This window comes from Novosphingobium sp. 9U, from assembly GCF_902506425.1.
In the GTDB taxonomy this organism is placed as follows: Bacteria; Pseudomonadota; Alphaproteobacteria; order Sphingomonadales; family Sphingomonadaceae; genus Novosphingobium.
Genome location: NZ_LR732469.1, coordinates 1 through 55,153 on the forward strand (window position 1 = coordinate 1; position 55,153 = coordinate 55,153).

Consider the following 55,153-nt stretch of genomic DNA (forward strand, 5'->3'; position numbering starts at 1 on the left):
CCTCCCCGAATCGGGGAGGACAAGGGATCCCTCGCGCCCAAAGCCTCAGTCCGCCTTGCGCATGATCAGGCTGGCGTTGGTGCCGCCAAAGCCGAAGCTGTTGTTCAGCACCGCGCGCACTTCGCGCTTCTTGGCGGTGTGCGGCACCAGGTCGACGCCCAGGCAGCTCTCGCTCGGATTGTCGAGGTTGAGCGTCGGCGGCACGATCTGGTCGCGCAGAGCCAGGATGCAGAAGATCGATTCGACTGCGCCCGCGCCGCCAAGCAAGTGGCCGATCGCCGACTTGGTCGAGCTCATCGACACCTTGCCGATGGCATCGCCGAACAGGCGGCGCACTGCGCCCAGTTCCAGCTCATCGCCCAGCGGCGTCGAGGTGCCGTGGGCGTTGATGTAGTCGATGTCGTCCGGCGTCAGGCCCGCCTTCTTCAGCGCCATCGCCATCGACCGGTACGCGCCCGAGCCTTCGGGATGCGGCGCGGTGACGTGATAGGCGTCGCCCGAAAGGCCATAGCCGATCACTTCGGCGTAGATCTTCGCGCCGCGTGCCTTGGCGTGCTCGTACTCCTCCAGCACGACGACGCCCGCGCCTTCACCCATGACGAAGCCGTCGCGGGCCTGGTCGTAGGGGCGGCTGGCCTTCTCGGGCTCGTCGTTGAAGTTGGTCGACAGCGCACGCGCCTGCGCGAAACCGGCGATGCCGATCGGGCAGACGGTGCCCTCGGCGCCGCCCGCCAGCATGATGTCGGCGTCGCCGTCCTTGATCATGCGCGCGGCGTCGCCGATCGAGTGCGCGCCGGTCGAGCAAGCGGTGACCACAGCGTGGTTCGGGCCCATCAAGCCGTACTTGATCGAGACCTGACCCGAGATCAGGTTGATCAGGCGCCCATGCACGAAGTGCGGGCTGACCCGCGCCGGGCCCTTGTTGGCGAGCACCAGCGATTCGCTCTCGATGCCCGGGAGCCCACCGATGCCCGATCCGATCGAGCAGCCGGCCATGAGGCGCGTCGCTTCATCCATGTCGGTGAGGCCCGCGTCCTCGATCGCCTGCCCTGCGGCATCGATGCCGTAGATGATGAAGGGATCGACCTGGCGCTGCACCTTGTGATCGACACGCTTGTTCGGGTCGAAGCCATACTCGTGGTCGGCCGGCTTCACCTCGCAGGCGATGCGGCACTTCTGGTCGGACGCATCGAACTTCGTGATCGGTCCGGCGCCGGACTTGCCGGCCAGGATGTTGGCCCACACGGTTTCCACATCTGCCCCGAGCGGGGTGACGAGACCAAGGCCGGTTACGACGACGCGACGCATGCAACTCTCCGGTATAACGATAGGCCGGTATCACGATAGGGCCGGTAAAAACGGATTTGGCCGTGGAAACTTCTCTGGCCCGTATAACGCAACAGGCTCAACCCCCGTGGGAGCCGAGCCTGCCGGTATCAGTATTCCCCCTCTGCCGTCACGACAGTTGCCTGCAAAGGCCGGAGGTCAGACGCGGGCGATCAGCCCTTGTTCTCTTCGATGTACTTGATCGCGTCGGACACCGTGCTGATCTTCTCAGCCGCATCGTCCGGGATCTCGACGCCGAATTCCTCTTCGAAGGCCATGACCAGCTCGACGATGTCGAGGCTGTCCGCACCCAGATCGTCGATGAAGCTGGCGTCCTCGGTAACCTTGTCAGCCTCGACGCCCAGGTGTTCGACGACGATCTTCTTAACCCGATCGGCGGTATCGCTCATGTATTGACCCCTTAAGAAGCGGAGGTTGGATATCTGCCAGCCGCCCTAATGGGCGTGCGGCGTGCTGGCAAGCCTTGCGGCAATGTTCGGTTCATGTGGCGGGTCGGTGCGAGTGGCGCAAGCCCTTCCCGGCGGGAGATCGCGATTGCCGGACGTCAAGCCTCGGCCGGCGCCTGGCGCATGAACGGAAGCATGTGCGGGATATAGTCCGCCTTGCCGATGTTGACCCCGGCGTTACGCAGGATCGCGTAGGCAGTCATGACGTGGAAGTAGAACTGGCCGAGCGCCCAGTCGCGCGCATACTGCAGTGCGGTCAGGTCGAAGACCATGCCGATCGGCAGCGCATGCGCGATCGGGCTTTGCGGGTCGACGTCCAGAGCGTCGGGCGCAAGCGCATCCAGCACCGCCATGGTCTGGGCGATGCGGGCTTGCGCATCTGCGATCGACCCGGGCTGCGCATCCGCGTTGCGGCCCTCGCCCAGCAGCTCGGCGACCGCCGGTGGGTAGTCCAGGCCACGAAGCCGATGCACGGCCTCCAGCGCCTGCACGCAAGCGAAGCGTACCTGCGTAGACAGCGGGAACATATCCGGCGCAAGCCGAGCGCCGGGCAGTGCCTTGGCCTCCTCGACCGACAGCTGAGCATCCGCCTTGTCGAGCCAGCCGGACAATGCACCCAGCATCTGGGTGAAAGTCGGCACGAGCAGGTTCGTGATAGACATCGTCAGATCCTTGCAGTGACTATCCAGCGTCCGGCGCGACGAGCTTGTTGGTGGCGACAGCTGCTGCCTTCACCGGCTCCACCACCCGCATGTGCAGCTCGCGCAGCTGCTTGGGCTCGGCGGGCGTGGGCGCACCCATCAGGAGGTCCTCGGCGCGCTGGTTCATCGGGAACAAGCTGATCTCGCGCAGGTTCTGCACGCCGCACAGCAGCATGACGATGCGATCGATGCCCGCGGCCATGCCACCGTGAGGCGGCGCGCCGTACTGGAAAGCACGGTAGAGGCCGCCGAAGCGCTCCTCTACATCCGCCTTCGACAGACCGACCAGCTCGAATGCCTTGACCATCAACTCCGGACTCTGGTTGCGGATCGAGCCCGAGGCGATCTCGTAGCCGTTGCACACGAGATCGTACTGGAACGCCTTGATGCTCAGCGGATCGCTGCCCTCCAGCGCTTCCATCCCGCCCTGCGGCATGGAAAACGGGTTGTGAGCAAAATCGACCTTCTTGTTGTCCTCGTCCCATTCGTAGAACGGGAAATCGACGATCCAGGCGAGCTCGAAACGATCCTTGTCGATCAGGCCCAGGCTGTCGGCGACGCGGGTGCGGGCGAGGCCGGCGAGCTTGGCCGCCTGCTCTTCCTTGCCAGCGGCGAAGAAGAGTCCGTCGTCGGGCCCGAGACCCAGCGCATCATAGAGCGCCGCCATCTTTTCCGGACCATGGTTCTTGGCGATCGGGCCGCCGAACTCGCCGCCCTTGCGGGTGACGTAGCCCAGGCCGGCGTGGCCCTCGGCACGGGCCCAATCGTTCATCTCGTCGAAGAACTTGCGGCTCTTCTCGGCGGTGCCCGGCGCCGGGATCGCGCGGACCACGCCGCCCGATCCGACGATCTTCTCGAACAGACCGAAGCCGGACTGGGTGAACTCGGAACTGACGTCGCGGATGATCAGCGGATTACGCAGATCGGGCTTGTCGCTGCCGTAGTCCAGCATTGCCTGTGCGTGCGGGATGCGGCGGAACTGACCCGTGGGCGTGACCGACTTGCCTTCTGCAAACGCCTCGAACACCTGGCCGATCACCGGCTCCATTGTCTCCCAGACTTCCTCCTGGGTGACGAAGCTCATCTCCAGGTCGAGCTGGTAGAACTCGCCCGGCAGGCGGTCGGCGCGCGGGTCCTCGTCGCGGAAGCAGGGCGCGATCTGGAAATAGCGGTCGAAACCGGCGACCATCAGCAGTTGCTTGTACTGCTGCGGTGCCTGCGGCAGCGCGTAGAACTTGCCGGGATGGATGCGGCTGGGCACCAGGAAGTCGCGCGCGCCCTCGGGGCTCGACGCCGTGAGGATTGGCGTCGAATATTCCGTGAAACCAGCGTCTTCCATGCGGTTGCGCATGTCGCGGATGATCTTGGTGCGCGTGACGATGTTGGCGTGCAGCGTCTCGCGGCGCAGGTCGAGGAAGCGGTACTTGAGGCGGATGTCCTCCGGGTACTCCTGCTCGCCGGCAACCGGCATCGGAAGTTCCTCGGCGCGGCTGAGCACGGTCACCGCGCGGGCGAAGACCTCGATCTCACCAGTGGCGAGGTTGGGGTTCACCGTGGCGGCAGCGCGGGCTTTCACCTCGCCTTCGATGGTGACGACGCTTTCCACGCGCACAGCTTCGAGGATCGGCAGCGCAGGGCTGTCGCTGTCGGCGACCACCTGAGTGATGCCGTAATGGTCACGAAGATCCACGAAGAGCACGCCGCCATGATCGCGCTTGCGGTGAACCCAGCCCGAGAGGCGGACCGTCTCGCCGGTCGCGGCAGCACTCAGCGCGCCGCAGGTGTGGGAACGATAGGGATGGGTCATGGCTCTTCTTATTTGATCAGATTGAATAAGCAGCGCCCCTAGTCGAGGCGAACTACGATTTCCAGCGGCCACGTCGTGCCGGCGCATCCTGCGGCGGTCGGTAACCTCGGCGTAACCATTGGCCGGCTATTCGGCCTGATCCCGAAAAGGGTCGCAAACACAAGAAGGTACGCCATGAAGCCGCTCGACGCCGGGGATTTCGTCCCCGCTCTCGACCTTGCTGAAACATTCGCTGCGGAGATCGAGTCCGGCGAATATGTGATCGACAGCTTCGGCCAGCTGCAGTTCGCTCCGGCCGCCCGCGCGCCGAGCGGCGCGGAACTGCGCCGGCGTCTGATCACGCCCGAAGCCATCGCCGCGATCACTGCGGAAGAACCGAAGAAGACGCTGCTGCAGCGGCTGTTGCGGCGATAAGCCGCAAGACAAGGCTCCTCAACAACATCTTCACCGTCGATGGGCGAAGAAGCGCCGTTGATTGCGCGCAGTGTTGAGCGTAACCGCTTCGGCCATGCAAATTCACCCGTTGATTACGAAAAGCGAAGATCTGGCCGCCTTGTGCGAACGCCTGGCGCAAGCGGAGTTCGTTGCAGTTGATACCGAGTTCATGCGTGAGAACACGTATTGGCCGGAACTCTGCCTGGTCCAGATCGCAGATACCAAGGAAGCCGCGGCGATCGATCCGCTGGCGCAGGGCCTTGATCTGCAGCCCTTGTGGGACCTGCTGACCAACAACGAGGACGTGCTCAAGGTCTTCCACGCCGGCGGCCAGGACGTGGAGATCATCTACAACTTCACGAACCGCACGCCCCACCCGATCTTCGACACCCAGATCGCGCAGATGGCGATCAGCCAGTCCGAGCAGATCGGCTATTCGAACCTGGTCGAATCGTGGCTGGGCCTGACGATCGACAAGGGCGCGCGCTTTACCGACTGGTCGCGTCGTCCGCTGACCGAGCGGCAGATTGAATATGCCATCGGTGACGTCACGCACCTCGCCAAAATCTTCCCTAGGATGCTCAAGCGGCTGATCAAGACCGATCGCGGCGAGTGGCTGGACCAGGAAATGGAAAAGCTGGCCGATCCGGAGAATTACCGGAACGATCCCTCTGTGGCTTGGAAGCGGATCAAGGCCGCCGGGCGCAACGCCGGGGTGCTCGGCCGCCTCAAGGCCATCGCCGCCTGGCGCGAGCAGGAGGCGCGCAGCAAGAACATCCCGCGCGGCCGCATCGCGCGCGACGAGACGCTGGCGGACCTCGCCAGCCACCCGCCCAAGGCTCAGGCGGACCTGGCGAAAGTGCGCGGGCTGTCGGCGGGCTGGAAGGACAACGAGATCGGCAAGCGGCTGATGCAGGCGCTCGCAACCTCCGAGCCGCTGCCCGACGAGGAATTGCCACCCCGCACGCCGCGCGGCGCACCGCTCGGCAAGGAAGGCTCGCTGGTGGCGGACCTGCTGAAGCTGCTGCTAAAGATCCGCGCGCGCGAGATCGACGTCGCCTCTCGCCTGCTGGCTCGCAGCGAAGAGCTGGAGCTGCTGGCCGCGGGCGTGCGCAAGAACCTGGCGATGCTGGAAGGCTGGCGCTTCAAGACGTTCGGCAAGGATGCGCTCGATCTGGTCGAGGGCAAGCTGGCGTTTGCAGTGGTCGATGGTCGGCTCAAGATGACCCACGTCGACGACACGGTGGAGCCGGCGCCGGAGTAACTGTCCTCCCCGGTACGGGGAGAACAAAGTGGCCACTTGGCGCACCGCTTCGCACGGTGCATAGCCTGCGCCCGTGACCGTCTACCAGCCCACGCTCAAGCAGCTCCAGTATCTCGTCTCGCTCCACGAGCACGGCCACTTTGGCCGCGCCGCCGACGCGAGCTTTGTCTCGCAATCGACGCTCTCGGCCGGCCTGCGCGATCTCGAGGCGCTGCTGGGCGTCACCCTGGTAGAGCGCACCAAGCGCGCGGTGCGCTTCACTCCGCTTGGCAATGCCGTGGTCGAGAAGGCCCACCGCATCCTGCGCGAGACCGAGGAACTATCCGACCTCATCCAGTCGAGCGGCAAGCCGCTTGCCGGAGAGCTGCGGATGAGCGTGATTCCCACCATCGCTCCGTTCCTGCTCCCTCGCATGCTCCCCCGCCTGCGCCGCGAGCGCCCCAACCTCAAGTTGTTCCTGCGCGAGGAACCGAGCGCCGCTGCGATCGAGTCGCTCCACCACGGCCGCGCCGATTGCGTCCTGCTCGCTCTCCCCTACGCGACCGGCGAAGTGGAGAAGGAGACGATCGAACTCGACGCGTTCTTCGTCGCCTTCCCAAAGGACGACCCGCGCAACATCCCCGCCGAGATCGAGCCCGAGCTGATCGACGAGCATCGCCTGCTGATGCTGGAGGACGGTCACTGCCTCAAGGACCACGCGCTCGCGGCCTGCAACCGGCCCGAGCTGCGCGCCTCGGCGACGATGATCGGCACCTCGCTGCACACGCTGGTGCAGATGGTCGACAACGGCCTGGGCCTGACGATGCTACCCGAGATGGCGCTCGACGCCGGCATCCTCAACGGCACCAACGTCGTCGCCAAGCCCCTCCACTCGCCCAACGCCAACCGCGAGATCGCACTGGTCTGGCGCCGCAATTCACCTCGCTCCGACGAATTCCGGCTGCTCGCGGACGAGTTGCGCGCGGGTTAGCTATTCCCGCTAGGACCCTTCGTGGCACCCTGCCGGCGGCAGCGATCCGAGCAGAACTTCACGTTATCCCAGTCCCGCTCCCACTTCTTGCGCCATGCGAACGGGCGCGCGCACGCGACGCAGACCTTCGTGGGCAAATTGAGCTTCTTGTGCGCCATGCCTGCTCAACGCGCGAATGGAACGATCGGGCTAGCAGCCTGCCCGCACCCTTAATCCATGTGCTTGAGGCCGACTCGCAGATAGTCCCAGCCGGTCACCAGCGTCAGCGCCGCCGCGGCCCATAGCGTGGTCAGCCCGACGGTATGCGGCACGTTGACGATCAGCGCGCCCAGATCGACGTTCCACCACGGCATCGCATGGCCCAGGATCAGCGCGCCCAGCGAGACGAGCTGGAAAGTGGTCTTCCACTTGGCGAGGCGGCTGACCGGCACCGAAACCTGCAGCCCGCCCAGGAACTCGCGCAGGCCGGATACGGCGATCTCGCGCACCAGGATGATGAGGCCGGCGATGACATGCATGTCGCCGACGTACGGCCCGGTCAAGATACCCTGCGCCGTCAGCACCAGGATGACCGCCGCAACCATGATCTTGTCGGCGATGGGATCGAGGAACACGCCCAGCCGCGACACCGCGCCACTCGACCGGGCGAGGTAACCGTCGAAATAGTCGGTGATCCCCATCAGGCAGTAGAGCGCGAATGCCATGCCATAGCCGGCTTCCCACTTGGGCCACCACAGCAGGAACGCGAGCAGCGGCACCGCGAAGATGCGTGAGAGCGTGAGCAGATTCGGCAGGGTCAGCATGTGTCATAGCCCTTAGAGGCTGCGCCTCGTTCGTGGAAGCGGCGCTCTAAAATAGTCATGTCGCCGCAACCGGGGGTTGCCCGCAGGCCCGATAGCACTAAGTGTCCCGCAGCATTGGCAAGGCGCATCGCAGGACGCATGACGACATCGACCCAGCTTATCCGGGCGCGCCGCTTCCTGCCGCTCTTCGTCACGCAGTTGCTGGGCGCCTTCAACGACAACCTGTTCAAGAACGCTATGGTGTTCTTCGTGGTCTACTCGGTCTACAATTCCGAGACGGCGGAGATGTGGTTCAGCGCCGTCGCCTCGGGCGTGTTCGTAACGCCGTTCTTCCTGCTCTCGGCGCTCGCCGGCCAACTCGCCGACATGCGCGACAAGGCCCGCATCATCCGCATCGTCAAGGCGTGCGAGATCGGCATCATGACCGTCGGCGGTGCGGGGCTACTGCTTGCCTGGCAGGGCGTTGCGATCGGAACGCTGTCGATCCCGCTGATGCTGCTCGCACTGTTCGCCATGGGCGTGCACTCGACCTTCTTCGGCCCGATCAAGTACGCGATCTTGCCCCAGCACCTGAACCAGAACGAAGTGCTGGCCGGCACCGGCTTGGTCGAGGCGGGCACCTACATGGCCGTGCTCGCGGGCACGATCGTCGCCGGGTGGATCGGCGTGCATTGGGCCGCGCTGGGTGTGATCGTGGTGGCGCTGATCGGCTTCTTCACTGCGCGTTTCGTGCCACCCGCACCGGCCCAAGGCAAAGTCGAACCGATCGACTTCAACATCCTGCGCTCCTCTTTCAAGCTCATCTCCCACACCGTGCACGACCGGCGGGTGTTCCTGGCGATCGTGGCGATCAGCATTTTCTGGGCCATCTGCACGATCCTGTTCGTGCAGTTCACCCCGCTCGCCAAGAACGTCCTGAGCGCCAGCAAGGAAGTGGCAAGCCTCTTCCTGGTCATCTTCTCGGTAGGCGTCGCGATCGGCTCGGTATCGATCAACGCGCTGCTGAAAGGGACCGTCTCGGCGCGCTACTCACCTATATCGGTAATCGCCATGGGCGGATTTCTGGTCGCCTTCGAAGCCATCTGCAGCGATTGGCAGGCGAGCACGACGATGATGGACGTGCCCACCTTTATCGCCCACCCGCTGGCGCCCATGCTGCTGCTGGCGCTGCTGGGTATCGCAGTGTCTGGCGGCATGTTCGTCGTGCCCCTCTACGCTTTCCTGACGACCTTCGTGGAAAAATCGCAGACCGCCCGCACGATCGCGGCGAACAACATCGTCAACTCGGGCGCCATGGTCGTGGGTGCGGTGTTCGCCGGGCTGCTCAGCCTTATAGGGCTCGCGGTGGTGAAGCAGTTGCTGGTGGTGGCGGTGTGCTGCCTACTGCCCGCGTGGTTCGGCTACGTCCTGCTGCGCGCCGAACGCGCCGCATTGCCGGCCTGACGCAGGCGCGGAGCTTCAGGCCAGGAACGCGGTAATCACCACGAAGGTCGCGCAATAGGTCGAGACCAGACTGCGCCAATCCTCGTTGAAGACCTGACGGAGCGAGCGCTCCCCTGCCTCTTCCGGCTCATCCGGATAGGGTCGAAAGACATGCGGCGGCAGCGATTGGCGAAAGGGATGACGCGCCTGTTCGGTAGTCAGGACCAAGGCGCGGCGGAGTGAGTTCGGCTTCATGCCACATGCTTAAGAATTCGTTACCGTGCGCGCCAGAGCCTTGAAATTGCTCGGCCCGGAATGGGACGTGGGCCAGTTCGCCTGTGGGTAGCGGGAACCACCTGGGGCAGGCGAAACCATGGCGTTCAGCCCGCACCGGTCACGAAAAAGGCCGCCCGAAGGCGGCCTTTCCATGTGACAATCTCTGCCAGGCTTAGATCGAGTCGCCCAGAGCGCCCTTGACCTTGCCCTTGAGCTGCTGGGCTTCGCCCTTGCGCTCCTGCGCCTTGCCTTCGGCGTTCAGCGCCGGATCGTCCTTGCCGGCGATCGCCTGCTTGACGTTGCCGGCTGCTTCATTCGCGAGGCCCTTGGCCTTGTCGGTCAGTTCACCCATGGTTTGTCTCCTTGGCTGTGACAGCCCAACCGGCTGCCGTCCCTCAAGAAACGGCCCTGTCCGTGATGGGTTGCGCCTGCGACAAATTAACACAGATCAGGCCGTCGGCACGTGCTTCGCCAGGTCGAGGATGTACGTCCACTCCTCCGGCGTCACCACGGCGACCGACAGACGCGACAGCTTGATCAGCTCCATCTCGGCCAGCGCCGGGTCGGCCTTCATCTCCTTGAGCGTCACCGCGCGCTTCAGCTTCTTGACCGGCTGCACCTTCACCGCCGCCCATTTGCCTTCCGGATCGCTGGGGTCGGTAAGGCCGGCCTGGCTGATCTTCGCGATGCCGACGATCTCCTTGCCGATGTTGGAATGGTAGAAGAACGCTTCGTCCCCTACCTTCATCGCGCGCAGGTTGTTGGCGGCGCGATGGTTGCGCACGCCATCCCAGGTGCCCTCGCCCTCGGCGACCAGATGGTCCCAGCTGTAGGCGTCAGGCTCGGATTTCATCAGCCAATAGCTCTTGGACATGGATCGCGCCTCTTCGACTTGGGGAGTAATTTCGACTACAGCGGCGCCACGTAGACCAAATCAATGCGGATCGCACACATGGACATCGCCGAAATCCCCATCCTCAGCCTGGCCGAAGAACCGCGCGCGTTCGCGTCCGAGATCGGCGCCAGCTTTCGCGGCTTCGGCTTTGCCCTGGTGCGCGACCATGGCATCGACCTGGCGCTGATCGACGAAGCCTGGCGCCTGACCGCCGAGCTGTTCGCGCGCCCGACCGAGGAGAAGATGCGCGGCTTCATACCCGGCACTGGCGGCGCGCGCGGCTATACCCCGTTCCGCACCGAAGTCGCCAAGGGGGCAACTGAGAAGGATCTCAAGGAATTCTGGCACGTCGGCCGCGATTTGCCCGCCGGTCACCCCTTGAGCCAGACCATGGCCCCGAATGTCTGGCCCGAGCATCCCGAAGGCTTCCAAGCCGTTTTCGAGCAGCTCTACGCCGAGTTCGACCGTGCCGGCGCGCGCATCCTCTCGGCCATCGCGCTCGACCTTGGCCTGGACGAGCACTGGTTCGACTCCGCGATCGCGGACGGCAACTCGGTGCTGCGCCTGCTGCACTACCCGCCGGTCGGCTCCGAGTCGGGCGGCGCCATCCGCGCCGGCGCGCATGAGGACATCAACCTCATCACCCTGCTGCTCGGCGCGGAGGAGGCAGGCCTCGAACTGCTCGGCAAGGACGGCCGTTGGCTGTCGATCGCGCCGCCGGCCGGCGCGCTGGTGGTCAACATCGGCGACATGCTGCAGCGCCTGACCAATCACGTGCTGCCCTCCACCACTCACCGGGTGCGCAATCCCTCGGGCGAGCGAGCGGGCTACAGCCGCTATTCGATGCCGTTCTTCCTGCACCCGAGGAGCGACTTCGTGATCCAGACTTTGCCGGAGTGTGTGTCGGCGCAAAACCCCGACCGCTATCCGGAGAGCATCACGGCCGATGGCTACCTGCAGGAGCGGCTGCGCGAGATCGGGCTGAAGGGATAGCAACAGAAGAACAGGCTACAGGCGGTTCCTGTTCTCTCTTCTCGTCGCCCCCGCGGAGGCGGGGGCCCCGCTTTTTGCGACAGGCGTCACGAGGGGAAGAGCAAGCGGGGATGACGAAGTAGGTTGTTGTCGCATGGTGCAAATGCGCCTCACACTGGACGCAGCCCCGCCTAGAGCTTAGATCGCGCGCCATGCGGATCGCGTTCACCAAGATGCACGGCCTGGGCAACGACTTCGTCGTGCTCGACGCGCGCGAGGCGCCGATCCCGGAGATCGACGCCACCGCCGCGGCGGCCATCGCCGACCGGCACACCGGCATCGGCTGCGACCAGCTCGTCCTGCTCGAACCCTCGACCAGCGCCGACTTCCGCATGCGCATCTTCAATGCGGATGGCAGCGAGGTCGAGGCATGCGGCAACGCTACGCGCGCTGTCGGCCTGCTCCATGGCGCCGCAGCGCGGATCGAGACCTTGGGTGGCGTGATCGCCGCCACCCCGGTGCAGAGCGGCATCTCGGTGGAAATGGGCGAGCCGAGCTTCGGCTGGGACGAGATCCCGCTCGCCTACGCGATGGACACGCATGCCATGCCGGTCGCCTGGGAAGACCTCGCCGACCCGATCGCCGTCAACGTCGGCAATCCGCACGCGATCTTCTTCGTGCCAGACACCAACGCGATCGACCTCGCCCGCCTCGGTCCCGAGATCGAGCGCGACCCGCTATTCCCCGAGCGCATCAACGTCAACGTCGCGACCGTCACCTCGCGCCAGGCCATTCGCCTGCGCGTGTGGGAGCGCGGCGCTGGCCTCACCCGCGCCTGCGGCACCGGCGCCTGCGCCACTGCGATTGGCGCGATGCGGCGTGGCCTGGTGGACCGTAGGGTCATCGTGAAGCTGCCCGGCGGCGCGCTTACGATCGAGTGGCGCGAGGATGGCGAGATCGTCATGACCGGCCCTGCCGCCGAGAGCTTCCGCGGCGATTTCGATGCGGCCGCCTACGGCCTGTTCGAGTTCGGCACCGCCGGATGAGGGTTCGCAGGTGACTGTCGAAGTCCACTCGCTCGGCTGCCGGCTCAATCTTGCCGAAAGCGAACAGCTGCGCGGGCTTCTCTCCGCCGCCGAAGACCTGGTCGTGGTGAACTCCTGCGCGGTCACGGCCGAAGCGGTGCGCCAGACGCGGCAGGCGATCCGGCGTGCCCGCCGCGCGCGACCCGACGCCCGACTTCTGGTCACAGGCTGCGCGGCCGAGGTCGAACGAGCCTCGCTCTCGCAGATGCCCGAGGTCGACGGCCTGATCGCCAACGCTGCCAAGCTCGACCCACGCGCCTGGAACCTGCCCGCGCCGGCGCACCTGCCACGCCCGGCCGGCTACACGCGCGGCTTCGTGCAGGTCCAGAACGGCTGCGACCACGCCTGCACCTTCTGCGTCATACCCCAGGGCCGTGGCGCCAGCCGCTCGCGGCCGATCGCCGCGGTGCTGGAAGACGTCGAAATGCACCTCGACGCCGGCGTGCAGGAGATCGTGCTCACCGGCGTCGACCTCACCTCCTGGGGCGCCGACCTCGCGCAGGCTCCGCGGCTCGGAGCACTGTGCGAGGCCATTCTGGCGCGGTTCGGCGCCCTCCCCCGCCTGCGCGTGTCATCGGTCGACGGAGCCGAGATCGACGAGGCACTGTTCGAGCTGCTTGCGGGCGAAGCGCGGATGATGCCGCACCTGCACCTCTCGCTGCAGTCGGGCGACGACATGATCCTGAAGCGCATGAAGCGCCGCCACTCGCGTGCCGATGCGATCGGACTGGTGGACCGCCTGCGCGCCCGCCGCACTGACCTGGCGATCGGGGCCGACCTCATCGCCGGCTTCCCGACCGAAACCAACGAGATGCACGCGCAGAGCCTCTCGATCATCGGAGCGCTCGGCGTGGTCCACGGCCACGTCTTCGCCTACTCGCCCAGGCCCGGGACACCGGCGGCGCGCATGCCGCAGGTGCCGGCGCCGATCGCCCGGACCCGCGCTGCGCAGCTTCGCGCTGCGGTTGCCGAGCAGCGCACCGGCTGGCTCGCCGGCCTGGTCGGCACCGCGCTTTCGGTACTTGGCGAGCGCGGCGGAACCGGCCATTCGGCGCAATTCGCGCCCGTCCGCCTGCCATCCGGCACGGTCGCGGGTGACCTGATCAGCTTGACCCCCAGCCGGGTCGTCGAAGGAATGCTCGAATGAGTACGCAACTGCCGCCCGAAAGCGAGAGCGGCGAAGGCTGGTCCGATCGCCTCTTCGGCGGCTTCCGCAAGACTTCCGAACGCCTGACCGGCAATCTCTCCGGCATCGTCGGCAAGACCCGGCTCGACGACACCCAGCTTGATCACCTCGAAGACGCGTTGATCATGTCCGACCTCGGGCCCCGAGCCGCCGCCCGCATTCGCGCGCGGCTGGCCGACGAGCGCTTCGAGCGCGATGCCGACGAACGCGCGATCATGGAAGTGGTCGCGCGCGAGATTGCCGAGATCCTGCGCCCTGTCGCCAAGCCGCTCGACGTGGTGGCGTTTCCGCGCCCGCAGGTGATCCTGGTCATCGGTGTCAACGGCTCGGGCAAGACCACTACGATCGCCAAGCTGGCGCACTTGTTCCAAGAGCAGGACTATTCGGTCATGCTGGCGGCGGGCGACACCTTCCGTGCCGCGGCGATCGGCCAGCTGCGCGTGTGGGCCGACCGGGTCGGGGTGCCGATCGTCACCGGCCCCGAAGGCGGCGACCCCGCCAGCGTCGTCTTCGATGCGGTCAAGGCAGCCACCGAAACGGGCATCGATGCGCTGATAGTAGACACCGCCGGTCGCCTTCAGAACAAGCGCGAGCTGATGGACGAGCTGGCGAAGATCCGCCGCGTGCTCGGCCGCCTCAACCCGGAGGCGCCACACGACGTCGTGCTCGTGCTCGACGCCACCAACGGGCAGAATGCCTTGTCGCAGATCGAAATCTTTAAGGAAGTCGCTGGCGTATCCGGCCTGATCATGACCAAGCTCGACGGCACTGCCCGAGGCGGCGTCCTCGTCGCCGCGGCCGAGCAATACAAGCTGCCGATCCACGCGATCGGCGTGGGTGAGCGGATCGACGATCTTCGCCCGTTCAACCCCGACCTGCTCGCGCGCGTCATCGCGGGGATCGCCTGACATGGCCGAGCAGACTGCTGAAAGGCCGCGGAGCTCCTGGGTCAACCTGATCGTCGACTTCGGCCCGCTGCTCGTCTTCTTCCTGACCTACCGTCACTTCTCCCCGACCGACGACGAGAACAGTGTCGGCGTGGTGCTCGCGGTCACCAAAGGCACGGTCGCTTTCATGATAGCGACCGTGCTGGCCCTCATCGTCTCCAAGTGGCGGCTGGGGCACATCTCGCCAATGGTCTGGCTCTCCTCTGCCCTCATCTTCGGCTTCGGCGGCCTGACCGTGTTCTTCCAGGACAAGTTCTGGATCCAGATCAAGCCGACCGCAGTCTACCTGATCTTCGCGGGCGTGCTGTTCGGCGGCCTGCTGAGGGGCAAAGCCATGTTGCGCTATCTGCTCCAATCCGCCTTTGAGGGGCTGGACGACGCAGGCTGGCTGAAGCTCTCGCGCAACTGGGCAGTGTTCTTCGTGTTCCTCGCCGTCCTGAACGAGGTGCTGCGCCAGGTGCTGACGTTCGGGGGTTGGCTGCAAGCCAAGCTGTGGCTGTTCACCGGGCTGTCGTTCCTGTTCACCTTCTCGCAGATTCCGATGGTGCTGCGGCACGGCATGGGTGAGGAGAAGACCGAGGAATTGGTCGAGAATACACCGGTGGATCAGTAACGAAGGACAGCGTCGACCCGGGACGACGTGGGCCTTCACCGAAGCTTGGGCAGCAGCTCCTTCTCCGCGAAGGCGATGAAGCCCGCCTGATCGTCGCCCGGGCAAGTCAGCACGACGTGGGTAAATCCCGCGTCGACGTACTTTGCGATCGCTTCCAGATGCACCGCCGGATCGGGTCCTGCGGGGATGGTGTCCTTCAAGTCCTCGGGCCGGACGAACTGCGTCGCGGCCTCGAATCCATCCACATCGCGCAATTCCGAGTTCACCGCCCAGCCCAGCGCGCCGAAGCGGAAGCGCTCGTGAGCAATCTTGCGCCCCTCTTCCTCGCTCGGTGCCCAGGCGAGCGTCACCTCGCCATAGACCGGGCCAGAGCCGCCTGCGTCCTTATAGCCCTGCACCAGCTCAGGCTTGGCTTCGGTCGCCATGATGCCATCCGCCTTCTCCGCCGCGAGCTCGATCGACTTGGGGCCGCTCACACCCAACGTGACCGTGATCGGCTGCTCGGGCGCGTCGTAAAGCTGCGCGTGGTCAACGTCGAAGAACTGGCCTTCGTAGCTGTGCACCTTGCCGTCCCAGAGCAGGCGGAAGATGTCGATGGCCTCGCCCAGCATCTCGTGGCGGATTGGAGTCGAGGGCCACAGCGCGCCGGTGACGTGCTCGTTCAGCCGCTCACCCGCACCGATCGCCAGACTGAAGCGGTTGTCGCTCATGATCGCGATCGTGGCCGCGGCCTGGGCGATGATAGCCGGATGGTAGCGGATGATCGGGCAGGTCAGTCCGGTGGTGATGCCGATCTTGTCGGTGGCATGGGCGATGGCGCCCAGGACCGACCATGCGAACGGCGCGTGGCCTTGCGCTTCGAGCCAAGGGTGGAAGTGGTCCGAGATCGACACGAAGTCGAACCCGGCCTGCTCGGACGCGACCGCATTGGCGATCAGCGCCTTGGGGCCGTGTTCCTCGGTCATCAACTTGTACCCGATCTGTGGCATTGCGCGCTCCTCGCAAGGTTTTGCTGGAGCAATGCGCGGCAGCCGGGATGGTTCTGAGATGATGCGGCGAGGCGAGCAGTTCCTCTGCGGAACGGGGAGGAAGCTAGATTTCCAGCTGGCTGCCCAGTTCGACCACGCGGTTCGTCGGCAGGCGGAAGAACTCCATCGCACTCGCCGCGTTGCGCATCATCCACGCAAACAGCTTTTCGCGCCAGATCGCCATTCCCGGCTTGGCCGATGGCAGCAGCGTCTGGCGTGAGAGGAAGAAGCTCGTCTTCATCATCTCGAACCGGCCGCCGCAGATTTCGGTATGAGCGAGCGCGGCGGGGATGTCGGTTTCTTCCATGAAGCCATATCGCAAGGTCAGCCGGTAAAAGCCCTCACCCAAGGCCTGTACCGAGAACCGCTCGGTCGGCTCGACCCAGGGCACGTCCTGCACTTCGACCGTCAGCACCACCACCCGCTCGTGCAGCACCTTGTTGTGCTTGATGTTGTGCAGCAGCGCGGAGGGGACGCCGACGTTGGTTGAGGCCATGAAGATCGCGGTGCCCGGCACCCGCGCGGCGCTGCCATGCGCGCTCTTGGCGAAGACGTTGAGCGGCAGCGCCGCCTCGGTCATGCGCTGGCGCATCAGCATGCGGCCCTTGTTCCAGGTCGTCAGCAGGGTGAAGGCGATGAAGCCGATCAGCAACGGGAACCAGCCGCCATCGGTGATCTTGGCGGCGTTCGCGGCGAAGTAGGTCCCGTCGACGATGAAGAACAGCAGCGCCACCGGGATCGTTGCCCACAGCGGCCAGCGCCACAGCACCACGAACAGCACGGTCATCAAGCACGTGTCGATCAGCATCGCACCGGTCACCGCGATACCGTACGCCGAAGCGAGGTTTGACGAGTTCTGGAAGATCAACACCAGCACGATCACGCCCCACATCAAGGCGAAATTGACGAAGGGGATGTAGATCTGCCCGACCTCGTGCTCGCTGGTGTGGCGGGTCGAGAGGCGCGGGATGAAGCCCAGCTGCATCGCCTGATGCGTGATCGAGAACGCGCCAGAGATCACCGCCTGGCTGGCGATGAAGGTGGCGCAAGTCGCCAGGATCACCAGCGGCAGGCGCAGCGTCTCAGGGGCCAGGTTGAAGAACGGATTGCGCATGGCCTCGGCCGCGCCGGCATCGTCGAGGCCCAGGATCATCGCCGCCTGCCCGAAGTAGTTGAGCAGCAGGCAAGGCATGACGAAGCCGAACCATGAGATGCGCATCGGCCCCCGGCCGAAGTGGCCCATGTCGGAGTAGAGTGCTTCCGAGCCGGTCACCGCCAGCACCACGGAGCCGAGCGCCAGGAACGCCAGCAGCTTGTCGGTGAGGAAGAATTGCACCGCATACCACGGGTTCAGCGCCAGGAGCACGTGCGGCAGCTGCACCAGGTGGTAGACGCCCAGCACCGCCAGCACGAGGAAGTAGACGATCATGACCGGCGCGAACAGCGCGCCGACCTTGGCGGTGCCGCTTTTCTGGATCAGGAACAGCGCAATCAGCAGCACCAGCGCGATCGGCAAGACCAGCGGCGTCAGTCGCGCTTCCACCACCGTCAGGCCCTCGACAGCGGAAAGCACCGAGACGGCAGGCGTGATCATGCTGTCGCCATAGAACAGCGCGGTTGCGAACACGCCCAGCAGGACCACAAGCCCGGAGGCACGGGTGTTGCGCAGCTTGCCCGAGATCAGCGCGACGAGAGCGAGGCTGCCGCCCTGCCCCTTGTTGTCGGCGCGCATCAGGATGCCGACGTATTGGACCGAGACGACCAGCGTCATCGACCAGAAGATCAGGCTGACGACGCCCAGGATATGCAGCTCGTCGATGGCGAGCGGATGGGGTCCGACGAAAGTTTCCCGGAAGGCGTAGATTGGGCTGGTACCGATATCACCGAAGACCACACCGATCGCGCCGATCGCCAGCTTGCCCAGGCTGCCGCCGTGGCCGTGGGAGCCCTGAACCAGCGCCTCACCCGTACCTGGAAGCGGATCCACGATGCTGGTGCCAGCTTGCGCCCCTTCCGGGCGCGAACCAGCTCCGGCGGAACCCCGCGATGCATCATCCATGCCTGCGCCCCGTCATCACGTCTGAGCACCGTCTCGCATCTGCGGCATGCGCGGCCGTTAGCAGCATGGCATAAGGCCCGCAACGCGTCTCAACGCCGCGCCCCACCGCTTTGTTGCGCTGCCATCAACATGTCGAGGCGACGCAGCTTGTCCTGCAGGTCGTCATGCCAAGGCGCGTCAGCAGGAGTGTCCTTGAGCAAGCGGCTCCAAAGTTCACGCGCCTCGGCAAAGCGACCCGATTGCGCCAGCGCGAGGCCCAGGAAGTACGGCGGACCAGGGTGACCTGGAGCGGCCTTGGCGGCGCGCCGATAGGCCGTCAGCGAGGCCGGGGTGAGTTGGCCATCGGCATGCGCCACCAGCGCGTTGCCCATCGCCAGCCAGGCCTCGCCATTCTTCGGATCCTCGTCCGTGGCGGCCCGCAGCATCTCGGCGGCATCGGCGAACTGCCCGTTGCGCGCGAGTGCGTCGGCGACAACGACCCAGCGATCCGTTGGCGGAATGCCGCTGTTGGTGACGCGCGCGCGCGCCTTGACCAGGGCGGCCGGATCGCCGGTCACGCGTTCGCGCGCAGCCTTGGGGGCCGCCGGCACGGGGCTCGCCTGGAGCGCATAGCCCGCCACGCCCAGCAACAGCGCGGCGCCGATCGCCTCCCACCCCCGGCGCGGTGCGCGCAACACAAACGCGGCCATCAAGAACGCAGCCAGCGCCAGCACAAGGGCGATGATCCAGGTCATGGACGCTCGCTCCGCCGGAAGCGGTGTCGCAGCAGGAAAGCGGCGAGCGCGACCAGCACCAGTGGCAATGCGAACAGAGGCCAGGTCAGACTTGTCACGCGCGGCGCATAGCTGACGTAGTCGCCATAGCGCTCGATCAGCCACGCGCGGATCGCCTCGGGTTCTTCGCCGGCGGCAATCCGCTCACGCACCAGCGAGCGCATCGAGCCCGCGATCGGCGCGTCGGAGTCGGCGATGGACTGACCCTGGCATTGCAGGCAACGCAACGTCTGCATCAGCGCCTGAGCCTGCGCTTCCTTGGCCGTGTCGTCCAGTTGCCGGTAGGCGTAGGGGGCAGTCGACTCCAACTCCTGAGCGGCGACCGGACAGGTGGCTAGCGCGAGCATCAGATAGATCAGGAACCAAGCGCCCCGCCCCGTTCGTGTCGAGCGAAGTCGAGACGCGTACGCGTTAGGCCAGCGTGTCTCGACTGCGCTCGACACGAACGGACATGGCAATGGTGAGCGCGGCGTCACTGCGCTGCCTTCAGCTTGTCGAGCAGCATGGCGACATGCTCGGGCCGGATCTCGCCGATGTGCTGGTAGCGGATGCGGCCGCGGCCATCGATCACGTAGGTCTCAGGCACCCCGGAAGAACCGAGCGACAATTGCACGCTGCCGGAATCATCCGCGCCGATGCGAGTGAACGGATTGCCCTGCTCGGCCAGGAAAGCCTGGATCGCCTCGGGTCGGTCGCGGACCGAGATCCCGTCGATAGTCGCCCCGGCGCGCTTCAGTTCGGCAAGCTGCGGCGCCTCGACCCGGCAGGGAACGCACCAACTGGCAAAGATGTTGAGCAGCCTTGGCTTGCCGTCGCTGAACTCGGCGCTGCGCAGCCCGGGAGTGCCGGGCAGCGATCCGGGCAAGCTGAAGGCGGGCAACGGTCGGTCGATCAACGTGCTGGCAACGTTCCGATCTGCAGGTCGCAGCAGCCCGATCGCCACGAGCGCCACGAACGCCACGAACAATGCGAGCGGCAACCAGATCGTCCAGCTGCGAGGCCGTGATGACGCGCTCATCGCCCCTGCCTTTCGCGGCGGTAGGCGATCTTCCCGCGCGCGACGATGCGCCGCAAGTCACTCAGGACATGCCCGATCACCGCGAGCACGCCGCCAAGCGCGATCAGCACGCCGCCAAACCAGATCAGCGTGACGAACGGCTTCCACCATAGCCGCACCTGCCAGCGCTCACCCGAGGCTTCCTCGCCCAGGACGGCATAGAGCTGCCCGTTCCAACGGGTGAGCAATGCCGATTCGCTGGTCTGCTGTGGCGGCGTCCAGAAGCTGCGCGCTTGCGGACGCAGGACCTGCTCGGCACCGCCACGATAGCGGACCTCGAGCTTGCCTTCGAGCGCTGTCCAGTTGGGGCCGGCGACCGGCTCGACGTCGGCCAGGCGCACGCTCCAAGGACCGACGCTGGTGCTCTCGCCCGCTCGCACGGCCACCAGCCGCTCGACCGACCAGGCGCTCTCGCTCGCCATGCCGAGCAGGGCGACGGCGACACCGAAGTGCGCCAGCACCATGCCCCAGATCGGCAGCGGCGTGCGGCGCAAGTTGCGGTCGCGCAAGGGCAGGACACTCGCGACGGCGAGCCCGAGACCAAGCACGAGCCCAAGGAACGGCAGCAGCCCGATGCCGCCGAATACCAGCGCCGCAACCGCAGCAAAGCCGGTCACCATGGCCGGGATCAGCAGCCGCTTGCCGAACCGCGCGAGACTGTCCCGCCGCCAGCGCAGCAGCGGTCCCACTGCGAGCACCACCAGCATCGGCACGAAGAACAGCGCGCTCATCGGGTTGAAGTACGGCGGCCCGACCGAGACCTTCGCGCCCATCGCCTCGGCTACGAGGGGGTAGAGCGTGCCGAACAGAACGATGCCCAGAATGGCCGAGAGCAGGACATTGTTGATGACCAGCGCGCCCTCGCGGCTGACCACGGCGAAACGCTCGCCCTCGGTCACGGTGCTCGCCCTCAGTCCGAACAGCGTCAGCGCGCCGCCGATGTTGATCGCCAGCAATGCGAGGATGAACGATCCGCGCGTGGGATCGACGGCGAAGGCGTGCACGCTCGTCAGGATGCCCGAGCGGACCAGGAACGTGCCGACCATCGACATCGAGAACGCCACGACCCCCAGCATCACCGTCCAGGCGCGCAGGGCATTGCGCGCCGCCAGGACGCCGGCGGAATGCAGCAGCGCCGTCGCCGCGAGCCAGGGCATGAGCGAGGCGTTCTCGACCGGGTCCCAGAACCACCAGCCGCCCCAGCCCAGCTCGTAGTAGGCCCAGTATGAGCCCGCCGTGATGCCCAGCGTCAGGAAGATCCAGGCTGCCAGAACCCACGGCCGCATCGCCCGGGCAAACGCCGGCCCCACTTCTCGCGTCACCAGCGCGCCGATCGCGAAGCTGAAGGCGATCGAGAGGCCGACATAGCCGAGGTACAAAGTGGGCGGATGGAATGCGAGGCCAAGGTCCTGCAGCAGGGGGTTGAGGCCGTTGCCTTCCGCCGGCGCAGGATCGAGCCGCTCGAACGGATTGGAGGCGATCAGCAGGAATGCGTAGAAGCCGAGGCTGACGAAAGCCTGCCCGGCCAAGGTCGCGAGCATCGTCGGCTCGGGCAAGCGCCGCTCGACCAGCGCGACGAACCCGCCAGCTAGACCCATGACGGTCACCCACAAGAGCATCGAGCCCTCGTGATTGCCCCAGGCTCCCGCGATCTTGAACACCAGCGGCTTCATCGAATGCGAATTCAGCGCCACCAGCTTTACCGACAAGTCAGTCACCGCGAACACGCGGATCAGCGCCACGAAGGCGACCAGCGCCAGCAGCCCCTGCACCACCGCGACCGGACGCACCACTCCGCCCAGCGCACTGCCCCGCGTCGTAAGCGCCAGCGCGCCGGCCACGAGTTGCAGCATAGCCAGCGCGGCGGCGAGCCAGAGTGCGGCAAGGCCGAGTTCAGCGGTCATTGCGTCTCGGCCACTACCTTCTTGGCCTGATCCTTGGTCATCTGCTGCATCTCACGCGGCACGTAGTTCTCGTCGTGCTTGGCCAGCAGGTTGTCGGCATCGAACACGCCATCGGGTCGCATGCGCCCTTCCGCTACCACGCCCGAGCCCTCGACGAACAGCGACGGCACGATCCCGGCGAACTCGACGGGCACGCGTGCCTTGCCGTCGCCGACGACGAAGTGGATGGTGACGCCATCTGGCGCGGTCTTGAGCGAGCCCTTCTCCACCATGCCGCCCAGGCGCACCGTGCGCGTGGCGACCGGGGGCACCGCGACGATGTCACTGGGCACGTAGAAATAGCTTGCCTGGCTCTTGAGCGCCCAAGCGGCGAGAATGCCGGCCGACAGCACGACGACCAGCGCGACGACGAGCAGCACGAGCCGCTGGTGCTTGGCTTTAACCATAGCCATCAGCGCTTGCGGCTCTCGTCCCGCCGCTTTTCGGCGCGGCGCATCGACAGCCACGACCACGCGATCATGCCCAATGTCCCGAGCACGCCAACCGCGTAGGCGGCAAGGACGAAGTCCCATTGATCCAGCGCCTCGCGCATGTCACGCAAACGCCTCGAAGGGGTCGGATACCATCGCTTTGCGCCGCAGCCGCGCCTCGGCTTGCGCGTCCGCCAGTATCGCGCGCATGCGTGCAAGGACCACGCCCGCGAAGATCAGGCTGAAGCCGATCGCTGCGGCCAGGAGCGGCCACAGGAACGCAGCGTCTATCGCCGACTTGCCCATGGTGATGCTGGGTGGCTGGTGCAGCGAATTCCACCACACGACCGAGCGGTTGATGATGGGCACGTTGATGGCGCCCACGATCCCGAAGATCGCGGCGACCCGCCCATTGCCGCCGTCACGCCGCGCGACGTCCGACAGCGCAATGTAGCCGAAGTACAGGAACAGCAGCACCAGCATGGAGGTCAGGCGTCCGTCCCACACCCACCAGGTGCCCCAGGTCGGCCGCCCCCAGATCGATCCTGTGATCAGGCAAATCGCGGTGAAGACAGCGCCGGGAACAGCAGCCGCACGCGCGGCGATGGCGGCAAGCGGATGGCGCCACACCAGTTCGGTCACACTGGCCCCGGCGATGGTCATCCAACCGGCCATGCCGAGCCAGGCGGCGGGCACATGCAGGAACAGGATCCGCACCGTATCGCCCATCAGCCGATCGGCCGGCGCGCGCAGCAGACCGTAAGCCAGGGCAGCCGTCGTCACCGCCAGCCCAAGCCCCAGGCAGAGCGGCGTCAACCAGCGCGCGAGTCGCAGGAAACGGGCCGGATTGGCGAAGCCATGCATGACAGCCGCGCTTCTACTCGCAGCCAGCGGGGTCGCAAGGAGAACTTGCGGGCCAACGCTCGCGGTCAGCGACCGATCAGACGCTGCGCCATCGCATCCGCCACCACGTCCGGCGTGCGGCCGCTGCTCGCAGCCTCGTCCCAGATCGCGTGCAGCCGCGCGGGGATAGCCTCAACCGCCTCATGCACCTGCGCGACGTCGCACGCGTGCCCGTCTCGACGCGCGAGATACTCCAGCGTGACCGCGATGATGCCGCCGCCGTTGATGACGTAATCGGGCGTGTAAAGGATGCCACGCTCCGCCAGCTTGGCGCCGTGCTCGGCCCGGGCGAGCTGGTTGTTCGCCCCTCCCGCCACGATCGGTGCCTGCAGCCGGGCAATGCCCTCATCATCCAGGATGGCGCCGAGCGCATTGGGGCTGAAGACGTCGCATGCCACGTCCATGATCGCGTCCGCTGCGACCGTCTCGGCGCCAAGCTCAGCTGCCAGAGCAGCAGAGCGCGTGGCCTCGACATCGGCCAGCGTCAGCTTGGCGCCGGCTTGCGCCAGCAGGCGCGCCGCGCCGCCACCGACACTGCCGGTGCCCTGGACGGCGACGTGCACGCCCTCGACCGAGTCGCGACCCAGCTTCTGGAGAACGGCCGCCTTGATTCCGAGGTAGACGCCCTTGGCCGTGAACGGACCGGGATCGCCGCCGGCCGCGGTGCTGTCGGCTGCCGGCAAGCCGGTCACGAACGGCGTACGGCTCGAGATCGCCACCATGTCCGCCTCGCCCATGCCGACATCCTCGGCCGTGATGTAGCGGCCGCCGAGCGACTGGATCGCATCGCCGAAGGCTGCGAGCAATTCGGGTGACTTGCGACGATCGGGTCCTGCCAGGATCACTGCCTTGCCTCCGCCCATCGGCAGTCCGGCCATGGCGTTCTTGTAGCTCATGCCGCGCGAGAGCCGCAGCGCATCGCGAAGCGCGTCTTCCGGCTGGGCATAGTGCCAGAACCGCGTGCCGCCGGCGCCAGGGCCGAGATGCGTCGAATGCAGAGCGATGATCGCGGTCAAGCCGCTGGTGGCGTCATGGAAAAAGTGCACGCCTTCGTGCGCATCGAAGTCGGCTTGCGTCCAAAATGCCGTCACGGCTCATCCCCAATCTGCGGACCATGCGCTGAGATCTTGGGGAAAATGGGGCGACCGATGGGGTTCGAACCCACGACCTCCGGTACCACAAACCGGCGCTCTAACCAACTGAGCTACGATCGCCACAACCCCGGCGCGCATGCCGGAGCCGGCGCCTTAGGGTAACGCAAACGGCCGCTGCAAGCAGCGATCGATGCGGGAGCGCGCCTTCGCACAAGGTACACGATCTTGCAAAGCAAAAGTTGAGCATGCCGCAGCCTTGCGCAACATTATTACGTGCCGCTCAGAGCCACTCCGCGAATCACTGGGCGCGCTTGACGCTAGCAGCCCCGTGACGGCCCGGATTGCACAACGGCTGCGCACGGTTATGTCTCGGGCCATGATGGCCCCGGGCGAATCATCTGCCGAACTGCTGCTGCGACACGGCATGCAGCGCGTGCCCTCTCAGCGTCTCGAATTGTTCATCAAGCGCGGGTTCCTGTCCATCGACGAGTGCGCGACGCTGATCGAGCTCATCGAAGCCGAGCGCCGCCCTTCGACGATTGCCAACCACAACGGCGACGAGCTGTTCCGCACCAGCGAGACGTGCGACCTGCACCACGATCATCCAGCCGTGGCCGCCTTGGATCGCAAGCTGGCGGAGATCTCCGGCATAGACGCGGTCTACGGAGAGCGCCTGCAAGGCCAGCGCTACGAGGAGGGCCAGGAGTTCAAGGCCCACACCGACTACTTCGAGCCCGAGCACCCGGACTACCAGACCTACTGCGCCGTCTCAGGGCAGCGGACCTGGACTTTCATGATCTACCTCAACACCGTCGATGCCGGCGGCGCGACCCGGTTCAAGGTGATCGACAAGATCATCCAGCCCGAGCGCGGCAAGCTGCTCGCCTGGAACAACCGCCGTCCCGATGGCAGCCTCAACGCCGCGACCCTCCACCATGCCATGAAGGTGCGAAAGGGGCGCAAGTACGTGGTCACCCGCTGGTATCGCGAGCGGCCCTGGGGCTGAGGGTTCGCCGGAGGTCTGCCGGACACGGTCAGGCAGACTCCTGACGAAGCAGCGTCAGCGCTTCGGCGCCGCCACAACCGCGCAGGCGATGCGATCGCCTGCATCACCCGAAGGCTGCGTCTTGTAGTCATCCGGCTTGGCGTGGATCACCAGGGCCGAGCCGTCCGCGTCCGCCAGCGACGTCGGCCCGCTCGCCAGAGTCACGCCGGCATTGAGCAGCTCAGTCTTGAGCGCGCCGTCCGCGCCGACATAGGCATTGGGCATGTCGCCTCCATGGTGGCTGGCTGCGACGAGCAGGCCATGCTGCGGATTCCCCGCCGTGAAGTGGGCGCCCGCCGTGGTGAACTTCTGCTTGGCATCGCACAGCCCCTTCTCGTGGAAGTGGAAGCCGTGCTGCCCGGCCGGCAGACCCTTCAGGTCGGTGGTGACCAGGACCCCGCTCGGCGTGTCCTGCAGCATGACCATGCCGAGCGACTTGCCGTCTGCACCGATCACGGGAACGTGGACCATCGGCGAACCCGATGTCGCCGGTGCCTGATGCGCCGCGCCGTGCTGCGCCCCTGCTTGCTGGTCCGCCAAAGCGGGAACGGCAGCGAAGGCGATGGCGGCGGCGCTGAGGACAAGAGCGGTACGGGTCATCGGGAAGTCTCCTGGATGGCGCAAACGGACGGCTGGATAATCGCGCTAAGAACGGGACACGGCAAGGCAGGTTCCGTGACAAACTCGTGCCGCGAACGCCGCGCCCTTGCTACCACCCCCTCGTGAGAATGGCGTGCGATGGCCCGCGGCAATCATCACCCCGCTCCGTGCCTGCGCATTTGTACGGGTGCCCCGGGTCAGCGCTCGTTATCCCTGTCGTGGGACCATCAGGCATGATCACGACAGGACATGCCGCCATGCCAGCATTACTCCGCAGCCATCCCGCCCCCGGCGCGCTGGAAGAACGGCGCGGCGACACGCGCGTGTTGCGACGGGGCATGGCCGTGCTGTCGCAAGCCGGTGTCGAGCGTTGTGAGGCAGCGCTGAGCGACGTCTCCCCTTACGGGTGCTGCGTGGCCACTGCGGGCGATTGGCTTCGGCCTGGCCATTTCGTGACGATCACGCTCCCCGGCGCACGGCCGCTCAGCGCCATCGTGCGCTGGGCGCATTCGGGTCTGGCCGGGCTCGAACTGCTCCAGCGGCTGGCCTGCGACGAGCCGGAGTGGGTGGCGCTGATCGACTGACAGACCACGACCTGAATGCCAGAAACGACAAGAGCGGCCCGTTGCCGGAGCCGCCCTTGTTGTTTGCCTGGCAAACGATGCTCGAAGGGATCAGCCCTTCTTGAGCGAGAGCCCACCGAAGCGCTTGTTGAACTGCGCCACGCGGCCGCCATCCTGCAGCTGAGCCTTGCCGCCGGTCCACGCCGGGTGCGAGGTCGGGTCGATATCGAGCACCAGCGTGTCACCCTCGGCGCCCCAGGTCGAGCGGGTCTGGAAGGTGGTGCCGTCCGTCATCTGCACCGTGATCGTGTGGTAGTCGGGATGGGTGTCGGCCTTCATGGTCGTAAACTCTCTTCGCTGGGCCGGTTCCGACCGGCCTGCCTTCGGAAAGCGGGGCGCTTAGCGCGTCGGCGGTGAATAAGCAACCCAAAGTCCTCTCCCCGGCGGGAAGAGTGGCGATCCTCAACTATCCGCGATCATCGCCGTGAAGTTCACCTCGCAGGTCACCTTGTCGTCGATCGAAGCCTTGCCCCAGAACTTGCACACGCGAGAGCGCTTCTGGACGAAGCCCGCGCGCAAGGTCAGCAAGTGGCCCGGCTCGACCGGCGCGCGGAACTTGGCTTCCTCGATCGCCATGAAGTAGACCAGCTTGCCGGTGCCCGCGAGCCCGAGGTTCTCCACCGCCAGAATCCCCGCCGCCTGCGCCAGCGCTTCGATCTGAAGCACTCCTGGCATGATCGGGCGGCCGGGGAAGTGGCCCTGAAAGAAGTCCTCGTTGAAGCTCACCGCCTTGACCGCGTGGATCTCCTCCTCGGTTATCGACACCACTCGATCGACGAGCAGCATCGGATAACGGTGGGGGAGCGCCGAGAGGATCTTGGCGTGGTCGTAGGCGGTGGCTTCAGTCACGAGATCAGCGGCCGGTCTGCTTCTTGCCCGACGTCGCGGCGGGCGCCGCGGCGGGAGCGGCAGCCGCTGCCTGGCCCTGCTGCGCCTGCTGCTGGCGCGCCTCACGGGGCAGCCAGCCGGCGGGCGGCACGATCTGTGCCGAGGGCAGCAGCGTGTTCAGCTCGTTCAGCACGTCCTGGTTGAGATTGTAGGCGTTGTTGTTCACCGCCACGATCGCCTGCGGGTTCAGCAGCAGCGAGACCTTCTTCTTGGCCATCGCGTTCTTGACCGCCTGGTCCAGCTTGTCCTCGACCTGCTCGGTTACATAGGCGCGCGACAGGGCGACGGGCTGCAGGATGCGCTGCAGCTCACCCTGGCCGGACTCCTGCAGCTGCTGGATCGTGGCAGCCTGCTGCTCGAGCGAGGCCTGGGTGGCCTTGCCGCCTTGGCGATCCGCGTTGAACTTGTCAGCCAACGGCTTCAGCTGCGCATTCAGCGCATTGCCGCGCGACGTCGCCTGGTCGATCTGCGCCTTGTAGGTGGTCTGACGTTGCGTTTCGGCGGTCTTGAACGCGTTCGAGTTGGCGATCACTGCGTCCAGATTGGCGACGGCGAGGCCGGGCACCACGACGCCGCTGTCCTGCGCGAGGACCGGCTGGGCGACGACAGTGCCGAGCATCAGGCTGGCAACCGCGGCGGTCTTGAGGATGTGGTTCATCAGAATTGCGTTCCCACGTTGAAGTTGAAGGGCTTGGTATCGTCGCCGTCCTGCTTGACCAGGACCTTGGAGAAGTTGATGCGGAACGGCCCGAACGGCGAATTCCAGTTCACGCCGATGCCGACAGAGACGCGCGGCTTCCAGGTGTCACCCACGAAGGTCTCTTCGAACGGGTTGATGGTGGTGCCGACCGGATCGCTGGCGACCGTGCAGTTTGCGGCCGGCGCCGGTGCAACAGTGCCGGTTCCGCTGACGACCGTCTGCGTCGTGCCGCAGGTCTGGATGAACTGGCGGTTGCCGTTCGAATCGAGCTGCGGGATCGTCTGAACGTTCTTCGATCCGGTGTTTCCGCCCACCAGCGGGTTCGAGATGCCCCACACCGAACCGGCGTTCACGAAGATCGACGGACGCAGGCCCAATTCGCGTGCGCCCGACCCGAGCGGGATCTCCACCTCGGCCTTGGCCAGGTAGTAGTACTTGCCGCCGAGCGCATCGTCGGTCCACTCGCTGCGCTTGCTGGAGAGAACATCGGTGCCCGGCGGAGTGTCGGTCGCGGTTACTGCCGTGCGCGCGATGATGTTGCCATCCGCATCGACGTAGGGCTTTCGCAGCACGCGCGGGCCAACGCCGCGAATGTCGAAGCCGCCGATCTGCGGTTCGCCGAGATAGAAGCGGTCGGTCAGGCGGATCTCGTCGTTGTTGAGCGACTTGATCGCACCACCCTCGCCCGAAAGCGAGAAGATGAAGCCCTTGCCAAGGTTGGTGAACTTGGACGCGTTGGCACGCAGGCGCACGTAGCTGACGTCGCCGCCCAGACCGGCCACGTCCGCGTTGATCGAAGCGGTGATGCCGCGGGTCGGACGCACGCGGTTGTCGAGCGTGTCGTAGATCAGCGACATGCCGACGATCGAGCTCAGGCGCTTGCCAATCGCGTCGCACAGATAGCGTCCGGCGAGCAGCGGGTCGCAAGTCCGGTTCGGCGGATTGAGACGATCCGAGTAGAAGGTGTTCTCGTCCAGCGAGACGTCGTCGTAGTTGAGGGTATAGCTGCCCACCGCCGTCAGGTACTCGGTGAGCGGCACGCCGGCGCGGACCTGGAAGCCGGTGGTCGACTGCTCGTAGGTCGTGTTGCGGTCGGAGTTGTAATAATTGAAGCTGTTGAGGTCGCGGCGGTAAACATTGACGCCCAGCGACACGTTCTTGTCGAACACGTAAGGTTCGGAGAAGCTCGCCTCGACGCTCTTGGAATAGCGCGAGTAGCTACCCGACAGCCCGACCGTCTGGCCGCGGCCGCGGAAGTTGCGCTGGCGGATCGAGGCCTGGAAGATGAAGCTTTCGAGGCTGGAGAAGCCGGCCGAAAGCTGGAGTTCGCCGGTGGGCTTCTCCTCGACGTTGGCTTCCAGGATGATGCGGTCGTCCGAAGCGCCGGGCTTCTGCTCGACCTCAAACTTCTCCTGGAAGTAGCCGAGCGACTTGATGCGGTTGGTCGAACGCTTGACCTGCAGCGAGTTGAACGCGTCGCCCTCTGCGAGGCGGAACTCGCGGCGGACCACCTTATCCTGCGTCAGCGTGTTGCCGTTGACGTCGATCCGCTCGACATAGACGCGCGGCGCCTCGGCGATCACGAAAGTCAGACCCATGGTGAGGTCTTCCTTGTTGCGATCGTAATTCGGGCGCACGTCGGCAAAGGCGTAGCCGAAGGCACCGGCAGTGTCGTTCAACTGCTCGATCGTGTCTTCGACCAGCTTGGCGTTGTACCAGTCGCCCTTCTTCATCGCCAGGCGCGCGGCGAGCTTGTCGGAGTCGAAGTCGCGCAGCTGGCTGTCGACCTTGACGTCGCCGAACTTGTAGCGCTGGCCTTCCTCCACCACGTAGGTGATGATGAAGTCCTTCTTGTCCGGCGTCAGCTCGGCCACCGCAGACACCACGCGGAAGTCGGCATAGCCCTGCGTCAGGTAGAACTGGCGCAGCTTCTGCTGGTCGAACGCCATGCGATCGGGATCGTAGCTGGTGGTCGAGCTGAAGATCTTGGTCAGGCCGGTGGTCTTGGTGACCATCTCGCCACGCAGCTCGCCGTCGGAGAACTTCTCGTTACCGATGATGTTGATCTGCCGGACCTTGGACTTGTCGCCCTCGGTGATCTCGAACACGATGTCGACGCGGTTCTGGTCGAGCATGACCATCTTGGGCTCGACCGTCGCGGCATAGCGACCCTGGCGCTTGTACAGCTCGATGATGCGCGCAACGTCGGCCCGAACCTTGGACCGCGTGAAGATCTGGCGCGCGGCGACCTTGATCTCCGGCAGGATCTTCTCGTCCTTGATCCGCTTGTTGCCCTCCAGGATGATGCGGTTGACGACCGGGTTTTCCTTGACCTGGATCGTCACCACGCCGGCGTCCTGCGTCACCTGGACGTCGGAGAACAGCTCGGTCTCGTAGAGGTCCTTCAGCGCCTGGTCGGCGGCGGCGGACGTATAGGTCTGGCCGGCGCGCAGCTTGACGTAGGAGAGCACCGTCTGCGGCTCGAGGCGCTCGGCACCGGTTACGCGGATGGTCTGGATGGTCGGCCCTTGCGCCTCGGGAGCCGGTGCCGCGGCAGCGGCCGGCGCTGGGGCGCGGGCAGCAGGAGTGCGTGCCGGAGTACGTGCAGGCGTTCCGGCCGGAGCTCGCGTCTGGGACGCAGTGGGCGCACTGGCCGGGGCGGCCTGGGCGAACGCGGCGCCGGGCAGCGCAGTCAACCCGGTGGTCCCCAGGAGCGCCACGGCCACCTGCGAGGCACGGCGGGCCCTATCGCTGCGAACCATTTCCCATCCCATCATCAACGCCAATCCCGTAAGCGCCCGCGCGCCAAAGTGGTCGATCTCAACCCCCGGCCGGCTGCCGAAAGAGTGGCAGACACGAACCAAACACAATCGCCGCCCTCTGCCCGATGGACGAAATCCGATCAAGCAGCCATTCCGGGCACGACCGCCCACCTATGTGAAAAACCTGCCGCTATCCCCCGAAAATCGGCAGCGATACAATGTCGTTGATCGTCACGATCAGCATCAGCGTGAGCACCAGCGCCACGCCGGTGCGAACCGCCCATTCCTGACTCCGCAAACCAAGCGGCTTCCGACGAACTGCTTCAGCCGCGTAAAAAGCCAAGTGACCGCCATCGAGACCCGGAATTGGCAGTATGTTGATGAATGCCAAGTTAATCGAGATGAGCGCTGCAAAGCTCACGAATGGGGCCCAGCCTAGGCTCAACTGCTCACCCGAATACTTGGCGATCTTGATCGGGCCGCCCAGTTCCTTGACCGAGCGTTCGCCGGTGAAGATCTGAGCGATGCCGGTCACCATCATGCGCATCACGCCGAAGCTCTGGTCGACGCCAAGCCGCACCGCTTCGAGCGGACCGACCGGCACGACCTTGCCCGTGCCGCCAGCGATGCCGATCCGTCCGACCCGCGCCTCGTTGCCGAACTTGTCATGCTCGACCGAGCTGCCGATCTGGACCGACAGGATCACGGTCTGCTCGCCGCGCTTGACCGCGATCGGCACCGTACGGCCCGGATAAGGCACCACGTACTGCGGAATCTCGTTGAAGTTCTCGATCCGCTCACCGCCGACCGCGATGATGCGGTCGCCGACTTCCATGCCGGCGGCCTGCGCGGGTGAGCCTTTGGCAAACGCTTGCACCTCGGGCACCGCGACCAGGCGGCCGTAGGTCGCGTTGAAAGCGGCGAAGATCAGCACGGCGCAGATCAGGTTGGTCAGCGGTCCGGCGAGCACCACGAGCGTGCGCTGCCACAAGGGCTTTGCGTGGAAGGTCTGTGCCCGCTCCGCCGGAGTGAGGCCGTCCTGCCCCGGCGCGGGCGCACTGGCCGGGTTCATGTCGCCGGCAAACTGGACGTACCCGCCCAAGGGCAGCGCCGAAAGCTTCCAGCGGGTGCCACGCTTGTCGGTGAAGCCGGCGAGTTCCTTGCCGAACCCGACCGAGAACGCGTCCGCCTTGATGCCGAACAGCCGGCCGACGAGGTAGTGGCCCAGCTCGTGCAACACCACCAAAGGACCGAGCACGAGCAGGAAGCCGATGGCCATGGTCAGCAACGAGGGGGAGTTCATCATGCCAGCGCCTCCGTCAGCTCACGCGCACGAGCGCGCGCCTCGCGGTCGATCGCGAGGACGTCGGACAGGCACGCCGGAGCCGGCGCGGCATAGGAACTGAGTACATTTTCCACTTCTGCCGCGATCCGTGTGAACCCAATCTGACCGGACAGGAACGCTGCGACCGCTATCTCATTGGCGGCATTGAGAACTGCCGGGGCCGCTCCACCCGTCTGCGCGGCCTCACGGGCCAGGCGGGTGGCCGGGAAGCGCTCCTCATCAGGCGCGCGGAAGGTGAGTTCACCGATGGCGGCGAGATCGAGCGGCGGCATCGGCGTTGCCATCCGGCGCGGCCATGCGAGCGCCGAGGCGATCGGCACGCGCATGTCGGATGGGCCCAGTTGCGCCAGGGTCGATCCGTCGCGGTACTCCACCATGGAGTGCACCACCGACTGCGGGTGGACGATGATGCGCAAGCGGTCGAGCCCGACGGGGAACAAGTGAAAGGCCTCGATCAGTTCGAGGCCCTTGTTGAACATGGTCGCCGAATCGACGCTGATCTTGGCGCCCATGTCCCAGTTGGGGTGCTTGACCGCCTCGGCCGGGGTGGCGACGGCAAGCCGCTCGGCCGACCAGTCGCGGAACGGGCCGCCGCTGGCGGTCAGCGTGATCGAGCGCACGTCGGCGGGATCGTTGCCGGCGAGGCACTGGAAGATGGCGTTGTGCTCGGAGTCGACAGGCAGCAGCACCGTGCCGCAGCGGCGCACGGCCGCCGTCATCACGTCTCCGGCAGAGACCAGCGCTTCCTTGTTGGCGAGCGCGACCACCCTGCCCTGCTCGATCGCCGCCATCGTCGGCGCAAGACCGGCGCAGCCGACGATGGCGGCGATGACGATGTCCGTCGGGCGCGAAGCCGCCTCGACCAGCGCGTTCGCCCCGGCGGTCGCGGCGATGCCCGATCCGGCGAGCGCCTCGCGCAGCTCCGGAAGGCAGGTCTCGTCGGCGACGACGGCGACCTCGGCACGAAACTCGCGCGCCAGCTTTGCGAGTTCTCGAGCCTGGCAGTTGGCGGTCAGCGCAACGATGCGCCAGTCATCCGGGTTGCGTCGGATCAGGTCGAGCGTGGAGGCGCCGATCGAGCCGGTTGCACCCAGGATAGAAATCGATCGAGTCATGAAAGCGTGAATAGCCGGGCAATGATGAAGATCGTCCCGAATACCACCAGCACGGCCAAGAGGCCATCGACCCTGTCGAACAGGCCTCCGTGCCCCGGCAGCAGCTTGCCCGAGTCCTTCACGCCCGCGGTGCGCTTCATCCAGCTCTCGAAGAAGTCGCCGGCTTGCGCCACCACGGCGACGGCCAGGCCCATGCCGATCAGCTCCATCGGACTGGCGGCGATGGCCACCGCGGTGAGCTGCGCATCGGGCGCAGCGGCAAGGATGCGGCCGGCGTTGGCCAGCACCACCCAGATCACCAGGGTCGCGCCGATCACCCCGCCCAGCAGCCCTGCCCAGGTCTTCGAGGGACTGATCCGGGGCGCGATCTTCGGTCCGCCGAGCGCCCGGCCCATGAAGTAGGCGCCGACATCGGTCCCGATCACTGCGCCCACGATCAGCAGCACCAGCGCGATGCCCGCCGCCTCCTGGCGGACCTGGATCAGGATGGCGCTGGCCATGCCGCAATAGATCGCGCCTGCAGAGCGCCAGGCGTTGCGCGCGGTGCCCGGTGCCGTGAACTGCAGCACCAGCGTGCTCCATTCGAACCAGACACCGATGCCGATGATCAGCACGAACACGGTCCACGCCATGTCGCCCAGCCATAGCGCCGTGCCCGAGACCACCAGCATGACCAATGCCGTCAGCGCGCGCTTGGGCAAGTCGGCGTTGCGTGTCGCCAGCGGCACCTTGACCGACGGGCCGTCAGCCATTCGATCGTTCGGATCAGCGCCCGCCATAGCGCCGCTCGCGCATGACGAAGGTGTCCATCGCCTCTTTCAAGTGCTCGGCGGTGAAGTCGGGCCAGAGCACCTCGGTGAAGTACATCTCGGCATAGGCGGCCTGCCACAGCAGGAAGTTTGACAGCCGCTCCTCGCCCGAGGTCCGGATCAGCAGATCCAGCGGCGGCAGGTCCGCGGTGTCGAGCTCTGCCGCGATCGTCTCGGGCGTAATCGGCCCCTTGGCGGCGGCCGCCGTAGCAGCGCGGGCGATCTCGTCATGCGCGCCGTAGTTCAGCGCGACGGCCAGCGTAGTGCCAGTGTTGTCGGCAGTGCGGGCGATCGCACGGTCGATCATCTCGACGACATCGGGCTTGAACGCCTTGTAGTTGCCGATGATCTTCAGCTTGACGTCGGCCTGCGCAATCTCCTCCAGGTCCGAGAGGATGAAGCGCTTCATCAGCGTCATCAGGTCCGAGACTTCGTCCTCCGGACGGCGCCAGTTTTCCGTGGAAAAGGCGTAGATCGTCAGCGCCTCCAGCCCGAACTCGCGCGCGCCGTTCACGACCCGGCGCACCGCCTCCACCCCGCGCTGATGGCCGAGCGCGCGCGGAAGGTGGCGCTTCTTCGCCCAGCGGCCGTTGCCATCCATGATGATGGCGACGTGGCGGGCCCTGGCGGGTTCGGACTTGCTCACAGCACCGCCGTTCGTGCCGACCGAAACCGAGTGCTGATACGCATCACTTGCCCAGGATGTCCTTCTCCTTGCGGGCGAATTCCTCGTCGGCAGCCTTGATCTGCTCGTCGGTCAGCTTCTGCAGCTCGGTTTCCAACCGCTTGCGGTCGTCCTCGGAGATTTCCTTCTTGTTCTCGTCGGTCTTGAGGTTGTCCATGCCGTCGCGCCGCACGTTGCGGATCGCGATGCGGGCCTTCTCGGCATAGGATCCGGCGAGCTTGGCCAGCTCCTTGCGGCGCTCCTCGGTCAGGTCGGGGATCGGCAGGCGCAGCGTGGTGCCGTCGTTGATCGGGTTGAGGCCGAGGCCCGCCGAGCGGATCGCTTTCTCCACCGGGCTGACGTTGCTCTTGTCCCAGACTTGCACCGAGATCATCCGCGGCTCGGGCACCGAGACCGAGGCGACCTGGTTCAACGGCATCTGGCTGCCGTAGACGGTGACGGTGATCGGATCGAGCAGGTTGGCGCTCGCCCGGCCCGTGCGCAGGCCCGCAAGATCGCTGGCGAGCGCGTCTACGGCGCCCTTCATGCGGCGTTCGAGGTCTGCCTTATCGTACTTGGCCATGGTTCAGGCTCCCTTCTGGACGATCGTTGCGGTGCCTTCTCCAGCGAGGATGCGGGCGAGGTTGCCCTGCTCGCGGATCGAGAACACCACGATCGGAATCGCGTTGTCGCGGCACAAGGCCACGGCGGAGGCGTCCATCACCTTCAGATTGTCGGCGAGGACCTTGTCGTAATCTACTGTGTCGTAACGCTTGGCCGAAGGGTTGGTTTTCGGGTCCGAGTCATAGACGCCATCCACGCTGGTGCCCTTCAGCAGCGCGTCGCACCGCATCTCGGCGGCGCGCAAGGCCGCGCCGGAGTCGGTGGTGAAGTATGGTGCGCCCACGCCGGCGGCAAAGATCACCACGCGGCCCTTCTCCAGGTGCCGCTCGGCCCGGCGGCGGATCACCGGCTCGCAGACCTGGTCCATCTGCACCGCCGACTGCACGCGTGTCTCGACTCCCAGCTGCTCCAGCGCGTTCTGCATCGCCAGCGCATTCATCACGGTGGCGAGCATGCCCATGTAGTCGGCCTGCGCGCGGTCCATGCCCTTGGCTGCGCCCGCCATGCCGCGGAAGATGTTGCCGCCACCGATGACGAGACAGATCTCGAGGCCCGTTTCTTTGGCTGCCTTCACTTCCTTGGCCATCTCGGCGACGAACTCGGGATCGATCCCGAACTGCTGGCTGCCCATGAGCACTTCGCCCGAGAGTTTCAGGAGGACGCGCTTGTAGGGGGATGCCATGGGGCCGGGGTTCTCGCTGGGCTGGAGGTCGGCTGCGGCTTTAGGTTGGCGCGGCGCGGTTGCCAAGGGGCGAGGTGGCGGCGGAGTCAGAGCTTGCGGTGCAGCTCGAGATAGTCCCCCGGAATCCGCAGCGCTTGCGCGGCCACTTGCGTCTCCCGAAGGAACAAAAGCAGCCCCCACATCAACAGCGACAGCGCGATGATGAAGGTTCCGGCGGCAACCTGTTGCAGGTTCGTCCTCGCCACTTCCTCCACGAAGAGGAGCCCGACGGTCGTTCCGATGAACAGGCACGATAGCACCAGCAGCCGGATCGCCCGCGTACTCAGCTCCACCCTGCGGTCAACAAGCCGGATCTCGATCACGACCATGTCGTGGGCCGCGCCTGTCGTATTGGTGTGCAATTCCTGTAGGATCCGCGCGCGATCGACCACTCTCCCCAGGCGGGTCGAGATCAGGTTCAGCATGTTGCCGATCGCGACCAGCACGAACACGGGTGCCAGGGCGAGTTGAATGGTCTGTGCAATCATCGGTAAATTCGATCCAAGGAGAGGCGGTGCAAGGTGCGGCAACGAATCAAGGTTATCGAAACGCGTCGACAATAGAGGTGACAGCAATCGCACATTCGCCTAAGGGCCGCCGCTTCCATCAGCGCGACAAAAGCGAAAGCGAGTGCATACCATGAATCTGAACGACATCCGCGACAACGAAGGCGCCCGTCACCGCCGCATGCGCGTGGGCCGGGGCATCGGCTCGGGCAAGGGCAAGACCTCGGGCCGCGGCCAGAAGGGTGCCAAGGCACGCTCGGGCGTCTCGATCAACGGCTTCGAGGGCGGCCAGATGCCGCTCCACATGCGTATTCCGAAGCGCGGCTTCAGCAACAAGGCGTTCGCCAAGGACTACGCCGAGGTCAACCTCGGCCTGATCCAGAAGGCGATCGACGGCGGCAAGCTCGACATCTCGGGCACCGTCGACCACGCCGCGCTCAAGGCCGCTGGCCTGGCCCGTGGCGGCAGCGACGGCGTGCGCCTGCTCGGCAAGGGTGAGCTGACCGCCAAGGTCGCGTTCTCGGTCGCTGGCGTCACCGCCGGTGCTCGCGCCGCGGTCGAGAAGGCCGGCGGTTCGGTCGCGATCCCCGAGCCCGTGGCGAAGACCGGCAAGTATGCCGAGACGCCGCGCGGCAAGAACGCTGCCAAGGCAGCCAAGGCCTAAGCGACAGTACACCAACGGCGCGGCGCTTTCCTTGTGGAGAGCGCCGCTTCGTCAAGTTGATGCGGGATTGCCGCGGCTTTCGAGACAACTATATGCGCTGTCTCGACCCCGCGAGGTTCGACAAGCGCGCCGGGCTGCGATAGAGCGGCCGGCAATTGCCTGACGAACCTTGGGCGACCCGCACAGTTTAAGGCTTCCCCAGTCCGATGGCATCACGCGCCGACAACATCGCCAGCACCCTCAGCCTGGCCAACTTTTCCAAGGCGACCGAGCTCAAGAAGCGCATCTGGTTCACGGTCGGCGCGCTGATCGTCTTCCGCTTCCTCAGCTTCGTGCCCCTGCCCGGCGTCAATCCGCTGGTCCTGCAGTCGCTCTACGAGCAGACGCGCGGCGGCATCCTCGACATGTTCAACGCCTTCTCGGGCGGCGGCCTGGAGCGCATGAGCCTCATTGCGCTCGGCGTCATGCCCTACATCACCGCATCCATCGTGGTGCAGCTCGCAGCCTCGCTCCACCCTGCGCTCATGGCGCTGAAGAAGGAAGGCGAAGCCGGCCGCAAGAAGCTGAACCAGTACACCCGCTATGGCGCCGTTCTGCTGTGCGGCATCCAGGGCTACTTCGTCGCGCAGGGCCTCGAGGCCTATGGTGCGTCGAGCGGCCTGCAGGCGGTGGTCGACCCCGGCATCATGTTCCGCATGGGCGCAGTAATCAGCCTGATCGGCGGCACCATGTTCCTGCTGTGGCTGGGTGAGCAGATCACCAGCCGCGGCATCGGCAACGGCGTGTCCCTCATCATCATGGCGGGCATCGTCGCGCAGATGCCGACGTTCGTTTCCAACGTGATGAACCAGTATTCCGCGGGCGACACCGGCTCGATCACGATCGTGCTGCTGGTCGTGCTGATCGTGGCGATGATCCTGTTCATCTGCTTCATGGAGCGCGCGCAACGCCGCCTGCTGATCCAGTATCCCAAGCGCGCGACGCAGCGCGGGATGATGCAGGCCGACCGCAGCCACCTGCCGCTCAAGATCAACACCGCGGGCGTGATCCCGCCGATCTTCGCCAGTTCGCTGCTGCTGCTGCCGCTGACGATCACGCAGTTCGCCGGCAAGTCGCTCGCGCCCGAATCGAAGATGGGCCAGCTGGTGGTGTCGCTCAACCAGTACCTGGGCCACGGCAAGCCGCTCTACATGGTGCTCTACGCCGCCGGCATCATCTTCTTCTGCTTCTTCTACACCGCAGTCGTCTTCAATCCTGAAGAAACTAGCGAGAACTTGAAGAAGAACGGCGGCTTCATCCCCGGCATCCGTCCGGGCAAGAACACGGCGACGTACCTCGACTACGTGCTGACGCGCATCACCGTGATCGGCGCGATCTACCTGACGATCGTGTGCGTGCTGCCCGAGTACTTCCTTTCGCAGACCGGCCTGCCGCTGCTGTTCATGGGCGGTACCAGCCTGCTGATCGTCGTCAACGTTACCGTCGACACGATCACGCAGATCCAGTCGCACCTGCTGGCGCACCAATATGGCGACCTCATCAAGAAGGCCAAGCTGAAGGGACGGTTGCGCTAAGCGGCATCGTACTTCAGCAAAGGGCGATTGCGCCGGGTGGCGTCCGTCTGCAAGAATGGCGTCCGCAATAATGGCGCGAAGTTTGGGATCAGGGGGAATTGCCGTGAACATCATCCTGCTGGGGCCGCCGGGTGCGGGTAAGGGAACGCAAGCCCAGCGCTTGGTCGAGCGCCGCGGCATGCGTCAGCTTTCCACCGGGGACATGCTGCGCGCCGCCGTGAAGGCCGGTACGCCGATCGGCTTGCAGGCGAAGGAAGTGATGGACCGGGGCGAGTTCGTCTCCGATGCTATCGTCTCGGGCCTGATCGGCGAGGAACTCGACAGCATGGGGCCGCAGACCGGCGCCATCTTCGACGGCTACCCCCGCACGGCAGCGCAGGCCGAATCGCTCGACACGATCCTGGCCGACCGCGGCCGCAAGCTCGACCATGTGATCGAGCTCGATGTGAACGAGGACGCGCTGGTCGATCGCATTACCGGTCGCTTCACCTGCGCCACTTGCGGCAAGGGCTACCACGACACGTTCGAGAAGCCGCACGCAGAGGGCACCTGCGACAAGTGCGGCGGACACGAGTTCAAGCGCCGTCCGGATGACAACGCCGAAACCGTCCGCACCCGCATGGCCGAGTACCGCGCCAAGACCGCACCGATCCTGCCGATCTACGAAGCCCGCGGTATCGTCGCCAAAGTCGACGGCATGGCCGACATGGACGAGGTGACGGCGGCCATCGAGAACATCCTCAAGGGCTGACGGATCGGAGCGGCGGACATGCCGTCGATCCGGGGTCGACTCGGCACGCCGAGCGCCGACGCAAAAACCTACCGCCGACTTGCACCGGGCACGCACCCATGCTTGTCTCGCCTCGCGGGTGCGCAAGGGGGTTTGGCGATGCGAGTGTTCCTGACGATCGTGGCTGCCGCCATGGCCTGTGCCGCCTTGCCAGCCCAGGCCGAAGTTCACGACAGCAGCAGCGCGGGTTTCGCGGTGCGCGCCACGGCAACGGTGCCTGCGGCGCCCGAGCAAGTCTGGGACGAACTGCTCGACCCTGCCGATTGGTGGAACGGCACCCACACCTTCTCAGGCGATGCCGCGAACCTCTCGCTTGATCCGCGCGCCGGCGGCTGCTTCTGCGAAATCCTGCCCAGCACCACCGACAAGGCAGCCCCGCCGCGTGGCGGCGTGCAGCACATGCAGGTCGTCTACCTGGAAAAGCCCCGCGTCCTGCGCATGAGCGGCGCGCTCGGCCCCTTGCAGTCCGAGCCGGTGGTCGGATCGCTGACTTTCGTGATCAAGGCAGAAAACGGGCAGACACGGATCAATGCCGAGTACGTCGTGGGCGGCTACATGCGCATCCCCAGCGCGCGCATGGCACCGATCGTCGACAAGGTGATCGGCGATCAGCTTGGCCGTCTGGCGGGCAAGCTGGGCGGTGCGCTGGAGCAACCCACAGGGCTCGCAAAGCCGGCCTTGCCAGAAGATCCTGCGGCATTGCCGCGCAAACCGATCATCGGACGTTAGATCGCCACCGACTAGCCGGGGACCTGATGCCTGTGCCCTCACACGACCGCAACGGGGTTGCCGTAGAGCTTGCGTAGCTCATGCTTCGCCAGCTTGCCGGAGGGAATGCGCGGTAGTTCCTCGACGAACTCGTAGCTGCGCGGCCACGTCACCTTGGAGATACGCGTGCTCACCCACTCGCGCAGTTCGGCTTCCAGCGCTGTCCCTGCATCGGCCCAATCGCGCGGCTGGATCAGGGCCTTCACCTCTTCGCCATACTCGGGATTGGCGACGCCGATCACCGCCGCGTCGAGGACCTTGGGGTGGACGATCAGGCAATCCTCGATCGCCTGCGGGTAGATGTTCACGCCGCCCGAGATGATCATGAAGTCCTTGCGATCGGTAAGGAACAAGTAGCCATCCTCGTCCAACCGGCCAACATCGCCGACCGCGAACCAGTTCGGGTGCTGCGGGTGCGCTGCCTTGCGGGTTTTCTCCGCATCGTTGAGGTAGTTGACGGTGCGGTCGCCTGGCACCTCGAACCAGATCGTGCCCGCCTCGCCGGCCGGAAGTTCGTTGCCGTCCTCGTCGCAGATGTGGATCGGGCCGAGCGATGGCTTACCGACCGAGCCAGGCTTGCGCAGCCACTCTTCCGAGGTGATCGCCGTCCCGCCCACGCCCTCCGTGCTGCCGTAGTATTCGAACAGGATCGGCCCTAGCCACTCGATCATCCGGCGCTTGATCTCGACCGGGCACGGCGCCGCCGCGTGGATCACCAGCTGGAGCGAGGAGGCGTCGTAGGACAGGCGCACCGCGTCGGGCAGCGCGAGCATGCGCACGAACATGGTCGGCACGAACTGCGCCAGACGCACGCCATACTCCTGGAGCGCGCGCAGAACGCCCTCGGCATCGAACTTGCGCTGGGTGACGAACGTGCCGCCCAGCCGCTGCGTGCCGATCATCCCCGACAGCGGCGCGCCATGGTACAGGGGGCCGACGTTGAGATAGACCAGCGGATCGATGTTGTCGTAAATCGGCAGCCGGCCCTCGAGCAGGTTGAACTCATCGATCGGTCCGGGCGTGAACGGCAGGACGATGCCCTTTGGCCGCCCGGTGGTGCCGCTCGAATAGATCATGTGGAAGCCGGAGATCTCGTACGGCACTGGCGTTGTCGGCATCGCTTCAAGCGCTTTGTCGAGCGGCCGCGCGCCGGCGATCGGCAAGTCACCCGCCGCATAGACGTGGGTGACGCCGGGCACGAGTTGCTCGCGCTGTGCCGCGAGCGCACGCGGCGTGTCGCCCAGTTCGGCCGAGAGGAACAGCACCTTGGCCTCCGAATCGCCGATGATGTAAGCGGCTTCCTCGGGTTTCAGGTGCGTCGACAGCAGGGTGACGAAACACCCGCAACGCGTCGCGCCCCAGTAGATCGACGGGAACGCAGGACCATTGCGCAGCATCACCGCGATGCGGTCACCCGGCTGCAAGCCGAGAGAGCGCAGCAACTGCGCGACCTGGTTCGAGGCGTGGTCCAGCTCGCGGTAGGTGAGTGTCTCACCCGTGTCGGCGACGACGAGCGCCAGCGCATCGGGGCGCGTACGCGCATGGACGGACGGGTGGTGACCGGGCATCGTGTTTATCCTCTCCGCTCTTTGAGCGGATTATGGACAAGTGTCTAGCCTAGTACAATCCACCCTGCTCCTGCACGAAATCGCCCGGTTCGGTCTCCGCCTTCGGACGCGACGCGGCTACGCGGTCGGCCTGAGCACCCCGGATTTCGGCGATGAGCGCATCGCGCTTGCGGGTGAACTCATCCTGCGCGGTGTAGCGCTTGGGTTCGGTGTCCGGCTTGAACGCTTCCCAGATGATCGACGACTTGGGATCGTCGCTCGGCTCCGCACCCATGACCTGCTTGCCGCTTACCCGGTCGATACGGACCATGCGGATGCCGGCGGGCGCGACGAAGGGCTGGTGGCTCCAGCGATCCTTCGTCGCGAGCACGACCTGCTTGAAGATCGGCGCGGCGATGCGGCCACCTTGTGCGTAGCCGCCCAGCGAGCGCGGGTTGTCGTAGCCGAGGTAGACGCCCGCGACATAGTCCTGCGAGCCGCCGCAGAACCACACGTCGGTGGGGCCCGAGGTGGTACCGGTCTTGCCGAACAGCGGCAGCTTGAGGTCGCGTAGCGTCACCGCGGTGCCGCGCGTGACCACGCCTTCCAGCATGTGGACGACCTGGTACGCCGTCGCCGGGTCGAGCACTTGCTTGCCGCGGCGTGCCTGGCGCGGCATCGGCTTGCCGTCCCACTCGGGCATGTTGCAACTCATGCAGCGCCGGTCGTCGCCGCGCCAGATCACCTTGCCATTGCGGTCCTGCACGTAGTCGATCAGCGAGGCGTTGAACTGCACGCCGTTGTTGGCAAGCGCCGAGTAGGCGTTGACCATGCGGCTGACCGTGGTCTCACCCGCGCCGAGCGCGAACGAGAGGTAGGCCTTGTAGTCGCCGATGCCGACGTTGTGGAACGTCTTGATGACGCGCGGCATGCCGGTGTCGTTCGCGATGCGCACGGTCATCAGGTTGCGCGACTGCTCCAGGCCCCAGCGCATGGTGTGCGAACCGCCGCCGCCGCCGCCAAAATTGCGGAAGCATTTGTTGCCCAGCGCCGCGCCCTGGTAGACGCAGAACGTCCCGTCGAGCACCTGCGTTGCCGGGGTCATCCCGTATTGCAGGCCGGTGGCGTAGACGAACGGCTTGATGGTCGAGCCCGGCTGACGCATTGCCTGCGTCGCGCGGTTGAAGGAGCCGAGACCGCTGTCAAACCCGCCCTGCATGGCAAGGATACGGCCGGTCGCGGGCTGCTCAATCACCATGCCGCCGGACACTTCGGGGATCGAGCGAACGGCGTACGTGCTCGAGTTGATCGGCGCGGCGGCAGTCACGTCGCCTGCCCGCAGCTTGTCCGGGATGCCTGTTAGCGTGGCCGTGCTGCCGTCGGTGAAGCCGATCTGGCCCGAGCTGCCGCTTCGCGAAGTGACGACGCCGATGCGCCAGTCCTTGTAGTCGATCGTCAGGTTGGAGACGATCAGCTGCGTCTGCCAGGTGTCCAGGTCGTCGATGTGCGCGAGCGGGCCAACCCAGCCGCGATTGCCATGGTAGCGCAGCAGCCCAGCACGCAGCGAGTCGCGCACCGCGTTCTGCATCGTGGTATCAAGCGAGGTCCGCACCCACAGACCACCGGCGTAGACGCTTAGTGGGCCGTCCTCGGCATTCTCGCCGAAGCGGTCGATCAGGCGACGGCGCGTCTCTTCCATGAAGTAGCCGATCGAGGGATCGTAGCGCTCCGCCCGGCGTGGCTTGAGGCCGAGCGGCATGGCCCGCGCTTCTGCCGCCGCCGCCGGAGTGGCCCAACCATTGGCGACCATCTGATCCAGCACGTAGTTGCGCCGGGCGATCGCCATGCCTTCGAACTTCTTGCGGCCATAGCGCTCGGGCGCCTTGGGCAGGATCGCCAGGAATGCGGCCTCACGCAGGTCGAGCTGGTCGACATCCTTGTCGAAGTAGGCGCGTGCGGCGGCCTGGACGCCGAAGCTCTGCCGGCCGAGCGGGATCTCGTTGAGATAGAGCTCGAGGATCTGCTGCTTGGTCAGCACCGACTCGATGCGCCGCGCGACGATCATCTCCTTGAGCTTGCGCGTGACCGAATATTCGTCGCCAATCAGGATGTTCTTGGCGACCTGCTGGGTGATCGTCGATCCGCCCTTGGCGCGTCCGCCCGAGCCTAGCTTGGACGCATAGTCGACCACCGCGCCCAGCAGCCCGGTGTAGTCGACGCCGCCGTGCGTCCAGAAGGTCTTGTCCTCGGCCGCGAGATAAGCGTCGATCAGCTGACGCGGGAAGTCCACGAAACGCAGCTGCACGCGCCGTTCGCGCGCATAGCTGTAGGCGATCTGGCCATCGATGCCGCGCACCATCGTCGGCAAGGGCGGCTGGTAGTCGGCCAACTTGTCGGTGGAAGGCAGATCCTTGGTGAGCACGATCCAGAACGCACCCAGCCCGACAAGCCCGGCCAGCACGACATAGGAGAAGCGCCGCAGCCATGGCCGACGGCGCCACGTGGCGCCTAGCGAGCGAAACACACCGCCGCCCTCGCGACGAATACGATAGGTCACTTCCCCAGTCTCTGGGTCCGCTTCGGGTCCGGCCGGCTCGCTCATTGCGCGGGTCCTCTAGCACGGGGCTTTCGCGCAAGGCCAGCGATCACGATCAGGTGCCGGCCTGTCGCGCAAAATATGCGCGGATAGCTTGGGCGGCGGCGTCTGCAATCGTCTGGCGACCTTGCTGCCCGTTGAGGAACTGCGCATCGTCCACATTACTGATGTAACCGGTCTCGAACAGGAGCGACGGGATATCGGGCGCCTTCAGCACTGCGAGCGACGCCGATTGCAGCGTGTCGTAGTGCAACGGCACTTTGCCGCGGATCTCGCGCAGGAACAGCGCGCCAGCGCCTGCCGAACCCGCCTGCGCCTCGCGCTGCGACAGGTCGAGCAGGATCGCGCCGACGGTGTCGCTCGTCTCCGACAGGCTGACACCGTTGACGGTGTCGGCGCGATTCTCCCGCGCGGCGAAGCGCGCCGCCTCCTGGCTGGAGCCCTTCTCGGAGAGGATGTAGACGCTCGATCCGCGCGCACCATCTGTCTCAGCGCTGTCGGCGTGGATCGAGACGAACAAGTCGGCCCCGAGCTGCCGGGCTATGCTGGGGCGCTCTGACAAGGTCACGAAGCGGTCGTCGTCGCGGGTCATGGCGACGCGAATGCCGCCGCCTTCCAGCAGCCGGTCGCGCAAGGCGAGCGCGATCGCGAGCGCGATGCTCTTCTCCTTGACCGGCCCTACCCCGGCTCCTGGATCGAAGCCGCCGTGCCCGGGGTCTATTACCACCAGCGGGCGGCTGGCATCCTGCGGACCGGCAATCGCGGGCAAGTCGCGGGTGCGATCGACGGCAGGCAGTTCGAGCCGCACCAGGTAGCCCTGTGCCGCGCTGCGCTTGGCCGCGAACAGCTGCAGGCCTACCGCGGCGGCAAGGATCGCCAGCGGCACGAGGAGCAGCAAAGCGAGCTGGAGGCCGCGCGACATCGTGCCGCCTGCCTAAGTGGCAAGCGCGCCAGCGGCAATGGCTTTGCTTATGTATCGCGGCAAGATTTCAGTAACCATAAGGTACTAGCTATGGCGTCGGTCCCGGCGGACCTTGCTCGGCAAGGACACAAATGCTAGGCCAACTCGACCCGGGGTCTCTGACGGCTTCGAACCTCGCTTTTTTCCGAGACACAAGCCACGGATGGCTTCGGAATAGCGCCGGCTCTCGTCAGGAAACCCGGTCGTCACGCGTCGGAGATGATCTTCGGCACCCGCACAGGTTGACGCGAACCATGAGAATGCAACTGCCGTCCTGCCAGCCGATGCCCGAAGGGGCGTGGGCGGTCCGGACGCATTTTGCAGCGCCGCCGATCGCGCCGCGCACTCTCGGTTTTGCAGACGCGAAATCGGCTGACGAGGCTTCTCGCCTCGGGATGCTTCACCTCGCCGCGCCGGATAGCACGGGCATTCGCCCGACGCCCGGCCGCGGCACCATCGAACAAAATCGCGCCCCCGCTGCCCTCAGGGCACTGCCGCGGCGCGTCTGGAGAATACACAATGGCAACGCGCATGCTGATCGATGCGCGCCACCCGGAAGAAACCCGGGTGGCGGTCCTCAAGGGCAACAGGATTGAAGAGTTCGACTTCGAGTCGGCCGACAGGAAGCAGATCAAGGGCAACATCTATCTCGCGAAAGTCACGCGGGTAGAACCGTCACTACAGGCGGCGTTCGTCGACTTCGGCGGCAATCGCCATGGGTTCCTGGCTTTCAGCGAAATCCACCCCGATTACTACCAGATCCCCAAGGAAGATCGCGAAGCGCTCCTCGCCGAGGAAGCCGCCCACGCCGAGGAAGAAGCCGCGCTGCGCGCCAGCGAGGGTGACGAGGACGAGCACGGCTCCGAGGATCACGACCACGATCACGATCATGACGACTTCGGTGACGAAGGCGGCTTGACCGAAGTCGACACGTCCGAGAAGGACGAAGTCTCGACCATCGACGGTGGCGAGGAAGAAGGCGGCGACGACGAAGCTGCCGACGAGGAAACCGCCGAAGGTGAAGACCGTTCGCAGCGCCGCGGTGGCCGTGGCCGTCGCCAGGGCAAGGGCGGCGGTGGCCGCTCGAAGGAAGCCGACGAACTGCGCGCCAAGCGCATGGCGCTGCGCCGCCGCTACAAGATCCAGGACGTTATCCAGCGCCGCCAGGTGCTGCTGGTCCAGGTCGTCAAGGAAGAGCGCGGCAACAAGGGCGCGGCGCTGACCACCTATCTCAGCCTTGCGGGCCGCTACTGCGTGCTGATGCCCAACTCGAGCCACGGCGGCGGTATCAGCCGCAAGATCAGCTCGGCCAGCGACCGTAAGCGCCTGAAGTCTATCATCTCCGAGATGGACCTGCCGCGCTCGATGGGCTGCATCGTGCGCACCGCCGGTCTCCAGCGCACCAAGACCGAGATCAAGCGTGACTTCGACTACCTCGCCCGCCTGTGGGATGAGCTGCGCGAGACGACGCTGCGCTCCGCCGCGCCGACGCTGATTCACTCCGACAGCGATCTGATCAAGCGCGCGATCCGCGACATCTACAACCGCGACATCGAAGAGGTCGTGGTCGAAGGCGAGGAAGGCTACCGCGCCGCCAAGGACTTCATGAAGCTCCTGATGCCGAGCCATGCGGCCAAGGTGAAGCCCTACTCCGACCCGGTTCCGCTGTTCCAGCGCTTCGGCGCCGAGGACCAGCTGACTGCGATGTACGACCCCGTCGTGCAGCTGCGTTCGGGCGGCTACATCGTCATCAACCCGACCGAGGCGCTGGTCTCGATCGACATCAACTCGGGCCGCTCCACCAAGGAGTACGGCATCGAGGCGACGGCGGTGAACACCAACCTCGAAGCCGCGCACGAGATCGCCCGCCAGCTGCGCCTGCGCGACATGGCCGGCCTTGTCGTCATCGACTTCATCGACATGGAATACGGCTCCAACGTCCGTAAGGTCGAGAAGGCGATGAAGGATGCGCTCAAGAACGACCGCGCCCGCATTCAGGTCGGCCGCATCTCGAGCTTCGGCCTGATGGAGATGAGCCGCCAGCGCCTGCGCACCGGCGTTCTGGAAGCGACCACCCGCGGCTGCCCGCACTGCGACGGCACCGGCCTGGTTCGCACCGCCAGCTCGGCCGGCTTGTCGGCACTGCGCCTGATCGAGGACGAAGCGGCCAAGGGTCGCGGCATCGTTGTCTCGCTCTTCGCCAGCACCGAGGCTGCGGTCTACCTGCTCAACGCCAAGCGCGCTGACCTGGGCGACATCGAGCACCGCTACGGCGTGCAGGTCGAGGTGATCCCCGAAGGCGAGAACGAAGGCGCCAAGATGCGCGTCCTCTCGTCGGGTCCGCGCAACGAGTTCGTTCCGCGCTTCGATCCGATCGCCGACGAGGTCGAAGACGACTTCCCGATCGAGGACGAGGAAGAGGAAGAGGTCGCCGAGGAGCAGCAGGAGCGCGAGCCGCGCGCCGAAGGTGATAGCGATGGCCGTCGCAAGCGCCGCAAGCGCCGCCGGGGCCGTAACCGCGATCGTCGCGAAGAAGGTGAGGCTGGTTCCGAAGACGAGACCGGCGAAACCGAGGGCGATGAGCCCGAAGGCGAGGAGCAGGTCGAAGGCGAGCTGGTCGAGGCCGAAGGCGAAGCTGAGGGCGCAGAGACCGAGGCTTCCGAGGACTCGGATGCACCCCGCAAGCGCCGCCGCCGTGGCGGTCGTCGTCGGCGTGGTGGCCGTGACCGTGGCGGTGAGGAAGGCGAGGCTCAGGATGGCGAGGCAGAAATCGCAGAGCCGGCCGCTGAACAGCCCGCTCCTGTTGCCGAGGAACTGCCTCAGGTAGCCGAAGCTGGTGCAGGCGTTCCGCTGGCGGCAGAGGCCGAGGCCGCCGACGAGCCTGCGCCCAAGCCCAAGCGCAGGCGCCGCAAGAAGGCGGACGTAGAAGCGGCCGAAGCGCCGGTCGAGGCTCCTGCTCCGGTGGCTGAGGCTCCGGCCGAAGCGGCGGTAGAGGCGCCGGCCAAGCCCAAGCGGACGCGTCGCAAGAAGGCCGATATCGAGACGGCGGAAGCGCCTGTCGAAGCGCCGGCTGCTGCGGAAGCTGCCGAGGCTCCGGCCGAAGCACCGGCGAAGCCGAAGCGCACGCGCCGCTCGAAGGCTGCCGAGGCTGCTCCTGCACCCGTCGCGACCGAGGAGGCCGCTACGCAGGAGCCCGAGTCGGCACCTGCAATGGCGGACGCACCCGTAGCCGCGAACGAGGACACGGCCAGCGACGGCGCAGACGACGCGGGTTCCGAAGGCAAGCCGCGCCGGGGCTGGTGGCAGCGCACGTTCGGCGCCTGACCGCTCTCGGGTAAGCGCAAGGCAGAAGAGCACCCTCCGGCCTGCAAGCCGGGGGGTGTTTTCGTTGGGTTGCAATCACCCTGCCTCACATCTCCCCTCCCCCGCGGGGAGGAGTTGGGGGTGGGGGAGCGTGGCCGAAGGCCGCGCGTCCACGCTGACGTGGGTACACCCACCTCCCGACCTCCTCCCTCAAGGGAGGAGGAGCAAGTGATCTGAACTGCGTTGATCGTCTCTAGATTGGCCGATGGCACGCCGGGCGCGGGCCAAGCCAGCTTTCAGGCTCAGGTCGCCAACGGCACCCGCCGTGGCACGGTGAGGCCTTCGAACAGCAGCGACATGCTGCGTATGCGTCCGATGACACCCCAGATCGCGTAGGACAGCCCGAACGACAGCGCCATGATCGCAAGTGCCTTGACCACGGGCGGCAGCGGCAAGGGCTGTGCCAGCCACACGAACAGCGCGATCAGCGGCAAATGGAACAGGTAGATCACGAAGGACGCATCCGTCAGCTTGCGCACGAGCGGAATTTGGCGGTCGAGCAGCGTGCGCGCGGCCGCGATCAGCACCTGCGTGGCGGCGAGCGCGGCGAAGGTGCCGATGAAGCGCTCGGTCATGGGTGCTACGTCCTTGTGGACGATCAGCCACAGCGCCGTCCCCGCTACCGCAACGAGCGCGACGGGTGCCGAGAGGCGGGTCGCCTGCTCCAAGCTCAGCCTCGCTCGGACCAGCACGCAACCGAGCGCAAACCAAGGCAGGTAGATGATCGTTTCATCCAGTCGCAGGATCTGTTGCGGCAGCATGCTCGCCAAGCCCAGGCTGTAGAACGCCTCGAGCGCCAGGGCTTCCCACAACCCGATCATCAGGGCCAGACCGAACAGCGTCAGCACGAAATGCCTGCTTGCCCAATCATCGATGGAGCGGGGCACGAGACCGGAGCGCACACTGGGGAAGCGCTGCGCCAGGAAAGCCGTACCGCTCGACAAGTAAAGCAGCACGATGATGAACCACAAGTGCCGCACCCAGTAGCCACCCGAAGTCAGCGAATTCTCGCGCCAGGATCGCAGCGCCTCTGGCGCCGGAAGGTTCGACAACTCGCAGACGAGGTTCATCGCCGGAACCAGCGTCAGGATGCAAGTTAGGAACGGGATGCCGAGGCGCAGGAAGCGGCCTTTGAGCCACGCCATCGGTTCGCGCTTGGCCAGCAGCAACATCGCGAAGTAGCCGGCGATGACGAAGAAGGCGGGCATGCGAAACAAGTGCAGCGCATCTGCAAACTGGGAAAAGCCGGTGACGCCTTCGCCGGAGTGGACGATGAAATCCTGCCCTGGCTGATACGAAAGGGCCACGTGATAGGGGATGCCCAGCAGCATCAGGAACGCGCGCAGGGCATCCCAGAAGTGTTCGCGCTGGCTCTGCGTCTGCGTTGTCATCCTGCTCCTCTGCACATCGCGCGGCGGGCGCACGGACATGGGCTGCAGCAAATGAACTCAGGATAGACAACAAGGCTGCGTGGCTCAGAACGCGATGTGCTGGCCATCCCAGGCGAGGAACGCACCGCTCTCGGCCGGCGTGAGTTGCTCGATCACCTTGAGCAGGTGTCCGGCAGCCTGTTCGGCGGAGGTTAGCTGCCCCTCGGGCAAGTTGCGCTGGAACGCGCGGGAAAGCGGCGTGTCGACAGTGCCAGGGTGGAGGGCCACAACGACCGCCTGCGGGTGCGTGCGGCGCATCTCGATGGCGAAGTTGCGCATCAGCATGTTCAGCGCCGCCTTGGACGCGCGATAGCTATGCCACCCACCAAGCCGATTGTCGGCGATAGACCCTACCCTCGCCGACAGCAAAGCAAACACCGCGCGCCGATCGCGGCGCAGCGTCGGCAGCACATGCTTCGCGATTAGCGCAGGCCCGATAGCGTTCAGCGTCATCATCTCGCTCATGCGAACCGGATCCAACGATCGGAACGACTTTTCTGGCCCGGCACTGTCGGAGAATGCAAGCGCACCGGTCGCCACGATGGTGATATCAGGTGGCGCCTCTCCTAGATCGCGAGCGGCCGCAGCGATCGTGCTCTCGTCCATAAAGTCGAAGACGAAAGGGCGAACCTTCGAACCGCCCTCGACCAACGTCCGCCCTCCGGCATGCACCAATGCCATGTCGGCCCGATCGGCGAGCGCACTGACCAGTGCGCCGCCGATACCGCCGGTTGCGCCGAAAACGCAGGCGTTGAGGGTGCTCATCGCGACGGTGCTAGTCTGCTGCCGTGTCGCTCGCCAGTGCCCTTCCGGGTGCTGCCGCTCAGACCCCGGCAGCCATCCCGCCGGTCACCCGCAAGGTCTCGCCCGTCACGAAGCGCGCCTTGCGAGACGCGAGGTAGAGCAGTGCCTCAACGATGTCCTCCTCGTGACCGTCGGCATCGATCATCTGCATCGCCTTGACCCGGGCCTTGGTCGCCTCCGGCAGTTCCCTGGCGATTGTCTCGGTCAGCATCAGCCCGGGCGAAATCGCATTCACGCGGATCCCTTCCCGGCCCAGCTCGCGTGCGAAGGTGATCGTCAGGCCCGCTACCGCCAGCTTGCTGTCACCATAGGGCGAGCCGCCCATGTGCGCTGCGCTGGAGGCAATGTTGACGATCGAGGCGCCCTCCCTGCCCTTCATGTGCGGCAGCGCGGCGAGTGTGCAGCACACCACGCCCATGACGTTTACGTCGAACAGCCGGCGCGTCTTCGCAAGTCCCAGCTTGGTAATGGGCTGGCCGTATTCGTCCGAGTGCAGCCCTGCATTGTTGACCAGCAGATCGATGCCTCCGTGCATCCCGGCCGCCTGGGCCATGACTTCGGCCATCCGGACCTCGTCCGTCACGTCGCCACCGATCCCGTCCGCCGCGCCGCCCGCTGCGCGGATCTCCGCCGCGGCCGCCATGGCAACCGTCTCGTCGATGTCGACCAGCACGGCATGCGCACCGGCGTCGGCGAGCGCCGTGCCGAATGCCTTGCCGAAGCCACGTCCACCACCGGTGATGACGGCCGTGCGTGCTTTCCACTCGCTCATGTCGCTCTCCTCGATGACGCTGCACGCAAGCATCGCTGAACCTGCGACGCAAGCCGCACCGGCGATGAGGCCCGCCTGTTCGCAGCGCCGACCCGGCCCGCTCGCCACCACCGCACATGCCTGCACCGATCCATGCCAGGACGCAGGGACAGGCGGCCGCAGCGCACCGGGCGCTTGTTCGCGCAAGTCTCCTTGCAGGATTGGCACCATGAGACGCTTGCTCCGGCCCGCACAATCGCTAGAGGGTGGAGGCAATCGCGGCTTTTGCCGCAGTGCAGGATAGCAGGAAACGTCGATGGCGCAGTTCTCCCTCCCGGCCAACAGCAAGATCAAGAAGCGCGGCAACGTCCACAAGGCCGAGGGCGCCACCCGGGTCAAGACCTTCACTGTCTACCGCTACGATCCCGACAGCGGCGAAAACCCGCGCTACGATACGTTCGAGATAGACCTCGACACCTGTGGGCCGATGGTGCTCGATGCGCTGATCAAGATGAAGAGCGAGCAGGACCCCACGCTCACTTTCCGCCGCTCCTGCCGTGAGGGTATCTGCGGCTCTTGCTCGATGAACCTCAACGGACGCAACGGCCTTGCCTGCACCACTGCGATCGAGGACCTGAAGGGCGATATCCGCATCACCCCGCTGCCGCACATGGAAGTGATCAAGGACCTCGTCCCTGACTTCACGCACTTCTATGCGCAGTACGCCTCGATCCGCCCCTGGCTGCAGACCGTCTCCACCACGCCCTCGGGCAAGGAGCGCCTGCAGAGCCCCGAGCAGCGCGAGAAGCTGGACGGCTTGTACGAATGCATCCTGTGCGCCTGCTGCTCCACGTCGTGCCCCAGCTACTGGTGGAACTCCGACAAGTTCCTGGGTCCGGCAATCCTGCTCCAGGCCTATCGCTGGCTGGCCGACAGCCGTGACGAGATGACCGGCGAGCGCCTGGACGAGCTGGAAGATCCTTTCCGCCTCTATCGCTGCCACACGATCATGAACTGCGCCAATGTGTGCCCCAAGGGCCTCAGCCCCGCGCGTGCCATTGCCGAGATCAAGAAGATGCAGGCCGAACGCCAGGTCTGAGCAGGCCAGCAAGGTGGAGCTTACTGCGGCGTTCATCCACGAGCCGGATCGGGACAATCCCGGCTGGCACACTTGGCATCTGGATGACGACAGCCGCTTCAACAACGCTGCACTGGGCCGGTTGCTGTTGCGTCGGGAGGGCGAGCACCAGGCACGGCTGCGCTTGCCTCAAACGCGTGCGCAGCACAGCAACGTCCATGGCAAAATACACGGCGGGGTCACGCTCGCGCTTGTCGACGTGGGCATCTTCACGACGATCTACACGTTGATCGGTCCGCATATGTCCGGCTCGGTAACCTTGGACGTGAACTGTCAATTCGTCGGAGCGGGGCTGGTCGGGCAACCGCTCGACTTTGTTGGCGAGGTGACGAAGGAGACGGGCCGACTCGTTTTCGTGCGTGGCACGGTCGAGCAAGAGCATGGCCTGGTGGCGAGCATGATCGGCACACTGCGTAAGCCGTCGGCACGATGAGCATTCTCGAACGCTATGAGGCGCTGGCCGCCACGGGCGAGCTGCGCGCCGACCCGGACCAAGCTGCCGCCGCGGAGCGGCTGGAGCGGCTTGAGAGAGAACTGGAGAAGGCCACGGCCTCGGTGGGCCTGATCGGCCGGCTGATGGGCCGCAAGGCAGCTTCCCCGCGCGGAGTCTACATGTGGGGCGGCGTCGGCCGCGGCAAGTCGATGCTGATGGATCTGTTCCACCAGAGCCTCGCCATCCCCGAGAAACGGCGGGTGCACTTCCATGCCTTCATGCTGGAGGTGCATGCGCTTCTGAATGTCGAGCGCAAGAAGGAAGCGGGCGATCCGATCCCCCCGGTCGCGGCCGCGATCGGGCGCAACTTGCGCTGCCTGGCGTTCGACGAGATGGTCGTGAACAACTCGGCCGATGCGATGATCATGAGCCGGCTCTTCACCGCACTGATCCGCGATGAGGGCGTGACGATCGTCACCACATCGAACCGCGCCCCTTCGCAGCTGTATAAGGACGGGCTGAACCGCGAACACTTCCTGCCGTTCATCGCGCTGATCGAGAACGACCTCGACGTGCTGACGCTCGACGGTCCGACCGACTACCGCCTGCAGCGCCTTGGCGGCATGGCCACGTGGCACACGCCGCTGGGCGAGGCAGCCACGGCGCAGACGCGCGAGGCATTCTACCGCCTGACTGATTATCCGCCCGAGGATGCCGAGCACGTCCCCTCGACCGATCTCGATCTGGGTGGTGGCCGTAAGCTGCACGTGCCCAAGAGCCTCAAGGGCGTCGGCGTGTTCAGCTTCAAGCGTCTGTGCGGAGAACCACGCGGCGCGGCCGATTACCTCGCCATCGCGCACGCCTATCACACCGTCATCATCGTCGGGATCCCCAAGATGGGACCGGACAAGCGCAACGAGGCGGCTCGCTTCGTGACCTTGATCGACGCGCTGTACGAGAACAAGGTGAAGCTGATCGCCGCCGCCGATGCCGCGCCAGAGGACCTGTACCAGGCGGGCATGGGTCGTTTTGAATTCGAGCGCACCGTGAGCCGCCTCAACGAAATGCAGAGCGCGGATTACCTGGCACTGGGCCACGGGCAGGACTGAGACAGCAGATTGCGGGTATTTCGGCTTACTGACGGCAACGCTTCGAGATAGCCGCCTACGGGCTCGCGAGCCGAGCTCTTTCGTAAAGTCCTGAGCGCCTGCAACCTTCGTCTGAGCGCCCGGCGTCGGAGGCGAGTTCGACCGGCAGCAATGCCGTGTCTCTCGCTCATGCTCCTCCGATCCCTAATCGCGGCGGCGTGACGGCCACAGCATCGGCATCGCACAATGGAGATCGACCGGAGTAGCGTCGATCGGCGATAATCTACAGTTAGCGGTAGAGCGACAACAAGCCGCGATGACATACCAGGCGACAGGTTGCCAAACGCCAAAAACGATGAAGGCGCCTCGAGCGTGAGCCCGCGACGC

The 55,153-nt window shown here is 65.8% G+C and carries 56 protein-coding genes and 1 tRNA gene; 19 read left to right on the top strand and 38 right to left on the bottom strand.

Annotated elements, in window-relative coordinates; translation table 11 throughout:
* Positions 1-45: 45 nt before the first annotated feature.
* The 4 genes from fabF to aspS form a co-directional block, all read right to left on the bottom strand.
* Positions 46-1,308, bottom strand: a complete 1,263-nt coding sequence (fabF, locus tag GV044_RS00005) for a beta-ketoacyl-ACP synthase II (protein WP_159863734.1) — start codon at positions 1,306-1,308, stop codon at positions 46-48.
* Positions 1,309-1,499: 191 nt separating this feature from the next.
* Positions 1,500-1,736 carry an acyl carrier protein gene (locus tag GV044_RS00010; protein WP_039282540.1) on the bottom strand — a complete coding sequence of 79 codons (237 nt, stop codon included), beginning with the start codon at positions 1,734-1,736 and terminating at the stop codon, positions 1,500-1,502.
* Between the two features lie 155 nt (positions 1,737-1,891).
* Positions 1,892-2,455: a DUF1993 family protein gene (locus GV044_RS00015; protein ID WP_159863736.1), complete on the bottom strand. Its 564-nt coding sequence runs from the start codon at positions 2,453-2,455 to the stop codon at positions 1,892-1,894.
* Between the two features lie 19 nt (positions 2,456-2,474).
* A complete protein-coding gene (aspS, locus tag GV044_RS00020) occupies positions 2,475-4,301 on the bottom strand; it encodes an aspartate--tRNA ligase (protein ID WP_159863738.1) in 1,827 nt (608 codons plus the stop codon).
* Between the two features lie 174 nt (positions 4,302-4,475).
* Here aspS and GV044_RS00025 point away from each other — a divergent pair, with 174 nt between their 5' ends.
* The 3 genes from GV044_RS00025 to GV044_RS00035 all read left to right on the top strand — a co-directional run bounded on the left by GV044_RS00025 (position 4,476) and on the right by GV044_RS00035 (position 6,970).
* The gene (locus GV044_RS00025; protein WP_159863740.1) at positions 4,476-4,715 is read left to right on the top strand and encodes a hypothetical protein; all 240 of its coding nucleotides are present in this window, start codon (positions 4,476-4,478) and stop codon (positions 4,713-4,715) included.
* Positions 4,716-4,809: 94 nt separating this feature from the next.
* The gene (rnd, locus tag GV044_RS00030; protein ID WP_159863742.1) at positions 4,810-6,000 is read left to right on the top strand and encodes a ribonuclease D; all 1,191 of its coding nucleotides are present in this window, start codon (positions 4,810-4,812) and stop codon (positions 5,998-6,000) included.
* Between the two features lie 73 nt (positions 6,001-6,073).
* Entirely contained in the window at positions 6,074-6,970 is an 897-nt protein-coding gene (locus GV044_RS00035; protein WP_159863744.1) for a hydrogen peroxide-inducible genes activator, read from the top strand.
* On the opposite strand, the gene GV044_RS00040 is transcribed toward GV044_RS00035, so the two are convergent.
* Together GV044_RS00040 and pgsA are read right to left on the bottom strand one after the other, a co-directional pair.
* Positions 6,967-7,128, bottom strand: a complete 162-nt coding sequence (locus tag GV044_RS00040) for a DUF2256 domain-containing protein (RefSeq protein WP_159863746.1) — start codon at positions 7,126-7,128, stop codon at positions 6,967-6,969. The two genes, GV044_RS00035 and GV044_RS00040, sit on opposite strands and share 4 nt — an antisense overlap.
* Before the next feature lie 51 nt (positions 7,129-7,179).
* Positions 7,180-7,773, bottom strand: coding sequence for a CDP-diacylglycerol--glycerol-3-phosphate 3-phosphatidyltransferase (gene pgsA / locus GV044_RS00045; RefSeq protein WP_159863748.1), 594 nt, complete (start codon positions 7,771-7,773; stop codon positions 7,180-7,182).
* 138 nt (positions 7,774-7,911) lie between these two features.
* Between pgsA and GV044_RS00050 the strand changes: the two genes are divergently transcribed.
* Positions 7,912-9,216: an MFS transporter gene (locus GV044_RS00050; protein ID WP_159863750.1), complete on the top strand. Its 1,305-nt coding sequence runs from the start codon at positions 7,912-7,914 to the stop codon at positions 9,214-9,216.
* Positions 9,217-9,231: 15 nt separating this feature from the next.
* Here GV044_RS00050 and GV044_RS00055 read toward each other — a convergent pair whose 3' ends face one another.
* The 3 genes from GV044_RS00055 to GV044_RS00065 form a co-directional block, all read right to left on the bottom strand.
* Entirely contained in the window at positions 9,232-9,450 is a 219-nt protein-coding gene (locus GV044_RS00055; RefSeq protein WP_159863752.1) for a hypothetical protein, read from the bottom strand.
* Between the two features lie 193 nt (positions 9,451-9,643).
* On the bottom strand, positions 9,644-9,823 hold the full coding sequence (locus tag GV044_RS00060; RefSeq protein WP_159863754.1) for a CsbD family protein: 180 nt from the start codon (positions 9,821-9,823) through the stop codon (positions 9,644-9,646).
* A gap of 96 nt (positions 9,824-9,919) precedes the next feature.
* The gene (locus GV044_RS00065; protein ID WP_159863757.1) at positions 9,920-10,345 is read right to left on the bottom strand and encodes an EVE domain-containing protein; all 426 of its coding nucleotides are present in this window, start codon (positions 10,343-10,345) and stop codon (positions 9,920-9,922) included.
* Positions 10,346-10,423: 78 nt separating this feature from the next.
* Here GV044_RS00065 and GV044_RS00070 point away from each other — a divergent pair, with 78 nt between their 5' ends.
* The 5 genes from GV044_RS00070 (at position 10,424) to GV044_RS00090 (ending at position 15,169) form a co-directional block, all read left to right on the top strand.
* Entirely contained in the window at positions 10,424-11,359 is a 936-nt protein-coding gene (locus tag GV044_RS00070; RefSeq protein ID WP_159863759.1) for an isopenicillin N synthase family oxygenase, read from the top strand.
* Between the two features lie 191 nt (positions 11,360-11,550).
* Positions 11,551-12,384, top strand: coding sequence for a diaminopimelate epimerase (gene dapF / locus GV044_RS00075; protein ID WP_159863761.1), 834 nt, complete (start codon positions 11,551-11,553; stop codon positions 12,382-12,384).
* A gap of 10 nt (positions 12,385-12,394) precedes the next feature.
* On the top strand, positions 12,395-13,570 hold the full coding sequence (locus GV044_RS00080; RefSeq protein ID WP_159863763.1) for a MiaB/RimO family radical SAM methylthiotransferase: 1,176 nt from the start codon (positions 12,395-12,397) through the stop codon (positions 13,568-13,570).
* Positions 13,567-14,517 (top strand): signal recognition particle-docking protein FtsY, encoded by a 951-nt coding sequence (gene ftsY / locus GV044_RS00085; protein ID WP_159863765.1) that lies wholly within the window; start codon positions 13,567-13,569, stop codon positions 14,515-14,517. The genes GV044_RS00080 and ftsY overlap by 4 nt, the downstream gene beginning before the upstream one ends.
* A 1-nt stretch (position 14,518) precedes the next feature.
* The gene (locus tag GV044_RS00090) at positions 14,519-15,169 is read left to right on the top strand and encodes an inner membrane-spanning protein YciB (RefSeq protein WP_159863767.1); all 651 of its coding nucleotides are present in this window, start codon (positions 14,519-14,521) and stop codon (positions 15,167-15,169) included.
* A gap of 35 nt (positions 15,170-15,204) precedes the next feature.
* On the opposite strand, the gene GV044_RS00095 is transcribed toward GV044_RS00090, so the two are convergent.
* The 11 genes from GV044_RS00095 to GV044_RS00140 form a co-directional block, all read right to left on the bottom strand.
* Positions 15,205-16,158 carry a TIGR03557 family F420-dependent LLM class oxidoreductase gene (locus GV044_RS00095; RefSeq protein ID WP_159863769.1) on the bottom strand — a complete coding sequence of 318 codons (954 nt, stop codon included), beginning with the start codon at positions 16,156-16,158 and terminating at the stop codon, positions 15,205-15,207.
* 103 nt (positions 16,159-16,261) lie between these two features.
* The gene (locus GV044_RS00100; RefSeq protein WP_159863771.1) at positions 16,262-18,256 is read right to left on the bottom strand and encodes a potassium transporter Kup; all 1,995 of its coding nucleotides are present in this window, start codon (positions 18,254-18,256) and stop codon (positions 16,262-16,264) included.
* An 89-nt stretch (positions 18,257-18,345) separates the two neighbouring features.
* Positions 18,346-18,990, bottom strand: a complete 645-nt coding sequence (locus GV044_RS00105) for a tetratricopeptide repeat protein (RefSeq protein WP_159863773.1) — start codon at positions 18,988-18,990, stop codon at positions 18,346-18,348.
* Positions 18,987-19,376, bottom strand: coding sequence for a cytochrome c-type biogenesis protein (locus tag GV044_RS00110; RefSeq protein ID WP_159863775.1), 390 nt, complete (start codon positions 19,374-19,376; stop codon positions 18,987-18,989). The genes GV044_RS00105 and GV044_RS00110 overlap by 4 nt, the downstream gene beginning before the upstream one ends.
* 125 nt (positions 19,377-19,501) lie before the next feature.
* Positions 19,502-20,047 (bottom strand): DsbE family thiol:disulfide interchange protein, encoded by a 546-nt coding sequence (locus GV044_RS00115; protein WP_159863777.1) that lies wholly within the window; start codon positions 20,045-20,047, stop codon positions 19,502-19,504.
* Entirely contained in the window at positions 20,044-21,990 is a 1,947-nt protein-coding gene (locus tag GV044_RS00120) for a heme lyase CcmF/NrfE family subunit (RefSeq protein ID WP_159863780.1), read from the bottom strand. Before GV044_RS00120 ends, GV044_RS00115 begins: the two co-directional genes overlap by 4 nt.
* Positions 21,987-22,442, bottom strand: coding sequence for a cytochrome c maturation protein CcmE (gene ccmE / locus GV044_RS00125; RefSeq protein WP_159863782.1), 456 nt, complete (start codon positions 22,440-22,442; stop codon positions 21,987-21,989). Before ccmE ends, GV044_RS00120 begins: the two co-directional genes overlap by 4 nt.
* On the bottom strand, positions 22,442-22,582 hold the full coding sequence (locus GV044_RS21760) for a hypothetical protein (RefSeq protein WP_184244319.1): 141 nt from the start codon (positions 22,580-22,582) through the stop codon (positions 22,442-22,444). Before GV044_RS21760 ends, ccmE begins: the two co-directional genes overlap by 1 nt.
* Before the next feature lies 1 nt (position 22,583).
* Positions 22,584-23,324, bottom strand: a complete 741-nt coding sequence (ccmC, locus tag GV044_RS00130) for a heme ABC transporter permease CcmC (RefSeq protein ID WP_159863784.1) — start codon at positions 23,322-23,324, stop codon at positions 22,584-22,586.
* 65 nt (positions 23,325-23,389) lie between these two features.
* Entirely contained in the window at positions 23,390-24,454 is a 1,065-nt protein-coding gene (locus tag GV044_RS00135; protein WP_159863786.1) for a Glu/Leu/Phe/Val dehydrogenase, read from the bottom strand.
* 46 nt (positions 24,455-24,500) lie between these two features.
* Positions 24,501-24,577: transfer RNA gene (locus GV044_RS00140), tRNA-His, on the bottom strand.
* 256 nt (positions 24,578-24,833) lie between these two features.
* Between GV044_RS00140 and GV044_RS00145 the strand changes: the two genes are divergently transcribed.
* Complete coding sequence (locus GV044_RS00145; protein ID WP_159863788.1) at positions 24,834-25,463, top strand: 2OG-Fe(II) oxygenase; 630 nt, start codon at positions 24,834-24,836, stop codon at positions 25,461-25,463.
* A 54-nt stretch (positions 25,464-25,517) separates the two neighbouring features.
* Here GV044_RS00145 and GV044_RS00150 read toward each other — a convergent pair whose 3' ends face one another.
* A complete protein-coding gene (locus GV044_RS00150) occupies positions 25,518-26,102 on the bottom strand; it encodes a superoxide dismutase family protein (RefSeq protein ID WP_159863790.1) in 585 nt (194 codons plus the stop codon).
* Positions 26,103-26,359: 257 nt separating this feature from the next.
* Here GV044_RS00150 and GV044_RS00155 point away from each other — a divergent pair, with 257 nt between their 5' ends.
* Positions 26,360-26,686: a PilZ domain-containing protein gene (locus GV044_RS00155; RefSeq protein WP_159863792.1), complete on the top strand. Its 327-nt coding sequence runs from the start codon at positions 26,360-26,362 to the stop codon at positions 26,684-26,686.
* 90 nt (positions 26,687-26,776) lie between these two features.
* Here the strand turns inward: GV044_RS00155 and rpmE are convergent, their stop codons facing one another.
* From rpmE to GV044_RS00210, 11 genes are all read right to left on the bottom strand, one after another.
* On the bottom strand, positions 26,777-27,004 hold the full coding sequence (gene rpmE / locus GV044_RS00160; RefSeq protein ID WP_159863794.1) for a 50S ribosomal protein L31: 228 nt from the start codon (positions 27,002-27,004) through the stop codon (positions 26,777-26,779).
* 123 nt (positions 27,005-27,127) lie between these two features.
* Positions 27,128-27,574, bottom strand: coding sequence for a 3-hydroxyacyl-ACP dehydratase FabZ (gene fabZ / locus GV044_RS00165; RefSeq protein ID WP_159863796.1), 447 nt, complete (start codon positions 27,572-27,574; stop codon positions 27,128-27,130).
* A gap of 4 nt (positions 27,575-27,578) precedes the next feature.
* Positions 27,579-28,271, bottom strand: coding sequence for an OmpH family outer membrane protein (locus tag GV044_RS00170; RefSeq protein ID WP_159863798.1), 693 nt, complete (start codon positions 28,269-28,271; stop codon positions 27,579-27,581).
* Positions 28,271-31,075, bottom strand: coding sequence for an outer membrane protein assembly factor BamA (gene bamA / locus GV044_RS00175; RefSeq protein WP_159863800.1), 2,805 nt, complete (start codon positions 31,073-31,075; stop codon positions 28,271-28,273). Before bamA ends, GV044_RS00170 begins: the two co-directional genes overlap by 1 nt.
* A gap of 190 nt (positions 31,076-31,265) precedes the next feature.
* Positions 31,266-32,381 carry an RIP metalloprotease RseP gene (gene rseP, locus GV044_RS00180; RefSeq protein WP_159863802.1) on the bottom strand — a complete coding sequence of 372 codons (1,116 nt, stop codon included), beginning with the start codon at positions 32,379-32,381 and terminating at the stop codon, positions 31,266-31,268.
* Positions 32,378-33,535: a 1-deoxy-D-xylulose-5-phosphate reductoisomerase gene (locus GV044_RS00185; protein WP_159863804.1), complete on the bottom strand. Its 1,158-nt coding sequence runs from the start codon at positions 33,533-33,535 to the stop codon at positions 32,378-32,380. Before GV044_RS00185 ends, rseP begins: the two co-directional genes overlap by 4 nt.
* Positions 33,532-34,287 carry a phosphatidate cytidylyltransferase gene (locus tag GV044_RS00190; protein WP_159863806.1) on the bottom strand — a complete coding sequence of 252 codons (756 nt, stop codon included), beginning with the start codon at positions 34,285-34,287 and terminating at the stop codon, positions 33,532-33,534. Before GV044_RS00190 ends, GV044_RS00185 begins: the two co-directional genes overlap by 4 nt.
* 13 nt (positions 34,288-34,300) lie before the next feature.
* Complete coding sequence (gene uppS / locus GV044_RS00195; RefSeq protein ID WP_159863808.1) at positions 34,301-34,990, bottom strand: polyprenyl diphosphate synthase; 690 nt, start codon at positions 34,988-34,990, stop codon at positions 34,301-34,303.
* Positions 34,991-35,033: 43 nt separating this feature from the next.
* Entirely contained in the window at positions 35,034-35,591 is a 558-nt protein-coding gene (gene frr, locus GV044_RS00200; protein WP_159863810.1) for a ribosome recycling factor, read from the bottom strand.
* Between the two features lie 3 nt (positions 35,592-35,594).
* Positions 35,595-36,314: a UMP kinase gene (pyrH, locus tag GV044_RS00205; protein ID WP_159863812.1), complete on the bottom strand. Its 720-nt coding sequence runs from the start codon at positions 36,312-36,314 to the stop codon at positions 35,595-35,597.
* 86 nt (positions 36,315-36,400) lie between these two features.
* The gene (locus GV044_RS00210; protein ID WP_159863814.1) at positions 36,401-36,841 is read right to left on the bottom strand and encodes a DUF2721 domain-containing protein; all 441 of its coding nucleotides are present in this window, start codon (positions 36,839-36,841) and stop codon (positions 36,401-36,403) included.
* A gap of 151 nt (positions 36,842-36,992) precedes the next feature.
* Here GV044_RS00210 and rplO point away from each other — a divergent pair, with 151 nt between their 5' ends.
* From rplO to GV044_RS00230, 4 genes are all read left to right on the top strand, one after another.
* A complete protein-coding gene (rplO, locus tag GV044_RS00215) occupies positions 36,993-37,523 on the top strand; it encodes a 50S ribosomal protein L15 (protein WP_159863816.1) in 531 nt (176 codons plus the stop codon).
* A gap of 206 nt (positions 37,524-37,729) precedes the next feature.
* Positions 37,730-39,097, top strand: coding sequence for a preprotein translocase subunit SecY (gene secY, locus GV044_RS00220; protein ID WP_159863818.1), 1,368 nt, complete (start codon positions 37,730-37,732; stop codon positions 39,095-39,097).
* Positions 39,098-39,200: 103 nt separating this feature from the next.
* Positions 39,201-39,848, top strand: a complete 648-nt coding sequence (locus tag GV044_RS00225; RefSeq protein ID WP_159863820.1) for an adenylate kinase — start codon at positions 39,201-39,203, stop codon at positions 39,846-39,848.
* A gap of 138 nt (positions 39,849-39,986) precedes the next feature.
* Positions 39,987-40,616 carry an SRPBCC family protein gene (locus tag GV044_RS00230; protein ID WP_201298983.1) on the top strand — a complete coding sequence of 210 codons (630 nt, stop codon included), beginning with the start codon at positions 39,987-39,989 and terminating at the stop codon, positions 40,614-40,616.
* Positions 40,617-40,654: 38 nt separating this feature from the next.
* Here GV044_RS00230 and GV044_RS00235 read toward each other — a convergent pair whose 3' ends face one another.
* Genes GV044_RS00235 through GV044_RS00245 form a run of 3 tightly spaced genes read right to left on the bottom strand, consistent with a single transcriptional unit; the run spans position 40,655 to position 45,720 of the window.
* Positions 40,655-42,223 (bottom strand): AMP-binding protein, encoded by a 1,569-nt coding sequence (locus tag GV044_RS00235; protein WP_159863822.1) that lies wholly within the window; start codon positions 42,221-42,223, stop codon positions 40,655-40,657.
* Positions 42,224-42,272: 49 nt separating this feature from the next.
* Positions 42,273-44,804, bottom strand: coding sequence for a penicillin-binding protein 1A (locus tag GV044_RS00240; protein ID WP_159863824.1), 2,532 nt, complete (start codon positions 44,802-44,804; stop codon positions 42,273-42,275).
* A gap of 49 nt (positions 44,805-44,853) precedes the next feature.
* On the bottom strand, positions 44,854-45,720 hold the full coding sequence (locus GV044_RS00245) for an N-acetylmuramoyl-L-alanine amidase (RefSeq protein WP_159863826.1): 867 nt from the start codon (positions 45,718-45,720) through the stop codon (positions 44,854-44,856).
* Between the two features lie 558 nt (positions 45,721-46,278).
* Between GV044_RS00245 and GV044_RS00250 the strand changes: the two genes are divergently transcribed.
* Entirely contained in the window at positions 46,279-49,083 is a 2,805-nt protein-coding gene (locus GV044_RS00250) for an Rne/Rng family ribonuclease (protein WP_159863828.1), read from the top strand.
* 281 nt (positions 49,084-49,364) lie between these two features.
* Here GV044_RS00250 and GV044_RS00255 read toward each other — a convergent pair whose 3' ends face one another.
* The 3 genes from GV044_RS00255 to GV044_RS00265 form a co-directional block, all read right to left on the bottom strand.
* Positions 49,365-50,513: an acyltransferase family protein gene (locus GV044_RS00255; protein ID WP_159863830.1), complete on the bottom strand. Its 1,149-nt coding sequence runs from the start codon at positions 50,511-50,513 to the stop codon at positions 49,365-49,367.
* An 84-nt stretch (positions 50,514-50,597) separates the two neighbouring features.
* Positions 50,598-51,317, bottom strand: coding sequence for an SDR family NAD(P)-dependent oxidoreductase (locus GV044_RS00260; protein WP_159863832.1), 720 nt, complete (start codon positions 51,315-51,317; stop codon positions 50,598-50,600).
* Between the two features lie 58 nt (positions 51,318-51,375).
* Complete coding sequence (locus tag GV044_RS00265; protein ID WP_159863834.1) at positions 51,376-52,128, bottom strand: SDR family NAD(P)-dependent oxidoreductase; 753 nt, start codon at positions 52,126-52,128, stop codon at positions 51,376-51,378.
* 295 nt (positions 52,129-52,423) lie between these two features.
* Here GV044_RS00265 and GV044_RS00270 point away from each other — a divergent pair, with 295 nt between their 5' ends.
* Genes GV044_RS00270 through zapE form a run of 3 tightly spaced genes read left to right on the top strand, consistent with a single transcriptional unit; the run spans position 52,424 to position 54,787 of the window.
* On the top strand, positions 52,424-53,206 hold the full coding sequence (locus GV044_RS00270) for a succinate dehydrogenase iron-sulfur subunit (RefSeq protein WP_159863837.1): 783 nt from the start codon (positions 52,424-52,426) through the stop codon (positions 53,204-53,206).
* A 13-nt stretch (positions 53,207-53,219) separates the two neighbouring features.
* Complete coding sequence (locus GV044_RS00275) at positions 53,220-53,678, top strand: PaaI family thioesterase (RefSeq protein WP_159863839.1); 459 nt, start codon at positions 53,220-53,222, stop codon at positions 53,676-53,678.
* Positions 53,675-54,787 (top strand): cell division protein ZapE, encoded by a 1,113-nt coding sequence (zapE, locus tag GV044_RS00280; RefSeq protein WP_159863841.1) that lies wholly within the window; start codon positions 53,675-53,677, stop codon positions 54,785-54,787. Before GV044_RS00275 ends, zapE begins: the two co-directional genes overlap by 4 nt.
* Positions 54,788-55,153: the final 366 nt, after the last annotated feature.

Excerpts from the sequence above, each read along its gene's own strand:
- fabF (WP_159863734.1), bottom strand. The coding sequence starts at position 1,308 with ATGCGTCGCGTCGTCGTAACCGGCCTTGGTCTCGTCACCCCGCTCGGG.
- GV044_RS00010 (WP_039282540.1), bottom strand. The coding sequence starts at position 1,736 with ATGAGCGATACCGCCGATCGGGTTAAGAAGATCGTCGTCGAACACCTG.
- GV044_RS00015 (WP_159863736.1), bottom strand. The coding sequence starts at position 2,455 with ATGTCTATCACGAACCTGCTCGTGCCGACTTTCACCCAGATGCTGGGT.
- aspS (WP_159863738.1), bottom strand. The coding sequence starts at position 4,301 with ATGACCCATCCCTATCGTTCCCACACCTGCGGCGCGCTGAGTGCTGCC.
- GV044_RS00025 (WP_159863740.1), top strand. The coding sequence starts at position 4,476 with ATGAAGCCGCTCGACGCCGGGGATTTCGTCCCCGCTCTCGACCTTGCT.
- rnd (WP_159863742.1), top strand. The coding sequence starts at position 4,810 with ATGCAAATTCACCCGTTGATTACGAAAAGCGAAGATCTGGCCGCCTTG.
- GV044_RS00040 (WP_159863746.1), bottom strand. The coding sequence starts at position 7,128 with ATGGCGCACAAGAAGCTCAATTTGCCCACGAAGGTCTGCGTCGCGTGC.
- pgsA (WP_159863748.1), bottom strand. The coding sequence starts at position 7,773 with ATGCTGACCCTGCCGAATCTGCTCACGCTCTCACGCATCTTCGCGGTG.
- GV044_RS00050 (WP_159863750.1), top strand. The coding sequence starts at position 7,912 with ATGACGACATCGACCCAGCTTATCCGGGCGCGCCGCTTCCTGCCGCTC.
- GV044_RS00055 (WP_159863752.1), bottom strand. The coding sequence starts at position 9,450 with ATGAAGCCGAACTCACTCCGCCGCGCCTTGGTCCTGACTACCGAACAG.
- GV044_RS00060 (WP_159863754.1), bottom strand. The coding sequence starts at position 9,823 with ATGGGTGAACTGACCGACAAGGCCAAGGGCCTCGCGAATGAAGCAGCC.
- GV044_RS00065 (WP_159863757.1), bottom strand. The coding sequence starts at position 10,345 with ATGTCCAAGAGCTATTGGCTGATGAAATCCGAGCCTGACGCCTACAGC.
- GV044_RS00070 (WP_159863759.1), top strand. The coding sequence starts at position 10,424 with ATGGACATCGCCGAAATCCCCATCCTCAGCCTGGCCGAAGAACCGCGC.
- dapF (WP_159863761.1), top strand. The coding sequence starts at position 11,551 with ATGCGGATCGCGTTCACCAAGATGCACGGCCTGGGCAACGACTTCGTC.
- ftsY (WP_159863765.1), top strand. The coding sequence starts at position 13,567 with ATGAGTACGCAACTGCCGCCCGAAAGCGAGAGCGGCGAAGGCTGGTCC.
- GV044_RS00090 (WP_159863767.1), top strand. The coding sequence starts at position 14,519 with ATGGCCGAGCAGACTGCTGAAAGGCCGCGGAGCTCCTGGGTCAACCTG.
- GV044_RS00095 (WP_159863769.1), bottom strand. The coding sequence starts at position 16,158 with ATGCCACAGATCGGGTACAAGTTGATGACCGAGGAACACGGCCCCAAG.
- GV044_RS00100 (WP_159863771.1), bottom strand. The coding sequence starts at position 18,256 with ATGGATGATGCATCGCGGGGTTCCGCCGGAGCTGGTTCGCGCCCGGAA.
- GV044_RS00105 (WP_159863773.1), bottom strand. The coding sequence starts at position 18,990 with ATGACCTGGATCATCGCCCTTGTGCTGGCGCTGGCTGCGTTCTTGATG.
- GV044_RS00110 (WP_159863775.1), bottom strand. The coding sequence starts at position 19,376 with ATGCTCGCGCTAGCCACCTGTCCGGTCGCCGCTCAGGAGTTGGAGTCG.
- GV044_RS00115 (WP_159863777.1), bottom strand. The coding sequence starts at position 20,047 with ATGAGCGCGTCATCACGGCCTCGCAGCTGGACGATCTGGTTGCCGCTC.
- GV044_RS00120 (WP_159863780.1), bottom strand. The coding sequence starts at position 21,990 with ATGACCGCTGAACTCGGCCTTGCCGCACTCTGGCTCGCCGCCGCGCTG.
- ccmE (WP_159863782.1), bottom strand. The coding sequence starts at position 22,442 with ATGGCTATGGTTAAAGCCAAGCACCAGCGGCTCGTGCTGCTCGTCGTC.
- GV044_RS21760 (WP_184244319.1), bottom strand. The coding sequence starts at position 22,582 with ATGCGCGAGGCGCTGGATCAATGGGACTTCGTCCTTGCCGCCTACGCG.
- ccmC (WP_159863784.1), bottom strand. The coding sequence starts at position 23,324 with ATGCATGGCTTCGCCAATCCGGCCCGTTTCCTGCGACTCGCGCGCTGG.
- GV044_RS00145 (WP_159863788.1), top strand. The coding sequence starts at position 24,834 with ATGATGGCCCCGGGCGAATCATCTGCCGAACTGCTGCTGCGACACGGC.
- GV044_RS00150 (WP_159863790.1), bottom strand. The coding sequence starts at position 26,102 with ATGACCCGTACCGCTCTTGTCCTCAGCGCCGCCGCCATCGCCTTCGCT.
- GV044_RS00155 (WP_159863792.1), top strand. The coding sequence starts at position 26,360 with ATGCCAGCATTACTCCGCAGCCATCCCGCCCCCGGCGCGCTGGAAGAA.
- rpmE (WP_159863794.1), bottom strand. The coding sequence starts at position 27,004 with ATGAAGGCCGACACCCATCCCGACTACCACACGATCACGGTGCAGATG.
- GV044_RS00170 (WP_159863798.1), bottom strand. The coding sequence starts at position 28,271 with ATGAACCACATCCTCAAGACCGCCGCGGTTGCCAGCCTGATGCTCGGC.
- bamA (WP_159863800.1), bottom strand. The coding sequence starts at position 31,075 with ATGGTTCGCAGCGATAGGGCCCGCCGTGCCTCGCAGGTGGCCGTGGCG.
- rseP (WP_159863802.1), bottom strand. The coding sequence starts at position 32,381 with ATGATGAACTCCCCCTCGTTGCTGACCATGGCCATCGGCTTCCTGCTC.
- GV044_RS00185 (WP_159863804.1), bottom strand. The coding sequence starts at position 33,535 with ATGACTCGATCGATTTCTATCCTGGGTGCAACCGGCTCGATCGGCGCC.
- GV044_RS00190 (WP_159863806.1), bottom strand. The coding sequence starts at position 34,287 with ATGGCTGACGGCCCGTCGGTCAAGGTGCCGCTGGCGACACGCAACGCC.
- frr (WP_159863810.1), bottom strand. The coding sequence starts at position 35,591 with ATGGCCAAGTACGATAAGGCAGACCTCGAACGCCGCATGAAGGGCGCC.
- pyrH (WP_159863812.1), bottom strand. The coding sequence starts at position 36,314 with ATGGCATCCCCCTACAAGCGCGTCCTCCTGAAACTCTCGGGCGAAGTG.
- GV044_RS00210 (WP_159863814.1), bottom strand. The coding sequence starts at position 36,841 with ATGATTGCACAGACCATTCAACTCGCCCTGGCACCCGTGTTCGTGCTG.
- rplO (WP_159863816.1), top strand. The coding sequence starts at position 36,993 with ATGAATCTGAACGACATCCGCGACAACGAAGGCGCCCGTCACCGCCGC.
- secY (WP_159863818.1), top strand. The coding sequence starts at position 37,730 with ATGGCATCACGCGCCGACAACATCGCCAGCACCCTCAGCCTGGCCAAC.
- GV044_RS00230 (WP_201298983.1), top strand. The coding sequence starts at position 39,987 with ATGCGAGTGTTCCTGACGATCGTGGCTGCCGCCATGGCCTGTGCCGCC.
- GV044_RS00235 (WP_159863822.1), bottom strand. The coding sequence starts at position 42,223 with ATGCCCGGTCACCACCCGTCCGTCCATGCGCGTACGCGCCCCGATGCG.
- GV044_RS00240 (WP_159863824.1), bottom strand. The coding sequence starts at position 44,804 with ATGAGCGAGCCGGCCGGACCCGAAGCGGACCCAGAGACTGGGGAAGTG.
- GV044_RS00245 (WP_159863826.1), bottom strand. The coding sequence starts at position 45,720 with ATGTCGCGCGGCCTCCAGCTCGCTTTGCTGCTCCTCGTGCCGCTGGCG.
- GV044_RS00250 (WP_159863828.1), top strand. The coding sequence starts at position 46,279 with ATGGCAACGCGCATGCTGATCGATGCGCGCCACCCGGAAGAAACCCGG.
- GV044_RS00255 (WP_159863830.1), bottom strand. The coding sequence starts at position 50,513 with ATGACAACGCAGACGCAGAGCCAGCGCGAACACTTCTGGGATGCCCTG.
- GV044_RS00260 (WP_159863832.1), bottom strand. The coding sequence starts at position 51,317 with ATGAGCACCCTCAACGCCTGCGTTTTCGGCGCAACCGGCGGTATCGGC.
- GV044_RS00265 (WP_159863834.1), bottom strand. The coding sequence starts at position 52,128 with ATGAGCGAGTGGAAAGCACGCACGGCCGTCATCACCGGTGGTGGACGT.
- GV044_RS00270 (WP_159863837.1), top strand. The coding sequence starts at position 52,424 with ATGGCGCAGTTCTCCCTCCCGGCCAACAGCAAGATCAAGAAGCGCGGC.
- zapE (WP_159863841.1), top strand. The coding sequence starts at position 53,675 with ATGAGCATTCTCGAACGCTATGAGGCGCTGGCCGCCACGGGCGAGCTG.